Source organism: Acidimicrobiia bacterium (genome assembly GCA_035651955.1).
GTDB lineage: Bacteria > Actinomycetota > Acidimicrobiia > IMCC26256 > JAMXLJ01 > JAMXLJ01.
On sequence record DASRES010000009.1, the window covers coordinates 1 to 51,132 of the forward strand.

Here is a 51,132-nt window from a genome sequence, read left to right on the forward strand (position 1 = left end):
GATGGTGATCGATCGGTGCTCGGTGGCGTGGACGGAGTCGGCGACCCCGTACACCTACACGTGCTCGGGGACGACGAGCTCGGTGGTGGCGAGTCGTGCGGTGATCGGTGCGGGGATCGCGTTGAGCAACCTGACGTTGACTGCGAACACCGACAACTACCTGCGCGTGACGTTGACCCTGCCGTCGACAGCGGGGAACACGTTCCAGAACCAGTCGTCGGTCATCAACTATGCGTTCACCGCAACGCAGCGCAACGGGCAGCCGGCGTAGGAGCGCGCATCGCGCGCTCGCGCACGCCCGGATCGCGTTCGCGGTCGTCACCGCGGCACTCGTCGCCGCGTGCTCGCTGTTCGCGGTCGCGATCGTCGCCGCGCACCTGACGGGACGCCGCCTGGTTCCCGTCCGGTCCGGTTCCATGGGCGCGGCGGTCCCGACCGGGTCGCTCGTCGTCGAGCAGCGAGTCCCGGTCCGCGACGTTCGTGTGGGAACGGTGATCCTGTTCCACGTCCCGGTGGCTGCTCGCGCGTCGGCTTCGTCCGCCCCGGCGTCCACGCCCGCGCGCCCTCTGGTCGTTCACCGGGTCGAGGGCGTGACGGGCCGCGGTCGCGCCCGGTCGTTCGTCACGAAGGGCGACGCCAACCCGGCGCCCGACCCGTGGCTCGTGCACCCCGCGGGGGACGACGTGTGGACGGCGCGTCACGTCGTCCCCGGGATGGGGCGCGTGTACCTGTTCCTCGCTCGACGCGACGTCGACGTCGTGCTCGTCCTGCTCGCCGCGGCTCCGCTCGTCGCCGCGCTGGCCGGCCGGGCGTGGCGCGACGCGTGGAACCGCGAGCGTCGCAGCCGCGCCGCACGCCGACGTGCGCGGGCGGTGCTCGTCCACCGGTTCGCGCGCGCGACGGCGACCAGCGCTGCGCTCGCCGTCGTCGTCGCGGCGCCGAGCGCGTTCGGGATGTTCACCGGCACCGCGACGGTCTCGGGCGTCACGTACGCGACCGGCGTGCTCGCCGCACCGTCGCCGCTGTCGTGTGCATGGGTCGGATCGAACGACGTCCGGCTGACGTGGACGAACACGTCTCCGACGTTCGCGCTCGGCTACGACGTGTCGCGCAGCAACACGAGCGGAAGTGGCTACGCGTTGCTCACGAGCACGTCGGGCGCGACGTCGACGACGACCGACGACACCAACCCCTCACCACCCACGCTCCGGTACTACACGGTGACCGCGACGCACAAGCCGAGCTCGTGGACCAGCCCGGCGTCGAACGAGGTCGCGACGACGGACTGCTCGGACGTCATCACGACGATCGCGGGCTCGACGTCGTCAGGCTTCTCGGGTGACGGAGGCCCCGCCACGAGCGCGAAGTTCAAGGCCCCGTCGGGAATCGCGTCCGACGCCGCCGGCGACGTGTACGTCGCCGACACCAGCAACAACCGGATTCGTCGCATCGACGCGACGACGGGCGTCGTGACGACGGTGGCGGGCGGTGGCGGATCGACGTCGTGCAGCTTCACGGGTGCCGCCACGTCGGTCGGGCTCGCGCGCCCGAGCGGTGTCGCGGTCGACTCGTCGGGCAACGTGTACATCGCCGACACGAACAACAACTGCGTGCGCAAGCTGTCCGGGAGCACGATCGCGCCGCTCGCGGGAGGGGGTTCGACGTCGACGTGCAACAGCAGCGGGCCGGCGACGAGCTACCTCCTGCGCCGACCGGCCGCGCTCGCGGTCGACGCATCCGGCACCGTCTACATCGCCGACGCGACCAACAACTGCGTGCGCAAGGTGACCGGCTCGACGATGGCGTTCGTCGCGGGCGGCGGCTCGTCGTCGACGTGCGGCTACTCGGGGGCCGCGACCGGTGTCGCGCTCAGCAACCCCACGGGCATCGCGGTCGACTCCGCCGGCAAGGTGTACGTCGCGGACACCGCGAACAACTGCGTCCGCGTGGTGTCCGGAGCGAACGTCGCGCAGGTCGCGGGAGGCGGTGGCACGAGCACGTGCAGCTTCTCGGGCTCGGCGTCGTCGGTCGCGCTCAGCGCACCGTCGGGCGTCGCCGTGGACGCGTCCGGCCGCGTCGTGATCGCCGACGCGTCGAACAACTGCGTCCGGCTCGTGAGCGGGGCCTCGGTGTCGCAGCTCGCGGGAACGGGGACGAACGGCTCGACCGGTGACAACGGCTACGACCGGGCTGCAGCCGTTGCCGCGCCCGTCGACCTCGCGGTGCTCTCCTCGGGCGACGTGGTGATCACGACGTCGAACGAGGTGCGCGAGATCGTCTCGCCCGCCTGACTTCGTTCGGAACCCTCATCCCCGGACCGGACCGGGCGATGAGAACCGTGTCGAGGACGGCGCGAGGAGCGGCTCCGCGCGAGACGGGTGACGCGCGCCCGGTCTCGGCGGCGCGCCGGATCGCGGAATGGGTCCTGCTCGGCTTCGCGGTGTGCAGTCTCGCGCTCGCGCTCGTCGGGACCCGGGCGGAGGAGGTGTTCGCGGGGAGCACACGCGCGACCGCGACTGCCTCGGGCATCTCGACGCTCGGCCCCGTCGCGGTGAACGCGCCGAACGACCGGCTCGGCACGGCGGCGCTCGATCTGGCTGCGGGCGACGCCGCAGAGCGCGTCGTCGACGTCACGAACACGGGCCGGCGCGCGCTGCAGGCCGTCACGTTGCGGACGGTCGCGTCACCGAGCTCGCACCTCGACACCGATCGCGTGAACGGGCTGCAGCTGGTGGTCGACCGCTGCAGCGTCCCGTGGACGGAGTCGGGCGGCCCGGACACCGGGACGCCGTACAGCTACACGTGCGGCGGGACGACGACGATCGTGCTCGGCTCCCGCCCCGTCGTGATCGCCGAGACGACGCTGCCCGGCCTCGCGCTCGGCCCGGGCGCGCACAACTACCTGCGCGTCACGCTCCGGCTCGCCGGCTCGGTACCGTCGCTCGAGGGACAGTTCTCGACGATCCACTACACGTTCCGCGCCGTGAGCTGATCTCCCGTCCCACGCGATCGACGCACGGCGTGTAGAACCTGCAGGTATGAGCGTCGTCAAGATCAATGCGATCACCGTGCCGCGTGAGCGCGCGGACGAGCTGGTCGAACGGTTCGCGGCCCGGGCCGGTGAGGTGTCGAAGATGCCGGGCTTCGAGGCGTTCGAGCTCCTGCGCCCGACCGACGATCGTGACGTCTTCCTCGTGTACACACGGTGGCGGTCCGAGGACGACTTCCAGGCCTGGCTGACCGGTCCCGCGTTCCAGCACGGGCACCGTGCCCACGCCACGCACGGCCCGGTCGGGACGGGGAGCGAGCTGTGGCAGTTCGACGTCGTCCAGCACGAAGAAGCCTGACCACTGCCACCTGTCGGAGCTGAGGTGCCGCCGTGGTCGGAGACCGGGCGGCGGTGCCGAAGCGACCACGGAACCTGTCGGAGCTGAGGTGCCGCCGTGGTCGGAGACCGGGCGGCGGTGCCGAGACGACCACGGAACCTGTCGGAGCTGAGGTGCCGCCGTGGTCGGAGACCGGGCGGCGGTGCCGAAGCGACCAAGGAACATAGGCTCGGGCGTCGTGACCGACGACGCCACGACGGACACCGACAGCGCGGCGCGCGCGCCCGACCCGCTCGAGCAGCTCACTGGCCCCGGCGGCGCGTTCGAGATCGTCACCGAGGACGTCTTGGGCGTGCCGCTGCAGGTCTACAAGTCGCGCATGCGCTCGGTGCGCGAGCTCGTGACCGCGGCCGGGGCGAGGACGGACGTCGACTTCCTCGTCCAGGGCGACGAGCGTCTCACGTACGGTGACCACAACGCGCGCGTGCGTGCGACCGCGGCGCGGTTGCAGGAGCTCGGCGTCGGGCCGGGCGACCGCGTGGCGCTGCTGTCCGCGAACACGATCGACTGGGTCGTGACGTTCTGGGCCGCCGCGGTGCTCGGCGCGGTGATCGTCCCGCTGAACGCGTGGTGGAAGGCGGAGGAGCTCGAGTTCGCGCTCGACGACTCCGGTTCGGTCGTGCTCGTCACGGACGCGCGCCGCTGGGACGTCGTGCGCGATGTCGTCGAACGCACGGACTCGGTCCGTCACGTCTTCGTGATGGACGGAGACGCCGCCGACGGGCGGGCCCGGCCCGCCTCCGAGCTGTTCCACGGCCCCGACCCGGGCGAGCTGCCGGACGTGCCGATCGCCGAGGACGACGTCCTCGCCATCATGTACACGTCGGGAACGACGGGGCGCCCGAAGGGCGCGACCGTCACGCACCGCCAGGCGCTCGCGAACCTGCAGAACATCTTCTGCAACGCGGTCGCGGACGCGATGCGCGGGAACGCGCCGCCCGAGCTCTCCGAGGACCGGGGTCAGAGCGCGACGCTGCTCGTCGTCCCGTTGTTCCACGTCACCGGCTGCCTCGCGACGATGGTCCTCGCGTACGCGACGGGCGCGAAGCTCGTGCTCATGGTCCCCGGTCGCTTCGACCCTGCGCGCGCGATGGAGGTCATCGAGCGCGAGCGCGTCACGGGCATCGGCGGCGTCCCGACGATCATGTGGCGGATCATCGAGTCCCCCGACTTCGCCGAGCACGACCTGTCGTCCGTGACGCGCATCAGCTACGGCGGTGCACCGGCCGCGCCCGAGCTCGTGCAGCGGATCAAGGAGGCGTTCCCACGCGTGCGGTCGACGTTGACGACCGCGTACGGGCTCACGGAGACGGCGTCCGTCGCGACGATCAACGGTGGCGACGACTACCTCTCGCACCCCGGGTCGGTGGGGCGCGCGGTCCCCACGGTCGAGCTGCGCATCGTCGACATGCACACCCACGAGGACGTGTCGACGGGCGAGACGGGCGAGGTCTGGATCAAGGGCCCGACGGTGATGATGCGCGGCTACTGGAACCGGCCGGACGCGACCGCGGAGATCCTGACGGACGGCTGGTTCCACAGCGGCGACATCGGCCGGCTCGACGACGACGGGTTCCTGTACCTGGTCGACCGGGCGAAGGACATGATCATCCGGGGCGGCGAGAACATCGCCTGCGTCGAGGTCGAGAACGTGCTGTTCGCGCACCCGGACGTCGTCGACGCGGCGGTCGTCGGCGTGCCGCACAAGGAGCTGGGCGAGGAGGTCATGGCCGTGGTGCAGCTCCGCCCCGGCGCGACCACGACGCCCGAGGAGCTGCGCGACTTCTGCCGACGGCGTCTCGCCGACTTCAAGGTTCCCGCGTACGTCGAGCTGCGCGACACGCCGCTGCCGCGCAACCCGGCCGGCAAGGTGCTGAAGAACCTGCTGCGCGGCGACGCGTCCCCGTTCGCCGAGACGTCGGACGACGCCGTCCTCTGACGCGCTTGCCGTGATCGACGCGCTGCTCGCATTCCACCGCAAGTGGGGCTACGTCGCGATCGGGCTCAACGCGATCGCCGGTGTGATCGCGCTCGTCGCGTGGAGGTGGCGTCGCTACCGCGGCCGCTGGGTGTGGATCGCGACGATCGTCGCCGAGGGCGCGATCCTCCTGCAGGTGATCATCGGCGCGATCGTCGTCGCGGCGCACAACCAGTACGCGACCGCAGGCGGGACGAAGTTCAAGCTCCACATGTTCTACGGGTTCCTCGTGTTCCTCACGATCGGCCTCGCGTACCAGTACCGCGACTCGATGCGCGGCCGTCACGAGATGTTCTACGGGCTCGTCGGGCTGTTCATCATGGGGCTCGGCATACGCGCGGTTTTGCAGGTCGTGTGATGGCGGCCCGGCGCACGCGGGTGCTGCTCCTCTACGGCGGCCGTTCGGCCGAGCACGACGTCTCGCGCGTGACGGCCGTCGCGGTCGCGCGCGCGCTCGACCCGACTCGCTACGACGTCGTGCCCATCGCGATCACGAAGGACGGTCGCTGGCTCCTTGCGGACGACGCGCGCCGTGCGATCCAGGCCGGTCCGGCGGCGCTGCCGGCGGCGTTCGACGTCGGCGGTGACGAGGTGCCGGCGACGTCCGTCGGTGGCGGCACCCGCGCCGCGGGCGCGCTCGACGTCGACGTCGTGATCCCGATGCTGCACGGGCCGTACGGCGAGGACGGGACGGTCCAGGGACTGCTCGAGCTGGCCGACCTCCCGTACGTCGGGTCGGGCGTGCTCGGCTCGGCGGTCGGCATGGACAAGGTGATGATGAAGCGAGCGTTCGTCGCATGCGGGCTCGCGACGGCGCGCTTCGTCCCCTTCCGCGACTCGCACGTCGACGACACGCTCGTGGCGCGCGTCGAGAGCGAGCTCGGGTACCCGTGCTTCGTGAAGCCCGCCAACATGGGTTCGTCCGTCGGCGTGTCGAAGGCACACGACCGCGCGCAGCTCCGTGCTGCGTTGGACGTCGCGCTCGCGTACGACGAGTGGGGCCTCGTCGAGGAGTTCGTCGACGGACGCGAGATCGAGGTCGGGATCCTCGGCGACGACCCGCCCGAGGCGTCCGAGGCGGGCGAGATCGTCCCCGGCGACGAGTTCTACAGCTACGCCGACAAGTACGAGACCGACGCCGCGCAGCTGATCGCGCCCGCCCCGATCACGGCGGAGCAGCGGGACGAGGTCCGCACGCTCGCGGTCCGCGCGTTCGAGGCGTGCCGGTGCGACGCGATGGCGCGCGTCGACTTCTTCCTCGAGGAGCGGCGCGGGTTCCTCGTCAACGAGCTCAACACGATTCCCGGCTTCACGCCCATCTCGCAGTACCCGCGGCTGTGGGAGCTGTCCGGCGTGCCGTATCCCAAGTTGCTCGACCGCCTCGTGGAGCTCGCGATCGAACGTCACGCCCGCCGCTCCGAGCGCGCCGGCAAGCAGCGCTGAGCGAGGCCTGTGAGCGGGGAAGCGGTCAGCTCCCTGGCGTGTGGTACGCGAGCAGCCGCACCCACGTCACCGCCGGTGCCGACGTCACGCCGCCCGCCGCGAGCGCAGCACCGAGCCGTTGGCTCATGAACGTCTCCTGGTCGGCGCGCGATGCCCACACCTCGCTGACGACGAACTTCCCGCCGTCCTCGGTGCCGGCGGCGTGCATCAGCAGACCGCGCGGCCAGTCGCCCGATCCGTTCGTCATGTCGATCCCGAGCTTCTCGTTGACGGCGTCGTACTCGCTCTTGCCGATGCCGGTGAACTCGAGGATGAGTGCCTCTGCCATGTCGTTCCCCCTGCTGATCAGAACAGCGGTGACGTGAGCCCGTTGCGCTTCGCGACCTCGACGATGCCGGGAAGGTTCTCGGGCGTCGGCGCGCCCGGCGCGTTCGCCGACATGTCGCGGAAGAACCGCGACGCGCCCGCTCCGGTCGTCGCCACGATGAAGCGCGCGGTCTCGGTCGCGATCTCGAAGCGGTGCACCGTGCCCGCCGGGACGATCGCCGACGTCCCGGGCTCGGCGATCGTCTGCTCGTCGCCGATCTCGACGAGCACGTTCCCCTCGAGCACGAGGTAGGTCTCGATCCACGGGTGCGCGTGCGGGGGCGGGCCCGACCCCGCGTCGCCCGTCACCTCGAACATCTCGAACGTGTCGCCGGAGTCCCGGCCCTCCACGAGGACCCGCACGCGGTCCCCGACCACGTGCAGCACGTCCGATTCGACGGCCGTGACGATGCCCATTCCCTGCCTCCTCGCTCCTGCCGGTTGACGGTGCAGTCGCGATCCAGTTCGTCGCGCCCGATGAATCCGGATCACCGGGCCGCGACGAATCACGGGCGTGTTGGTCGAGGAGATCGGGCGCTACATTGCCGGCGTGCAGGACCGGCTCCTCGCCGAGCGTCTGCGTGCCGGTGACGACAGCGCGCTCGCCGAGGTCTTCGACCGGCACGGAGCGTTCGTGTTGGGTCAGGCGCGACGCGTGACGGGCAGCACCGCCGCGGCCGAGGACGTCGTCCAGGAGGTGTTCACGGCGCTCTGGAGCCAGCCCGACCGCTACGACCCCGACCGGGCGTCGTTGCGGACCTTCCTCGGCGTGCTCGCACACCGGCGGGCCGTCGACGCCGTCCGCTCGTCGGCGCGACGCCAGGCACGCGAAGACGTGTTCGAGGCAGCCGGCGTGCCCGCGGAGTGGCGCGACGTCGCCGATGCGACCGCGGTCGCGGAGACCGTCCGGTGCGCGATCGAGCGCCTCCCGGAGGACCAGCGCCGCGCGATCGAGCTCGCGTTCTGGCACGGCATGACCCACCCCGAGGTGGCGGCCGCGCTGGAGATCCCCGAGGGGACCGTCAAGTCGCGGTTGCGACTCGCGCAGGCGAAGCTGCGGGACTGGCTCGGTCCCTTGACCTTGGAGACGGTGTGAGCGCGAACCCGTCCGCGACGGACCTCCTCACGGAGCTGCACTACGCGCTCGCCGAGGCGGACGCCCAGACGCCTGCCGGCGGGCTGCGCGACCGCGTCCTCGACGCCGCGACCGACGGACGTGCGCCCGGGTTCACGACCGACCCCGTCGACCGCGTCACGGGTGCGACCGCCTTCCGGCGCATGGGCGACCGGCTCGCCGCGCTGCTCGGCGAGCTCGACGACGACGAGTGGACGCGCCCGACCGTCCGGGACCTCGACGTCTCGGGCCTGGTCGGTCACCTGATCGGCGTCGAACGCGACTTCGCGGCGATGCTCCAGGGCGACATGTCGGTCGGCGACGCGGACCACGTCGAGGCGACACAGGCGACCGCGCTCGCGCAGGCGGGTCGGTCCCCGAGCGACACGCGCGACGACTGGACCACCACGTTCGCGCACACGCTGTCGCTGCTCGACGCTCGTGCCGATGCCGCGCGGGACGTGCGGTTCCACGGCATCGCCCTGCCGCTCGACGAGCTGCTCGTCGCGCGCGCGTTCGAGCTTTGGACCCACGACGAGGACGTGCGGCGGGCAACCGGTCGCGCCGTCGCCGACCCCGAGCCCGGGACGCTGACACGGATGACGGGTCTCGCGACCGGCCTGCTGCCGCTCGGCGTCGCGCTCGCGGGCAGCGATGCACCGGACGTGACCGCACGGCTCGTCCTGACGGGCGCCGGCGGGGGAACGTGGGACGTCGCGCTCCGCGGTGACGCGTCGCGCGCACGTCCGCGTGTGGCGTTCGCCTCGCGGGTCGTCGTCGACGCCGCCGCGTTCTGCCGGGTGGCGGCGAACCGCTCGGACCTGACGCGCTCCGGAGCGGTCGTCACCGACGACGTGCGCGTGGCCGAGTGGCTGTTCGCAGGCGCCGCCCGTCTCGCGCTCGACTGACTGCGAGCGTCGCTACAGCTGCACGACCGGGCAGGTGAGCGTGCGCGTGATGCCCTCGACGGCCTGGATCTGCGAGACGACCATCTTCCCGAGGTCGTCCATGGTGTTCGCCTCGGTCGACACGACGACGTCGTAGGGGCCGGTCACGTCGTCGGCCGCGACGACGCCGTCGAGGCGGCGCACCTCCGCGGCGACGTGCGCGGCGCGCCCGACCTCGGTCTGGATCAGCACGTACGCCCGGACTGTCATGCGACCTCCGATCCGCGCGGGTTGGCGCGGATCGTATGCGGTCGCCGCGACGCGCGCGCCGAGCCGGCCTTCGACGCTTCGATGAAGCGTGAGTCGGTCAGGGACCGACTCAGCGCTCGACGAAGCGTGAGTGACATACGCCCGCGCTTCGATGGGGCGCATGAGACCGCAGGAGGCATCCAACGCCCGGAGGACGCGCGACCGGGCGGCAGCTCGGCTCGCGGCCGTGCAGCACGGTGTGATCGGCGTCGCGCAGGCGCACCGGCTCGGCTTCGACGCCGACGCGATCGCGGCCCGGGTCCGGAACGGACGCTGGGACCGGGTCCTGCCCCGCGTGTACCGGATCGCGGGAGCGCCCGAACGGGGACGGCAGGCCGCGATGGCCGCGACGCTGTGGGCCGGCGACGGCGCGGTGGTTTCCCACGAGGCCGCCGCGGTCCTGTGGCGACTCGACGGTGTCGGGACGACGCGGGTCCACGTCACCGTTCCCGAAGGACGATCGCCGCGGCACGAGTCGATCGTCGTGCATCGCGCCAGGACGCTGCCGGCGGTGGACCGCGACGTCGTGCACGGCGTTCCGACGACGAGCGCGGCACGGACGTTGATCGATCTCGCCGGTGCGGTCGACTCGAGCGCGCTCGAGCGCGCGCTGGAATCCGCGTTGCGAGCGAGGCTCACCAAGTCTGCGTTCGTCGCGTGGCGTCTCGACGACCTCGGTGGAACAGGTCGGCCCGGCACGCCCACGTTGCGCCGGCTGCTGGAGGAACGGGGCCGCGGTGCGGAGCCGCTGGAATCCGCGCTCGAGGCCGCCGTGTGGCGCGTTCTCGTCGCGAGCGATCTCCCGCGTCCGGTACGGCAGCACCCGGTGTGCGTCGGCGGTGCGACGTTTCGTCTGGACTTCGCGTGGCCTGACAGCCAGGTCGCGCTCGAGGCCGACGGGTACCTGTTCCACGCGGGGCGTCGCGCGTTCGTCGACGACCGGGCCCGTGCCGCGCGGCTGGTGGCGGCGGGATGGCGGATCGTCCCCGTGACGTGGGATCAGGTCCGCGACGCGCCCGACGAACTGGTCGCCAGCGTCCATTCCGCCATCGCGCACGCTTCGATGAAGCGTGAGTCGGTCACGGACCGACTCAGCGCTCGACGAAGCGTGACTGGGTGACGTGACGCCGCGCGCGGCGCTCAGCCCAACCGGCGCTTCAGCTCGCCGAGCTCGTCGCGCATCGCCTCGGGGAGCTTCGCCCCGAACGAGTCGAAGTGCTGCTCGAGGCGTGGCAGCTGCTCGCGCCACTCCTCGGGGTCGACGGTCAGCGCCTCGGCGACGGCGTCGTGCGAGACGTCGAGCCCACTCAGGTCGAGGTCCTCGACGCGCGGCACGTTGCCGATCGGTGTCTCCTGTGCACCGGCGGTTCCCTCGACGCGGTCGAAGATCCACGCGAGGACGCGTGAGTTCTCGCCATAGCCGGGCCAGAGGAAGTTGCCGTCGTCATCGCGGCGGAACCAGTTCACGCCGTAGACGCGCGGCAGCTTCGACTCGTCCGTCCGTTCCGTCATCGACAGCCAGTGACCGAAGTAGTCGGCCATGTGGTAGCCGCAGAACGGCAGCATCGCGAACGGGTCGAAGCGGAGCTCGCCGACCTTGCCGACCGCGGCCGCGGTCCGCTCCGATCCCATCGACGCGCCGATGAACACGCCGTGCTTCCAGTCGCGTGACTCGTACACGAGCGGCACGGTCGTACGGCGACGGCCGCCGAACAGGATCGCCGAGATCGGGACGCCCTTCGGGTCCTCCCACTCGGGCGCGATCACGGGGCACTGCGACGCGGGCGAGCAGAACCGAGAGTTCGGGTGCGCGGCCGGCGTGTCGCGCTCGGGCGTCCACTCGTTGCGCTGCCAGTCGGTGCAGTGCGCGGGCGGCTCCTCGGTCATGCCCTCCCACCACACGTCACGGTCGTCCGTGAGCGCGGTGTTCGTGAAGATCGTGTTCTCCCGCACGCCGAGCATCGCGTTCGGGTTCGTCTCCATGTTCGTTCCCGGCGCGACACCGAAGAACCCGAACTCAGGGTTGATGGCGTGCAGGCGGCCGTCCTCGCCGAACTTCATCCACGCGATGTCGTCGCCGATCGTCTCGACCTTCCAGCCCGGGAGCGTGGGTACGAGCATCGCGAGGTTCGTCTTGCCGCACGCCGACGGGAACGCGGCGGTGATGTAGCGGGTGACGCCCTTCGGGTTCGTCAGCTTCAGCACGAGCATGTGCTCGGCGAGCCAACCCTCGTCGCGCGCGATCACGGATGCGATGCGCAGCGCGAAGCACTTCTTGCCGAGCAGCGCGTTGCCGCCGTACCCCGAGCCGAACGACATGATCTCGCGTGTCTCGGGGAAGTGGACGATGTACTTCTCGTCCGGGTTGCACGGCCACGGCACGTCCTGCTCCCCGGGCGCGAGCGGCGCGCCGACGGAGTGCAGACAGGGGACGAACTCGCCGTCGTCGCCGAGCACGTCGAGCGCGGCCTGGCCCATGCGGGTCATCGTCCGCATGCTGACGGCGACGTACGGGGAGTCGGTGATCTCGACGCCGATGTAGGACAGCGGCGACCCGAGCGGGCCCATGCTGAACGGGACGACGTACATCGTGCGGCCGCGCATCGACCCGCGGAACAGCTCCTGCAGCTTGGCGCGCATCTCCTTCGGGTCGACCCAGTTGTTCGTCGGGCCCGCGTCCTCCTGGCGCTCGGAGCAGATGAACGTGCGGCCCTCGACGCGCGCGACGTCGCTCGGGTCGGACGCGGCCCAGTACGAGCCGGGGCGCTTGGCCGGGTCGAGCTCGACGAACGTCCCCGCCTCGACGAGCTGCGCGTACAGCTGGTCACGCTCCCGCTCGGAACCGTCGCACCAGTGGATCGACTCCGGCTGGCACAGCTCGGCGACCTCGTCCACCCACTGCCGCAGCCTCCGGTTCCCAGTGGTGACGTTGGTCGTCGATGTCACGGCGTGCTCCTTTGCCGAGCCGGGGACCCCCGGGAGACGAGCCCGGAGACCGAAAAGTCTAGGACCGGTAAGGAACACGTACCCAAACGGAGCGACCGGTACGGCCGCTCGCGGTGATCAGACCCGCGCGGTCGGGAGCCCCATGTCGGGCTCGGAGCCGAGGCGCACGTGCGTTGCCCGGCCGTCGTCGTCGAGGTCGAAGACGACCCGCTGACCCTGGCGCAGGAACCGCAGGACCGATCCGTCGAGCGCGCCGGGCGCGAGGAGCAGGTCGGCGCGGTCCGTGTCCCGGACGACGACGCCCTCGCCGGTCGCCGGGTCGTACGCGCGGACGACGCCCTGCACGACCGCGTCTCGCGCCGTCAGCGAGCGGGCTTCTGCACCTTGCCGGACTTCAGGCACGCGGTGCAGACGTGGATCCGCCGCGGCGCGCCGTCGACGATGGCGCGCACGCGCTGCACGTTCGGGTTCCAGCGGCGCTTCGTGCGACGGTGCGAGTGGCTGAGGCGCATGCCGAAGCGCGGGCTCTTGCCGCACACGTCGCAGACGGAAGCCATGACCGAACACCTCGTGAGGGATCCCGGGGAACCGCTCAACGCTAGCAGGCCTCACCCGGTGGGCGATTCGTGCTGCAGGTCACGGCGGTACGCTCGACCCATGACGCGACCGGAGACCGCGCTTGCACGGCTCGGCGCCGGCGACCTGCGCACCGTCGTGACCCGCTTCCGTGACGCGTTGCGCGCGCACCAGGACGAGCTGAACCGCCTCAACGTCTACCCGGTGCCCGACGGCGACACCGGTACGAACATGGCGCTGACGCTCGAGTCGGTCACGAACGAGATCGGGACCGCGGACACGATGTCCGAGGTCTGCCACGCGATCGCGCACGGCTCGCTCATGGGCGCGCGGGGGAACTCGGGCGTGATCCTGTCGCAGATCCTGCGCGGTCTCGCCGACACGTTCCGCGATCTCGACGCGGTCGACGCCGGCGCGCTGGTGACCGGGTTCCGCCACGCGTCGGACGCCGCGTACCAGGCCGTCATGCGACCGGTCGAGGGCACGATCCTCACCGTCGTGCGCAGCGTCGCCGAGGCCGCCGCGGCCGCCCACGACGACGGCGCCGGCGACCTCGTCCCGCTGCTCGACCGGTGCGCGACCGCGGCGCGCGACGCCGTCGCCCGCACGCCCGACCTGCTGCCCGTCCTGAAGAGCGCGGGCGTGGTCGACGCCGGTGGGCGCGGCTTCACGCTGCTCCTCGACGCGCTCCTCGAGGTGACCGACGGCCGGCCGATCCCCGAGCCCGAGGTCGTGCACACGCCGCCCGCGGTCGAGGCGCACCTGCGCGGCGACGACGTGTCGTCGTTGCGGTACGAGGTGATGTACCTGCTCGAGGCCGCCGACGAGACGGTTCCCGCGTTCAAGGACGCGTGGGGCGCGATCGGCGACTCGATCGTCGTCGTCGGCGGGGACGGGATGTGGAACTGCCACGTCCACACGAACGACATCGGCGCCGCGATCGAGGCGGGCATCGAGGCCGGGCGTCCGTGCCGGATCCGCGTCACCGACCTGCACGAGCAGGTGGAGGAGGAGTCGTGGGTGCGCGAGCACGCGCATGATGGCGAGGGCGCGGTCGCGCACTCCTTCGCTCCCGAGGAGGTCACGACCGCGGTCGTCGCGGTCGCGGTCGGCGAAGGTGTGCGCCGGTTGTACTCGAGCCTCGGCGTGCAGGCGGTCGTCGCCGGCGGGCAGTCGATGAACCCGTCGACGCAGCAGATCCTCGACGCCGTCGAATCCGTCGCGGCGCGCAGCGTCGTCATCCTGCCGAACAACAAGAACATCGTCCCCGTCGCTCGGCAGGTCGCGGAGATCACGGAGCGCGAGGTCGCGGTCGTGCCGACGTCGTCCGTCGTCGAAGGGCTCGCGCTACTCGTCTGCTACGACGGCGCCGCGCCGCTCGACACGAACGTCAAGGCGATGGAGCAGACGCTCGAGCGCGTGCGCTCGGGCGAGGTCACGCAGGCCGTACGGGACGGCAGCTCCGACGCGGGCGCGATCAGTGCGGGCGACTGGATCGCGCTCGACCGCGACGGCATCCGCGCCGTCGCGCACTCCCCGGTGGAGGCCGTCGTCGCACTGCTCGACAACCTCGTCGACGACGACAGCGAGCTGGTCACGGTGCTGTGCGGCGCAGACGCGCGTCAGGCGGACGCGTCGCGCATCGAGCAGCATCTCGCGCTCGCGCACCCCCACGTCGAGGTCGAGTTCCACCAGGGCGATCAACCGCTGTACCCGTACCTCGTCGGCGTGGAGTAGCGCGCTTGCGCACACTGCGGGACCTCGCGCATCTGCCGCTGTCCGACGTCGGGATCCGGGAGCGGCTGCGCGAGCGGCTGGCGATCATGGAGATCGAGACCGCGCTCGACCTCCTGACGCACTACCCGCGCCGCTATCACGACCGGACGAACCAGTCGGAGATCGCGGCGCTGCAGGAGGGCGAGGAGGCGACGGTGTTCGCGGAGGTGCGTCGGATCTCGTCGCGCCGGACGCGCAACCGCCGGGCGATCGTCGAGGCCGCGATCACCGACGGCACGTCGTCGCTCAACGTGACGTTCTTCAACCAGCCGTGGCGCGAGAAGCAGCTGCCGGTCGGGACGGAGGCCGCGTTCTTCGGGAAGGTCGAGCTGTACCGCGGCCGCCGCCAGCTGACGAACCCCGTCGTCGACGTGCTCGGACGCGAGGGCGAGAACACGGCGACGGTCGTGCCCGTCTACCCGCAGTCCGGCAAGGCCGAGGTGTTCACGTGGCAGCTGCGCGACGCGGTGCGTCGCACGCTCGACGCCGTCGGCGAGATCGCCGAGCCGTTGCCGAGCTCGGTGCGCACCGAGCTGAAGCTGCGCGACCGCGACTGGTCGTACCGGCAGGTCCACCAACCGGACAGCACGGAGACCGCCCGGCAGGCACAGCGCCGGTTGCGGTTCGACGAGTTCCTGCGCATGCAGCTGGGCTTGGTGGCGCGCAAGCGCGCGCTCGACGCGGAGCAGTCGGGGATCCGGCACGACGTCGACGGGCCGTTGGTGACGCGCTTCCTCGACTCCCTGCCGTTCGCGTTGACGCGCGACCAACGGCGCGCGATCGACGAGATCCGCGCCGACATGGCGGGGGCGTCGCCGATGCACCGGCTGCTGCAGGGTGACGTCGGGTCGGGCAAGACCGTCGTCGCGCTCGCCGCGCTCCTCGCCGGCGTGCAGGGCGGCTACCAGGGCGCGCTGATGGCGCCGACCGAGGTGCTCGCGGAGCAGCACCACGCGGTCGTGTCGCGCCTGCTCGACGGGCTGACCGTCGGCGACGACGCGACGCTCACGGGCGACCGCCCCGTGACGGCCGCGTTGCTCACGAACCGCACGGGCGCGGCGGAGCGGCGGCGACTCGCCGACGGGCTCGCAGACGGCTCCGTCGACATCGTCGTCGGCACGCACGCGCTGATCTACGGCGACCTCCCGTTCGCGCGCCTCGGGATCGCGGTGATCGACGAGCAGCACCGGTTCGGCGTCGAGCAGCGCGCGCTGCTGCGCGATCTCGGGCGCGACGGTCGTGACGGCGCGACGCCCGACGTGCTGGTGATGACGGCGACGCCGATCCCGCGCACGGCCGCGATGCTCGTCTACGGCGACCTCGACAAGTCCGAGCTGCGCGAGATGCCGCCGGGACGCACACCGATCGACACGACCGTCGTCGGGCCGAACCCGCTCGAGCGCGCGGCCGCGTACGAACGGCTGCGCGAGGAGGTCGCCCAGGGAAGGCAGGCGTACGTCGTGTGTCCGCTCGTCGAGGGGTCACCCAGGACGCAGGCGAAGGCCGCCAGCGAGGAGCTCGAACGGCTCGCGGCGGAGGACCTGCACGGGCTGCGGCTCGGTCTGCTGCACGGGCAGCTCCCCGCGAAGGAGAAGGCGGCCGCAATGGCCGCGTTCCGCGACGGCGAGGTCGACGTGCTCGTGGCCACGACCGTCATCGAGGTCGGTGTCGACGTGCCGAACGCGACCGTGATGATCATCGAGGACGCCGACCGCTTCGGGCTCTCGCAGCTCCACCAGCTCCGGGGCCGCGTCGGGCGCGGCGGAGGGAGGTCGTGGTGCTTCCTGTTCGCCGACCCGACCACCAAGGACTCCGAGGCCCGCATGGCCGCGATGGCGGAGTCGACCGACGGCTTCCTGCTCGCCGAGCGCGACCTCGAGATCCGCGGCGCCGGCGAGGTGTTCGGCGAGCGTCAGGCCGGGCTCGGGGATCTCAAGCTCGGGCGCATCCCGCGCGACGTCAAGTACGTGGAGGCGGCGCGCGCCGTCGCGGAGCGTCTCCTCGACGAGGACCCCACGCTCGCCCGCAACCGCCAGCTCGCGGAAGAGGTCGAGGACCTGCTCGGCGACGACGTCGAGTTCCTCTTCAAGAGCTGAGCAGCGGCGAGCCGTCGCCGTTCTGTGAAGCGTCAGGCCCACATGCTGTGCATGACGCTTCACGGAACGCGAGCCGGCGCGACGATCGTGTGCATGCCGCGCCACCGTCAGGCCCATCCGCGCGGGTTGCGGGTCGTCGCGGGCGAGGCCGGCGGGCTGCCGCTCGTCGCGCCGAAGGGCGCGCGCACGCGGCCGACCGCGGACCGGGTGAAGGAGGCGTTGTTCGCCGCGCTCGGCCCGGACCGTGTCGTCGACGCGTCCGTGCTCGACCTCTACGCGGGAAGTGGCGCGCTGGCGATCGAGGCGCTCTCACGCGGGGCGTCGCGGGCGCTCCTCGTGGACCGCGACCCGCGAGCCGTCGACGCGATCCGAGCCAACCTGCGCACGACCGGCATGCGCGAGCGGGCGCACACCCAACGCCGCACCGTGGCAGGGTTCGTCCACGACAGCCCGCCCGAGCAGGCGCCGTTCGATCTCGTCCTGCTCGACCCGCCGTACGATACGCCCGCCCGCGAGATCACGTCCGTGCTCGGCGCGCTCGCGCAGCCCGGATGGTTGGCGCCGGCCGCGACGGTCGTGGTGGAGCAGTCGGCGTCGACGCCCGTCCCGCAGCTGGTCGACGGGTGGGAAGCACGATGGGAACGCGCGTACGGGGATACGCTCGTGCGGATCGTCGGTCCGTGACCAGGCTCGGCCGCTGCGTCGCCCGCGGCCGGCCATCCCACGCGGCCATCGACACGGCCGTCCACCACGGCCGTCCACGAGGAGACCGCCCGCCGTGGCAACTGCGCTGTGCCCAGGATCGTTCGACCCCGTCACCAACGGGCACGTCGACATCATCGAGCGGACCGCGCGCCACTTCGACGAGGTGATCGTCGCCGTCATCCGCAACCCGCAGAAGGCACAGTCCCTGTTCACGCTGGAGGAGCGCCAGGAGATGCTCCGGGAGGTGTGTGCGCACCTCCCGAACGTCCGCATCGAGTTCTTCAAGGGGCTCCTGGTCGACTTCGCGGCCGAGCACGGCGCGGACGCGATCGTCAAGGGGCTCCGGGCGGTGTCGGACTTCGACTACGAGCTGCAGATGGCACAGATGAACCAGAGCCTGTCGGGGATCGACACGTTCTTCATCTCGACCAGCCCGCAGTACTCCTTCCTCTCGTCGAGCCTCGTGCGCGAGGTCGCGCGCTTCGGTGGCGACGTCTCGAGCATGGTCCCCTCCCTCGTGACCAAGCGGCTGGTCGAGCGCTTCGGCGGTGGTGCCCGTGATGAGTGACCACGTCATGCACACCGGCGCGCACGACACCGAGGCGCTGCTCCTGCGGATCCGTGACCTGGTCGAAGGTGGTCGCTCGATGCCGATGTCGGCGTCGGTGCTCGTGAACCGGGACGAGATCCTCACGCTGCTCGAGGACGCGATCGCGAACATGCCCGAGGAGCTGCGCCAGGCGCGCTGGCTGCTGAAGGAGCGCGAGGAGTTCCTCGCGCAGTCGCGTCGCGAGGCCGACGACATCGTCGAGGCCGGGCGGGTGCAGGCCGAGCGGATGGTCGAACGCACCGAGGTCGTGCGGGAGGCCCGTCGCCGGGCCCAGGCGCTCGTCGACGACGCCGAGGCCGCGGCCCGCGCCCTGCGCCACGAGGCGGAGGACTACGTCGACCAGCGGCTCGCCTCGTTCGAGGTCGTGCTCGAGCGGACGATGCAGGCGGTCCAGAAGGGGCGGCAGCGGCTCCAGGTCGTGGTCGACCTGCCCGCCGAGGACGACGACGCGGAGCACGCCGAGTCGACGTTCTTCGACCAGGACCAGCCCTAGCGACCGCCCCGGCGCGGCCCGCGCGCGCCCGGCTGGAAGGATCTGGAAATCGCCGCTCACCTGCTACGATGGGCGGTCGCGCGGCGTCTCGCCACCCGCCGCGACCCGCCCATGACCTCCCTGCGCACCAACGTCGCTGACCTGCTCCACCGCCCCGGCTCGCGCCGGACGCTCCGGCTCGAGGTCCGGGTGAGCGGGCTCGCGGTCTCCGGATCGAGCGTCCCCGGCGACGCGCCCCTCGCCCTCGACGTGCTGCTCGAGCGCGTCCCCGAGGGGATCGTCGTGCGCGGTGCGGTGGTGGCGCCCTGGCGGGCGGCGTGCAGCCGGTGCCTCGGTCCGGTCGAGGGGTCCGTGCGGTGCGAGCTGCAGGAGCTCTTCGAGGCCGACCCCCTCGAGGGCGAGACGTACCCGCTCGAGCACGACCACGTCGACCTCGGGCTCCCGGTGCGGGACGCCGTGCTGCTCGAGCTCCCGGCCGCGCCCCTCTGCCGGCCCGACTGCGCGGGACTGTGCCCGCAGTGCGGCGCCGACCGCAACACCGCCCCCTGTTCGTGCGAGCCCGACCCCGTCGACCCCCGCTGGGCGGCGCTGTCGCAGCTCGAGCTCTGACCGCACCGCGACCGACCCGGCCCACGCCGCCGGTGCCCGCCCGGCCCGCCACCACGGCCGACGGGAGGGCCCGTGTCACAATCACGCCGCATCCGACGACCGAGGAGCGCCCCGGATGGCCGTCCCGAAGCGCAAGACCCCCCGCAGCAAGACCCGGACCCGGCGGGCGTCGAACTGGCGCCTCGCGGCACCCGCGCGGTCGCTGTGCCCGAACTGCGGGGCTGCGAAGCTGCCGCACACGGTGTGCGGCAACTGCGGCTGGTACCGCGGTCGTCAGGTCCTCGAGGTGGACTAACCATCCATGAGTCGCACCCGGGTCGCGGTCGACGCCATGGGGGGAGACCGCGCCCCGGACGAGATCGTCGCCGGTGCGCTGCGTGCGCACGACGAGGCCGACGTCGACGTGCTCCTCGTCGGCCGGGAGGAGCTGATCCGTCCGCTGCTGCCGGGCGGTGAGCCGCCCGACGGCGTCGAGCTGCTGCACGCGGGCGACGTCATCGCGATGCACGACGATCCCGCGTCGTCCGTGCGCACACGGAAGGACGCGTCGCTGGTCCGGTGCGCCGAGGCCGTGCGCGACGGGCGCGCGCAGGCGATGGTCGGCGCCGGCAACACCGGAGCCACGATGGCGGCCGCGCTCCTGCGGATGGGGCGGATCAAGGGGATCGCCCGTCCCGGGATCGGGCTCCTCATCCCGCGGCCCGGCATGCACGCGCAGCTGCTCGTCGACAGCGGTGCCACGACGGACGCGGACCCCGAGTGGCTCGTGCAGTTCGCGGCGATGGGCGCGACCTACGCGCGCATCAGGCTCGGGCTCGCGGAGCCGACGATCGGTCTCCTGTCGAACGGCGAGGAGCCCGGCAAGGGCGACGAGCTGCGCAAGAAGACGTACGCGCTGCTCGAGGGCACACCCGGGTTCGTCGGCAACGTCGAGGGGCGCGACCTCATGTCGCCGCGTCCGGACGTCGTCGTGACCGACGGGTTCACCGGGAACGTCGCGCTGAAGTCCATCGAGGGCGCGGTCAAGATGGTCGCCGGTCTCGTGTTCGGCGTGCTGGCGCGCGAGGACATCGCCGAAGCGGCCCAGGCGGTGATGCCGGCGCTGCTCGAGGTCGCCGCGGACCTCGACCCCGACGCGACCGGCGGGGCGATGCTGCTCGGCGTGAATGGCGTGTGTGTCATCTCGCACGGTTCGTCGTCGGCGACCGCGATCGTGAACGCGGCGCGCGTCGCGCGCGACTGCGTCGCCGCGGACATCGTCGCCCGGTTGGAGGAGGCGGCCGGCCGTGCCGGCTGAGACGCACGTCGCGCGCGGCCCGGTCGACCCCGACGACGTCTTCCGTGTCGTGCGCGCGCACCTCGCGGAGATCCTCTCCGTCGACGAGGACGAGATCACGCTCGACACGCGCGTCGTCGACGACCTGCACGCCGACGAGCTCGCGATCCTCGACCTCGTCGAGGCCGTCGAGGAGGAGATGGGGGAGCGGACCGTCGGCTTCGCGATCGACGACGACGACCTCGTGGACCTCCGGACCGTCCGCGACTACGTCGAGTACGTCCTCGAACGGATGCGGAGCACGCAGTCGTGAGCACGGACGACCACGACCGCGACGGCCTCGTCCGGCTCGAGGAGCGGCTCGGGTGGCCGTTCCGGGACCGCCGTCGCCTGCTGGGCGCGCTCGCGCACCGGTCGTGGTGCGCGGAGCACCCCGACACCGAGTCGAACGAGCGCCTCGAGTTCCTGGGCGACGCCGTGCTCGGCCTCGTCGTGACCGACCGGGTGTTCGCGCTCTATCCCGACCTCCCCGAGGGCGAGCTCGCGAAGGTGCGCGCCGCGGTCGTCAACGCGGAGGTGCTCGCGGAGCTCGCGGTCGAGGTCGGACTCGGCTCGGAGCTGCTGCTCGGCAAGGGCGAGGACGCGTCCGGCGGGCGCTCGAAGCCGTCGATCCTCTCGGACGCGATGGAGGCCGTCATCGCGGCCGTCTACCTCGACGGCGGCTGGTCCGCCGCGAACGAGCTCGTGCTCCGGCTCCTCGCCGGACGGATCGCGCTGGCCGCCGCCGGACCCGGCGGGCACGACTACAAGACCCGTCTCCAGGAGCTCGCGGCACGCCGGTTCGACCGCCTGCCGCGCTACCAGGTCGCCGGCCACGGGCCCGACCACGCGAAGCGCTTCGTCGCGACGGTGATGCTCGACGGCGAGGCGCGCGGAACGGGCGAAGGGCGTTCGAAGAAGCAGGCCGAGCAGGCCGCGGCAAAAGCCGCGTGGTTGTGGCTGTGCGCGCTGGACGAGTCCGCGAAGGAGGACGAACCGGTGGCCGCTGAGGGCAGGGAACACGAAGGAGAGTCGGATGCCGGAGCTGCCTGAGGTCGAGGTCGTCCGGCGCGACCTCGAACGCGAGGTGAGCGGCAAGCGGATCAAGGCCGTCGAGGTGAAGGGCATGCGCTCGATCCGGCGGCACCAGAACCGCAAGCAGTTCGTGTCGCGCCTCGAGGGCGTGCGCATCACCGGCGTGGACCGGCGCGGCAAGTACCTGTTGATGCGGCTCGAGGGCGGCGACGTGCTCGTCGCGCACCTCGGCATGTCCGGTCAGCTGCTGCGCGCGAAGTCCGCGAAGGAGGCCCTGCCGAAGCACACGCACGTCATCATCACGTTCACGCAGGGCGGGCAGCTGCGCTTCATCGACCCGCGCACGTTCGGCGAGATGTTCGTGACGTCGCTCGACGGCATCGAGCACGAGGTCGAGGAGCTCGCACACCTCGGTCTCGACCCGCTCGAGCGCAACATCTCGTGGGCCCAGTTCGGTCAGCTCATCGCGCAACGCCACACGAAGCTGAAGACCGCGCTGATGGACCAGACCTTCCTTGCCGGGATCGGCAACATCTACAGCGACGAGATCCTCTTCGAGGCCGGCCTGCGGTGGGACCGCATGACCGACTCGCTCACCGAGGAGGAGGTCAGGCGGCTCTACCGCGCGATGGTCGAGGTGCTGCAGGAGGCGGTGAAGCACCGCGGGTCGTCGCTCGCGGACGCGCAGTACGTCGACGTGTTCGGCAAGCCGGGCGAGTACCAGCTCCATCACAACGTGTACGCACGCGAGGGCGAGGCGTGCCGTCGCTGCCGGCGCCCGCTCGTGCGCCAGCGCGTCGGCAGCCGTTCGACGTTCTTCTGCGAGGCTTGCCAGGTGTGATCGGTGCACGATGAGGTCGTGCGGCGGCACGTGGTCGTGCACGGTCGCGTGCAGGGCGTCTTCTTCCGCGACTCGTGTCGTCGCGTGGCGCGTGATCTCGGTGTGACGGGCTGGGTCCGCAACCGGGCCGACGGCGCGGTCGAAGCCGCGTTCGAGGGCGCACGTGACGCGGTCGACGCGATGGTGCGGTGGTGTCACGACGGACCGCCGCGCGCCCACGTCACCGCGGTCGACGTCGACGACGAGCAGCCGGCCGGCGAGTCGGGGTTCGCGATCGCGTGACCGGCACCTCTGCACAGGTCCGCGGGGCCGTCCGATCCCGTCGCTACGCTCGCTCGATGATGTCGAGGGGGCCCGCGTGTTCCTGAAGTCGTTGACCCTCAAGGGCTTCAAGTCGTTCGCGGAACGGACGACGCTCGAGTTCGAGCCCGGCGTGACGGTCGTCGTCGGTCCGAACGGCTCGGGGAAGTCGAACGTCGTCGACTCGGTCGCGTGGGTGCTGGGTGCCCAGGGTGCCCGCAGCCTGCGCGGCGCCAAGATGGACGACGTCATCTTCGCCGGTACGGCGCAGCGCCCGGCACTCGGGCGCGCCGAGGTGTCGCTCACGATCGACAACAGCGCCGGTCTGCTGCCGATCGAGTTCTCCGAGGTGACGATCACGCGGACGCTGTTCCGCACCGGCGAGTCCGAGTACCAGATCAACGGCGCGCCGTGTCGCCTGCTCGACATCCAGGAGCTCCTGTCGGACTCGGGCATCGGGCGGCAGCAGCACGTCATCGTCGGCCAGGGTCAGCTCGACACCGTGCTCAACGCGCGCCCGGAGGACCGGCGGGCGATCGTCGAGGAGGCCGCCGGGATCCTCAAGTTCCGCAAGCGCCGGGAGAAGGCCGAACGCCGCCTCGAGGCGACCGAGGGCAACCTGCTCCGGCTGCAGGACCTCCTGCGCGAGGTGCGCCGCGGGCTCACGCCGTTGCAGCGCCAGGCCGACGCCGCGCGCCGTCACGACGGTCTCGTCGACGAGCTGCGCGCGATCCGTGTCCACCTCGCGGGGCACGAGATCGCCGGTCTGCAGACGCGTCGCGAGCGCCTGCGCGACAAGCGCGCCGAGCTCGACGGCAACGACGCGCGTGTGCGCGCGCGACTGCGCGAGCTGGACGCCGCGGTGCTCGACGCCGAGCACGCGCTCAGCGCGCTCGGCGACGACGACCTCGCGGACGCGCTCGTGCGCGTCGAGTCGTTGCGCGAGCGGGCACGCGGGCTGCGCGCGCTCGCCGCGGAGCGCCAGCGGGGGCTCGAGCGCGAGCTCGCGGCCGCCGCCGACACCGGCGTCGTGGAGACGCTCGTCGCCGACGCCGCCGCGGTCCGTGCCGAGCTCGCCTCCGTCGACGCCGAGGCCGCCGATCTCGCCGGTCCGACGGTCGAGCTCGAGGAGGCCGAGCGCCGGCTCGCGCAGGAGCGGGCGGCGCTCGCGGACGCGGAGGCCGACGACGTCGCGGAGCGGCTCGCCGCGGCGCGCCGTGACCTGCAGGCGGGGCGCGAGGCGTTGCAGCGCGGAGAGGCCGAGATCGGCCGCCTCGACGCGCGCCGCGCCGCGATCGAGGAGCGACTCGCGCGGCTCCGCGACGAGCAGCGCGACGCTCGGGCGGAGCTCGAGGCGGCCGACTCGCGGGCGAGCGAGCTCGCGGTTGCGGTCGAGGCCGCGGTCGAGCGCCGGCGTGCCGCCGAGGACGCGCGCCACGATGCGGAGACCGCTTCACGCGCGGCCGAGGGCGAGGCGCAACGCTGGCGCGCCCGCGCGGAGGCACTCGCGCAGGCGCTCGACGCCGCGCGCTCCGAGACGGGCGCCGCGCGCGTCGCCGGCCTGCCCGGCGTCGTCGGCCCGCTGGTCGACCACCTCGAGATCGACGCCGGCGCCGAAGCCGCGGTCGCCGCCGCGCTCGGCGACGCGCTGCGCGCGGTGGTCGTCGACGGCGGTGGCGCAGCACGCGCCGCGCTCGAGCGCCTGAAGGACGGCGACGCCGCCGGGCTCCTCCTCGTGCTCGACGCGCGTCACGCCGCGCCTGTGCAGGGCCGGCTCGTGCCGCCACGTACCCGCCCCCTCGTCGAGTGCGTCCGAGCGCGCGTGCCCGCGCTCGAGGCGTCGCTCGCGCGCCTGCTCGACGGCGTGATGCTCGCGGCAGGCGACTGGCACGACGCGCTCGACGTCGCGCTCGCCAACCCCGGCCTCGTCGTCGTCACGCGCGACGGTGACTGCTTCGGCGGCGCGCGGGCATGGCGCGCGGGATCGGACCGCGACGCCGGCGTCACCCGGGCCGCGCTCGACGAGGCGACCGAGCGAGCGGAGCGTGCCGAGGCCCGTCGTGCGGACGTCGAGGGCGGGCTCGAGGACGCGCGCGCCGCGGTTCGTGACGCGCAAGCCGCGGAGTCCGCCGCGCGCGACGAGGCACGCGCGAGCGCGGAGCGCCGGCAGCGCGCCGCGACGGTGCTCGAGCAGCTCGACCGCGAGTCGCACACGCGCGTCGCGGAGCTCGAGCAGGTCGCGTCGGAGCTCGCGACGGTGCGCGACCGGCACGTCGCCGACGACGCGCGCATCTCGGAGCTGCAGCTCGTCCTGCCTGGTCTCGAGCGGGCCGAGCAGGACGCACGCGCTCGCGAATCGGAACGGGCACGCGCGCGGGCCGCGCTCGCGGAACGTGAGCAGGCGACGGTCACGCTGCGCCGTGACCTCGAGGTTCGGGCCGCCGCGCTCGAGGAGCGTCGCGGGCTGCTCCGACGCCGACTCGCGGACGTCGAGGAGCGGCTGGCGCGCGACCCGGAGGCACAGGCGGCGGCCGAGCGTCACCGGGCGGCCCTCGCCGCGCGGGCGCGCGCGTGTGCGGTGCTCGTCGCGACGCTCGACGAGCGGCTCGCCACGATCGCGTCGGTGCACGACCGCGTCTCGGAGCGCCGCCGCCGGCGTTCCGAGGAGGCCGGTGCCGCCGGTCGCACGCTCGACACCTTGCGCAACGAGCGCGCCGGTCTCGAGCGCGAGCTCACGGAGCTGCGTGAGCATGTGTCGCGCACGGAGATCGAGGAGGCCGAGACGCGGATGCGTCTCGAAGCGGCGGTCGAGCGGTTGCGCACCGAGTACGACTGCGAGCCGTCCGTCGCGCTCGACGCTGCGCCGCCCGAGATCCCCGAGGGCACGACGCTCGCCGGTCGCGCGCGCGAGCTCGAGCGCGAGCTGCGGCTCATGGGTCCCGTCAACCCGCTCGCGCTGCAGGAGTACGACGAGATGCGCGAGCGGCACGACTTCCTGCAGCAGCAGCTCGAAGACGTGAAGGAGAGCCGTCGCGAGCTGACGCGGGTCATCAAGGCCGTCGACCGCGAGATCGTCACCGTGTTCGAGGCCGCGTTCGCCGACGTCGCGCGCCACTTCGACGCGCTGTTCACGACGCTGTTCCCCGGCGGCTCGGGCCGCGTGTCGCTGACGGATCCGGACGACATGCTCGACACCGGCATCGAGATCGAGGCGCGGCCGTCGGGCAAGAACACGCGCCGCCTGTCGCTGCTGTCCGGTGGCGAGCGGTCGCTCACCGCCCTCGCGTTCCTGTTCGCGGTGTTCCGGGCCCGGCCCTCGCCCTTCTACCTGCTCGACGAGGTGGAGGCCGCGCTCGACGACGTCAACCTCCACCGCTTCCTGGACCTGATCCACGAGTTCCGCGACGAGGCCCAGCTCGTCGTCGTGTCGCACCAGCGCCGGACCATGGAGGCGGCCGACTGCCTCTACGGCGTGTCGATGCCGCCGGGCGGGTCGAGCCGCGTCGTCAGCCAGCGCATGACCGGCGACGACGGGTTGCTCGTCGAGGCGACCGCCGCGCGGTAGCCGCGCGCGTCCGATGACGCCGGTCGTCGCGGCCACGCTCGTCGCGCAGAGCACGACGGACGCCGGTCGCGTCGCGGCCTGCGGGCCGCGCGGGCAGCAGGGTTGGCTGTGCTCCACGGTCTACGAGGTCAGCCACAACCAGCGCGCCGCGGAGATAGCGGACACGCTCTCGAAGCCGGTCCGCATCCTCGTGATCCTGCTCGTCGCGTGGTTGATCGTGCGCGTCGCGCGCCGTCTGGTGCGGCGTGGCTTCCGGCGCGTCGGTCAGGCCGACGAGCGCATCAGCTCGCTCCGGCGCCGCGCGGGATTGTCCTGGCTCGACACGGGGCCGATCCCGAACGTGCGCCGCGCGCAGCGCGCGGAGACGATCGGCGCGCTGCTCGCGAGCATCGTCGCCGTCGTCGTGTGGGCGATGGCGCTCATCAGCGTGCTGGACGCGCTCGGCGTCGCCCTCGGTCCGATCGTCGCCGGCGCGGGGATCGTCGGCGTCGCGATCGGCTTCGGCGCGCAGAGCCTCGTGCGCGACTTCCTGAGCGGCATCTTCATGCTCGCGGAGGACCAGTACGGCGTCGGGGACGTGATCGACGCGGGTGTCGCGACCGGAACGGTCGAGGGCATCAGCCTGCGCACCACGCGTCTGCGCGACGTCGAGGGCGTGGTCTGGCACGTGCCGAACGGGACGATCACGCGCGTCGGCAACAAGTCGCAGCAGTGGTCGCGCGCGCTGCTCGACCTCAAGCTCCCCGCCGACGCCGACATCGCGCGTGCGAGCCAGGTCATCCAGGAGACCGCCGACACCGTCTGGCGCGATCCCACGTTCGGCCCGCTCGTGATCGACGAGCCCGAGGTCTGGGGCGTCGAGGACGTCAGCCCCGAGAACGTCGTCATCCGGCTCGTCGCCAAGACGCGGCCGCTGGAGCAGTGGCGCGTCGCGCGCGAGCTGCGCGCGCGGGTGACGAACGCGTTGCGCGCCGCGGGCATCGTCGCGTCACCGACGACTTCGACGACCGCGGGTCCGCAGGACGAGCAGCCGAGCTGACCGGCCGCGCCCCGTAGGATCGATCGCTCATGACCGCGCTCATCGTCGTCCTCGCCATCGTCGTCTTCGGGCTCCTGCTCGCCGGGCTCGGGATCGGGTTGTCGAGACGCGCGCAGCGGCGAACGCGCGAGATCAGCGAGCAGCTCGGGATCCCCGTCGAGCGTCCGCCCCGGGCCGAGCCCGAGGCGCGCGGGCAGGGGACCGTCGCACCGCCCGCGCGGCCCGCACCGCCGGTACGCCCGCGCCCCGGCCGACCCCCCGCTCGCCCGGAGGGCGCGCCCGCGCCGCCGGTCCCCGAGGCGCCGCCCGGGGAGCCGTCGGTCACGATCCCGGAAGCGCCGCCGGCGCCGCCCGCGCCTCCGGCCGCGGCCCCGCCCGCTGCCGCGCCGCCCGTCAAGCCGCGCCTGCGCGACCGGCTCGGCCGCACGCGTGCCGCGTTCAGCGGCTTCCTCAGCGACCTGACCGGCCGGGGCCACGTCGACGACGAGATCTGGGACGAGCTGGAGGAGAGCCTGCTGCTGGCCGACGTCGGCGTGCCGACCACCGCGCGGGTCCTCGAGGAGCTGCGCGAGCGCGCGAAGGAGATGAAGGTCTCCGACGCCGCGGAGCTGCTCGAGCTGCTGCGCGCCGAGCTGGTCGCGGTGCTGGAGCCCGCGGATCGCGCGCTGCGAACGTCCGCCGACGGCGCCGCGAGCGTGTGGATGTTCGTCGGCGTGAACGGCGTGGGGAAGACGACGACGATCGCCAAGCTCGCGCAGCACGAGGTCGACGACGGCAAGCGTGTCGTCCTCGCCGCGGCGGACACGTTCCGCGCCGCGGCCGCGGAGCAGCTCGCCACGTGGGCCGGCCGCGTCGGCGCGGAGCTCGTGCGCGGGCAGGAGGGCGCGGACCCGGGCTCGGTCGTGTTCGACGCGATGAGCGCGGCGGCGAGCCGTGACGCCGACCTCGTGCTCGTCGACACCGCGGGGCGGCTCCACACGAAGGTCAACCTGATGGAGGAGCTGAAGAAGCTCCGGCGCATCGTCGAGCGGACGCCCGGCGCGCTGCAGGAGGTCCTGCTCGTGATCGACGCGACGACCGGTCAGAACGGGCTGATCCAGGCGCGCCAGTTCACCGAGGCGGTCGACGTCACCGGCGTCGTGCTGACGAAGCTCGACGGCAGCTCGAAGGGCGGCATCGTCCTCGCGATCCAGGCCGAGCTCGGCATCCCGGTCAAGGTCGTCGGCATCGGCGAGTCCGCCGCGGACCTCATCCCGTTCGACGCGGTCGAGTTCGTCGACGCGCTGCTCGGGTGAGAACGTTCGTGCGCGCTCGCAAGCTCGCCGCTGGCGCCCGGTAGCATCGCGGTTCCCCCTGCCGGGGACCTGCCTCATGTTCGACGCCCTCTCGGACCGCTTCGACTCGATCTTCACCCGCCTGCGCGGCCGCGGCCGCCTGAGCGACGACGACGTCGACGAGGTCGCGCGCGAGATCCGTCTCGCGCTGCTGGAGGCCGACGTGAACGTGCGCGTCGTGCGCGCGTTCATCAACCGGATCAAGGAGCGCGCGAAGGGCGCGGAGGTCGCCAAGAGCCTCACGCCCGCGCAGCAGGTCATCAAGATCGTGCACGAGGAGCTCGTCACGACGCTGGGGGGCACGACCGGCAAGCTGACGATGAGCTCGAAGCCGCCGACCGTCGTGATGCTCGCCGGGCTGCAGGGCTCCGGGAAGACGACCGCGGCGGGGAAGCTCGCGCGCCACCTCAAGAGCCAGGGTCTCGGCGTGCTGCTCGTCGCCGCCGACCTGCAACGTCCCGCCGCCGTCGAGCAGCTGCGCGTCCTCGGCCGGCGTCTCGACGTGCCGGTGCACGCCGCGGGTGACGGCGTGCCCGACCGTCCCGTCGCGGTCGCGCGCACGTCGCTCGACGAAGCTGCGCGCCTCGGTCGCAACGTCGTCATCGTCGACACCGCCGGCCGTCTGCAGGTCGACGAGGACCTCATGGACGAGCTGCGTGACGTCCGCGACGTGCTGCAGCCGCACGACACGCTGCTGGTCGTCGACGCGATGACCGGTCAGGAAGCGGTGAACGTCGCGGAGGCGTTCGACCAGGCGGTCGGGCTCGACGGCGTGGTGCTCTCGAAGATCGACGGCGACGCGCGCGGCGGCGCGGCGCTGTCGGTGAAGGAGGTCGTCGGCAAGCCGATCCTGTTCGTCGGCACCGGCGAGAAGCTCGAGGACTTCGAGCCGTTCCACCCCGACCGGATGGCGAGCCGGATCCTGGGCATGGGCGACGTGCTCACGCTCATCGAGAAGGCCGAGGCCGCGTTCGACAAGGACCAGACGGCCAAGGCCGAGGCCCGCCTCCGCAAGGGTCAGTTCACGCTCGAGGACTTCCTCGAGCAGATGCGGCAGGTCCGCAAGATGGGACCGCTCGGCAACATCGTCAAGATGATGCCCGGGCTCCCGAAGGAGCTGAAGCAGACGGAGGTCGACGAGTCGGAGATCGCGAGAGTCGAGGCGATCATCTGCTCGATGACCCCCGAGGAGCGCCGCGAGCCGTCGGTCATCAACGGGTCGCGCCGGCTGCGCATCGCCCAGGGCAGCGGGACCACGACCCAGGATGTGAACGCGCTGCTGAAGCAGTTCAAGATGGTGCAGCAGGTCATGAAGTCGGTGGCGGCCGGGAAGCGGCCGAAGATGCCGATCCCCGGTCTGTAGGCTCGACGCTCTGCGCCGCCCTCCCGAGTGACGAAGGGACCCCACGTTGGCCGTCAAGATCCGCCTCATGCGCGTCGGCAAGAAGAAGCAGCCGACCTATCGCGTCGTCGTCGCCGACGGCCGCTCGCCCCGCGACGGGCGCTACATCGAGATCATCGGGCAGTACGGGCCGCGCCAGGAGCCGTCGCACGTCGCCATCGACGACGACAAGGCGCTCGCCTGGCTGCGCCAGGGTGCGCAGCCGACCGAGCAGGTCCGCAAGCTCCTCGAGTCGACCGGCGTGTGGGAGCGCTTCAAGGCCGAGCGCCCGAAGGCGGCCGCGCGCCACAAGCCCCGCCAGCAGAAGGCGAAGCAGGTGAAGCCGGTCGCCGAGCCCGCGCCGGCCGCGGCGCAGGCACCGGCCGAGGAGAGCGCGCCCGCCGAGGAGACCGAGTCGTGAGCGATCCCGGTGTCGACGACGACGTCGACGAGATCGCGCCGGAGGGCAACCGCATCGTCGGTGCACGCGCGCGTGCCGTCGTCGAGCACGTCGCGCGCGCGGTCGCCGAGGACCCCGACGCGGTCGAGGTGGATCTCGAGGAGCGCCCCGGCGAGGTGCAGCTCCTGATCCGCACGAACCCGTCCGACATGGGGCGCCTGATCGGCAAGCGCGGCCGCGTGATCCAGGCGCTGCGCCAGGTGACGCGCGCGGCGGGCGCGGCCGAGGGCGTGAAGGCCAACGTCGACGTCCTCGAGTAGCGAGCGTCGCGGCGGCCGGCTCGAGATCGGCCGCGTGGGACGCGCGCACGGCCTGGGCGGCGAGGTCGACGTCGTCGCGACGACGAACCGCGCCGAACGGTTCGCGCCCGGGTCGGTGCTGTTCGCGGGGGACCGCCGGTTGGTCGTCGCCCGCTCCCGACAGCAGCGCGGCCGCTGGATCGTGCGGTTCGACGGCGTCGACGATCGCGACGCGGCCGAGGCGCTGCACGGCGCGGTCCTCACCGGCGAGCCGCTCGCCACGCTCGACGAGGGCGAGCGCTGGGTGCACGAGATGATCGGCCGCGACGCGATCGACCCCGGCGGTGCGGTCCTGGGCCGTGTCGTCGCGGTCGAGGCCAACCCCGCCCACGACCTGCTCGTGCTCGACGACGGGACGCTCGTCCCGATGGTGTTCGTCGTCGACGACACGGGCGCCGGGCTCGTCGTCGACGCACCGGAGGGTCTGCTCGACGTGAACCGGCGCGACGCGCGCTGAACGATGCGCGCCGACGTGTTCACGATCTTCCCGGAGCTCGTCCAACCCGCGTTGCGCGTGTCGCTGCTCGGGCGCGCGTGCGAGTCGGGCGTCCTCGACGTGCGGGTCCACGACCCGCGCGACTTCACGACCGACCGCCACCGCAGCGTGGACGACACGCCGTTCGGGGGAGGCGCGGGGATGGTGATGGCGCCCGGTCCGCTGTTCGCGGCCGTCGAGGCCGCGGACCCGCCCCGGCCGGTGCTCCTGCTGTCCGCGAGCGGCCGCCGGTTCGACCAGGCGTGGGCGGTCGAGCTCGCGGGCGGCGAGGGGTTCTCGCTCGTGTGCGGCCGGTACGAGGGCGTCGACCAGCGCGTCGCCGACCACCTCTGCGACGGCGAGCTGTCGATCGGCGACTACGTGCTCGCGGGCGGCGAGGCGGCCGCGGTCGTCGTGCTCGAGACCGTCGCCCGGCTCGTGCCCGGGGTGATGGGCAACGCGGCGTCGGCCGACGAGGAGTCGTTCGGTGGCGCGGGCGGGCTGCTGGAGTACCCGCAGTACACCCGGCCGGCGTCGTTCCGGGGCTGGGAGGTGCCCGACGTGCTCCGCTCGGGCGACCACGCCGCCGTCCGGCGCTGGCGCCACGCCCAGGCGCTGCGCCGCACCCTGGAGCGCCGCCCCGACCTGCTGCAGGGCCGGCCGCTGACCGACGCCGAGCGCGCCCTGCTCGACCTCCCTGACGAGGGGTGACGGCTGCACCGGCGGCTACAGTTGGTGCTCCACCTCACCGCCCCGGGGGTCCCGCACGATGAACCGCACCGATCTGGTCGACCGCGCCCACCTGCGTGACGACGTCCCCGAGTTCGCCCCGGGCGACACCATCAAGGTCCACGTCCGCGTCGTCGAGGGCAACCGCGAGCGCACCCAGCTCTTCCAGGGCGTCGTGATCCGCCGGCAGGGCAGCGGCGTCCACGAGAGCTTCACCGTCCGGAAGGTCAGCTTCGGGGTCGGCGTCGAGCGGACGTTCCCGGTCCACTCGCCCACGATCGCCAAGATCGAGGCCGTGACCAGGGGCGACGTCCGGCGGGCCAAGCTGTACTACCTGCGCGACCGCATCGGGAAGGCGGCCAAGGTCAAGGAGAAGCGCACCTGAACCCGGTCGTTGGCCGGCCGGGGACCGCGTACACTCGCGGCGATCGGGAGGGCTCCGGTGAGCGCTGAGGACCTCGAACGGTACGAGACCGAGATCGAGCTGCAGCTCTACAAGGAGTACCGCGACGTCCTGCCGATGTTCGCCTACGTCGTCGAGACCGAGCGGCGGTTCTACCTGACCAACAAGGTCACGATGGACGTCCACAACGAGGGCGGGCGCGTCTACTTCGAGCTCAACCTCCAGGACGCGTGGGTCTGGGACATGTACCGGCCCGCGCGCTTCGTCGCCAACGTGCGGGTCGTCACGTTCAAGGACGTCAACGTCGAGGAGCTGGCGGGCAAGGAGCTCTGAGCCGCCCATGCCGACGGGCGAGGGGCCGCCCCGTCGACCGGATCCACGGCGTGTTCTCGGTGCGCGCGGCGAGGCGTTGGTCGGGGACTGGTACGTCGAGCACGGCTACACCATCCTCGATCGCAACTGGCGCTGCCGCGACGGCGAGCTCGACCTCGTGGTGGAGCGCGGTCATGTCATCGTGTTCTGCGAGGTGAAGACACGGAGCAGCGACCGGTTCGGCGCGCCCGTCGAGGCAATCACGCGCGCGAAGCGGCAGCGCCTGCGTGTCCTCGCCGCGAAGTGGCTCGACGAGCACCGGCCGGCGCTGCGCGAGCTGCGCTTCGACGTCGCCTCGGTCATGCGGACGCGTGACGGCGAGATCGTCATCGACGTCCTGGAGGGCGCGTTCTGACGAGCGCGCGTCCCCGCGCGCGTCGCGATCCGGTCACGAACGCGAGCGTCGAGGTCTGCGCGCGCCGTCGCGTTCGCGCTCGCGGCGACGCAGCTCCGCGCGCCAGCACGGCGTGTGCCAGTGGCGCCGGTGGTCGGGTGCGTCGCGGGGCACGACGACCTCGTGCCCGACGCCGACGTCGATCTCGTGGTCGCAGCCGGGACAGCGGTATCGCTTGACCGCTTCGTACGGCTGGACGTGGCGAACGTCCTCGTCGTGGTCGTCGTCGTCCACGTGGCGCACCGTAGCGGCGCACGCGCCCGGATCACACCGGCCACAGGAACCCGCGCGACTGGGTGAGCAGTCCCGCGCGTTGGCACTCGGCGAGAGCGCGCGCGAGCGCCGCCGGGTCGAGCCCCGTGCGCGCGGCGAGCTGGTCCGCGGTCGCGGGTTCGCCGCCGCACGCGCGCACGCACGCCTGCGCGTCGACCGAGACGTGTACGGACGGGCGTGGAGCCCATCCCCGCCGCGAGCCCTCCGTCATGCCGAGCGCGAGGAGGACGTCGGACGGGTCGAGGAGCGGGTGCGCGCCGTCCGCCAACAGCGCGTTGCAACCCGCTGCGGCCGGATTGCGTCGCGAGCCCGGCATCGCGAACAGCGGGCGGTCGTACTCGAGCGCGCGCTCGGCGGTGATGCGCGCGCCACCCTTGACCGTCGCCTCGACCACGACGACGACGTCCGCCAGCGCGGCGATGATCCGGTTGCGGACCGGGAAGCGCGTCGGCTCCGGCTTCGTCCCGAACGCCGACTCGCCGACCAGCAATCCCGCCGCGCGCACACGGTCGAACAACGCACGATGCCGGCGCGGATAGACGACGTCCAGTCCGGTCGCGACGACGCCGATCGGGACGCCGCCGGCTTCGAGCGCGCCCTCGTGCGCGGCGGCGTCGATGCCGATCGCCATCCCGCTCACGATCGAGCACCCGGCGTCGGCGAGCGCGCGCCCGAGCTGGCGTGCGTCGTCGAGACCCTGCAGCGTCGCTGCACGCGTCCCGACGATCGCGACCCTCGGCCCACAGAACGCGTCGAGCGTGGTTCCCTCGGCGAGCAGCACCGCGGGCCGGCGCGGGACGTCGTCACGGATGGGATAGTGCGCGTCCGTCGCGAGGACGACCTGCGTGCGGCGCCGAGCGATCGTCCGCTCGGCTGCTGCGACGTCGACCGTCTCCGACCACCGGTCGACGAGCGCGGCCATCTCAGGCGCGCCCGTCGCGGGTGACCGCGCGCGGATGACGTCTGTGACGGCGCGGTCGCGATCGAGCACCGCGGCGACGGCGTCGCGCGGGTCCGGCCATGCCCGGAGCAGCGCGTCGAGGCGCGCGGGCGTCATCGAGGCGAGCGACACCAACGCGAGCGCCGCCGCGTCCGTGCCCGTCGTGCCGGTTGCATCGGCCGTGACGTCCACCGCGCTCACGGCGTGTCCTGACGCAACGACTCGGCCAGGAGCAGGTGCGAGGGATCGATGTCGTCGACACCCGCGAGGTCTGCGATCGTGCGCGCGACCTTTCGTACGGTGACGGCGCCGCGCCCGGTCAACTGCCGTCGTCGGACGATCTCGCGCCACACCTCGGACGCGACCCGGTCGAGGGGCGCGAAGTCGCGCAGCCGTCCGGCGGGGACCGCCGCGTTGCGCCGCCACGGCAGTCCGTCGTAGCGAGCACGTTGCCGAGCGACGGCGCGGGCGACACGCGCCGCGACGACGGCGGACGGATCGCCGGGCTGCTCGTCGGCGTCGGGCCGGGCCACGGACATCCGCAGCTCGAAGCGGTCGAGCAGCGGGGCGGACAGGCGCCGGCGGTAGCGCGCGAGGCGACCCGGGTCGCACGTGCACTCGGTGACCGCGCGGCCGCACGGGCACGGGTTGGAGCACGCGATCAGCAGGAAGTCGGCGGGGAACGCCAACGTCGACGACTGGCGCGAGATGCGTACGACGCGCTCCTCCAGCGGCTGACGCATGGCGTCCAGCACGGCGGGCGCGAACTCGCCGAGCTCGTCCATGAACAACGTGCCGCAGTGCGCGAGCGTGATCTCGCCGGGACGCGGTCGAACGCTGCCGCCGCCGACGATCGCCGCGCTCGACGCAGTGTGGTGGGGCGCGCGGAACGGCGGCCGGGTCATGAGCACACCGTCGGGGACCTCACCCACGACGGAGTGGATGCGCGTGACGTCCAGCGCCTCCTCGGGGAGGAGGTCCGGGAGGATCGTGACGACCCGCCGCGCCACCATCGTCTTCCCGACGCCCGGCGGCCCGACGAGCAGGAGATGGTGACCGCCGGCGGCCGCGATCTCGAGCGCGAGGCGGACCTCCTTGAGACCGCGCACGTCGACGAGGTCGAGCGCCTCGGCATCCGAATCGGTCCCCGCCGGCGGGCCGGCGCCCGAGCCGCGGCGCGGCGCCACGTCGTCGGGCGACGGCCACGAGAGCTCGCTCTTCAGACACGCGCGCAGCTCGGGGAGGGTCCGCACCGGGAGCACGTCGACGCCGGCGACGAGCGCGGCCTCACGCGCGTTGGCGGCCGGGACCACGACCCGGCCGTAGCCCTCCCGGCGGAGCGCGTGCACCAGCGCGAGGGTGCCGGGGACGGGCCGGACCGACCCGTCGAGGCCGAGCTCGCCGAGCACCCCGATGCCGTCGAGACAGCCCTGCGGCAGCTCGCCGACCGCCAGGAGGACCCCGGTCGCGACCGCGAGCTCGAGCCCGGACCCCGTCTTGCGGAAGCCGCCCGGCGCGAGGTTGACCGTGATGCGCCGCATCGGCCACTCCAGGCCCGACGACAGCAGTGCCGCGCGAACGCGTTCACGCGACTCGCGGCCGGCGGCGTCGGGCAGCCCGACGACGTTGTACGCGGGCAGGCCGTTCGAGACGTGGATCTCGACGGCGACCAGCTGACCGTCGACGCCGAGCAACGTGGCGGAGCGGACCGACGCGAGCACGAGAGACCTCCGGGACCGGACGTGCGGGGTGCACGAGCAGTGCAGGGGAGGCCGGTGACCGCGGCGTCTCGACGGTGCCCCCGACCCTAGAGCAGGGGTACGTCAGCGAACGGCCGGAGCCCGGTTACCCTGACCGCCACGATGGCCGCCGAGACCGGCGCACCTTCACGTGCGCGTGATCCGCGGTGGCGGTTCGACGCCTTCGTCGCATCGCTGCAGGCGCGCAGCCCCCACACCGAGGCGGCGTACGAGCGCGACGTCGCCCAGTTCGTCGCGTGGCTCGAACGCGGCGCCGTGGGGGGTCCGGCGGACGTCGATCACGCGACCTGTCGCCGGTACCTGGCCTATCTCACGACACGGCGCCTCGCGCCGCGCTCGATCGCCCGCAAGGCCGCGGCCGTCCGCGCCTACCTGCGCTTCCTGCATCGCGCCGGCGTCACGCCCGTGGACGTCGGCCGCAGCCTGCGCGCCCCGAAGGGCGCCGCCCGGCTGCCCCGCGTGCCCCGGCGGGCCGAGGCCGAGGCGCTCCTCGAGCGCGCGGTCAGGTCGGGACCCGAGCCCGCGGACCGCGCCCGGACCGGGACCGATGCCGCCAGTCGCGACGCGCGACGGGCCGCCTCCGCCCTGCGCGACGTCGCGGTCCTCGAGGTGCTCTACGGGACCGGGCTGCGCGTCTCCGAGTGCTGCGGCCTGACGCTCGAGGGTTGCGACCTCCGTCGCCGCCATCTGACGGTCGTCGGCAAGGGGTCGAAGACACGCCGCGTCCCGCTCGGCGAGCCGGCCGCGGCCGCGCTGGAGGCCTGGCTGCGCGACGGGCGTCCCCGGCTCGTGACGGGCGAGAGCCCCCGCGAGGCCGTCTTCCTGAACGCCCGGGGTCGGGCGCTCGGGCCGCGGGACGCCCGCCGGATCGTGGAGCGCAACCCGTTGCCGGACGGCCGTGTGCTCCACCCGCACGCCTTCCGGCACGCGTTCGCGACCCACCTCCTCGAAGGCGGGGCGGATCTGCGGACCGTCCAGGAGCTCCTCGGCCACGCGGACCTGGCGACGACGCAGGTCTACACTCATCTGACCCGTGACCGGCTCCGAGCCGTCTACGACGCCACCCACCCTCGTGCCTGACGACACCCTCGACGATGCCGCTGCACTCGTTGCCGACCTCTGGCAGCAGTACAAGACGGCCGGGACTCGCGAGGCGCGCGAGCGGCTGATCCTGCACTACTCGCCGCTCGTGAAGTTCGTCGCCGGCCGCGTCGCCGCAGGTCTGCCCCAGAACATCGAGCAGGCCGACCTGGTGAGCTACGGGATCTTCGGCCTCATCGACGCGATCGACAAGTTCGACCCGGCGCGGGGCTTCAAGTTCGAGACGTACGCGATCTCGCGAATCAAGGGCGCCATCATCGACGAGCTGCGCTCGATCGACTGGGTCCCGCGCTCGGTGCGGTCCAAGGCGCGAGCCATCGAGCGCGCCTACTCGAAGCTCGAGAACGAGCTGCGCCGCACGCCGGAGGACTCCGAGGTCGCGACCGAGCTCGGGATGAGCGAGGGCGAGTTCGCGCAGACGCTCTCGCAGATCTCCTTCGTCGGTCTCGTCGCGCTCGACGAGCTCCTCAGCGCGGGCGCGGAACGTGGCAACTCGACGACGGTGGGCGACACGATCGCCGACTCCGCGCACGATCCGGTCCAGGCGTTCGAGCTCGACGAGATGAAGCACGTCCTCGCCGACGCGATCAACCGGATGCCCGACCGCGAGCGGCTCGTGCTCACGCTCTACTACTACGAGGGCCTCACGCTGTCGGAGATCGGTGAGGTGCTCGGCGTGACCGAGAGCCGCGTCTGCCAGATCCACACGAAGGCGATCTTCCAACTGCGCGGGCGCCTCAGCGAGCCCGAGCGCGGCGCCGTCCGGTAGAGCGCTCGCGCGGCGCCGGGCGTCCGCGCGCCCGGGCCTGTTCGCTGACACACCCCGTCGCTAGATTGCGACGCACTTCCCTCGGCTTCCCCCACGCCGTTCGTCGACGTCCGGGGGAAGTCCATGCGCTCGCCCGTGTGTCGCGCCGCGCTCGTCGCGGTCGTCTCGCTCGCCACCGTCGCCCCGTCCGCGCTGGTCGCGCACGCGGCCGACGCCGCGGTCTCGCCGCCGCCCGAACAGGGCGCGTGGACGCGCCCGGTCGCGGGCGCGCTCGTTGCGCCGTTCGACGCGCCCGCGTCGCCGTACGGGCCCGGGCACCGCGGTGCGGATCTCGCCGCGCCACCCGGCACGCCGGTGGTGGCCGCCGGTGACGGCGTCGTCGCGTTCGCGGGGCTGGTGGCCGGCTCGTTGCACGTCGTGGTCGCTCACGCGGGTGGCCTCCGCACCGGCTACTCGTTCCTCGCGTCGGTTGTGGTGTCGACGGGCCAACACGTCGACCGCGGGCAGACCGTGGGAACCGCGGGAGGCCGCGGGTCGGGTCACGACGTCGGCGTGCTGCACCTGTCGTTGCGCGTGGGCGACACCTACGTCGACCCGATGCAGCTCTTCGGTCCGCCCGACCTGAGCCGGATCGTCCATCTCGCGCCGACCCGCGGCGCGACCGATCCGGGGCCGATCTTCCCGGCCCGCGAGGAGGCGCTCCTCGCGGCGCACCTCGACCGCGGCGGAGGTGGCGGCGGGGTGCTCGGCTTCCTCGGCGACGCGGCCGGCGCGGCCGTCGGTGCGGCCACCGACGCGGTCGGCACCGCGGCGAACGCGGTCGGCGACGCGGGTCGTGCCGCGCTCGGCCTCGGCCGCGTCGTCGGGGGCTGGGTCGCGCGCAATGCCCCGCTCGCGAGCGTCGTCGGCGACGTCGTGCGCGTCGGCAGGCGGCTCGCGGACTGGGCGCGCTCGCGCGCCGACTGCACCGCTCGTCCACCCGCGGCGGACGGCACGGGCGGATCCGGGCACGCGCTCATGGTCGTGGCCGGGATCAGCAGCTCGTGGGACGGTCACGGCAACTCGGTCGGACTCCCGGCACGCGACCTGGGATACGACGAGTCAGAGGTGCGCAGCTTCTCGTACAAGGGCGCGTTCGCGCCGTACGAAGCGGCCGACACGTGGGGCGACCTCGAGGTCTCGGCCGTGAACCTCGGCCAGCAGCTCCAGCAGATGCAGGCCGAGCACCCCGGCCGCGAGGTCGATCTGGTCGCGCACTCGCAGGGCGGCGTCGTGGTCGACTTGTTCCTCCAGCACGTGTACGACCCTGCGGACCCGGCGTACCCGCCGCTCGGGACGGTCGTGACGCTGTCCTCGCCACACCGCGGCGCGCCGATCGCGACCGCCGCCCGCGACATCGGCAGCACGTCGTCCGGCACGGCGGCCCTGCGCGCGGCAGCCGGCACGGTCGGTCTGCCCGCTCCGAGCGCGCCCGCGGCGCGTGAGCTCGCCGAGGGGTCCAGCCTCATGGCGGACCTGTGGCGCCGCCGGCTGCCCGACCACGTCGACTTCACGAGCATCGGCGCGCCCGACGACCCCGTCGTGCCCGCGTCGCAGATCGGAGTTCCCGGCGCGCGACGTGTCGTCGTCGACCCGGCCGGCGTGTCGAACGAGCACGACGCGATCACGCACGACCCGCGCGCCATGAGCGCGGTTCGTCTCGCGCTCGAAGGGCGCCCGCCGCCTTGTGTCGCGCTCGGCGAGGCGTTGCGCGACGCCGTCGACCCCGTCGCGATCACCCGTCTCGAGCACGGCGCGGGTGCCGTCGGGCGCGTCGTCGGTGCGGCGGCCGACGCGCTCGCGCCCTAGTGGGCGAGCCCGCCGCAACGGTCTGGAAGTCGCAAGAGCAAGGAAGTCGCAGGAGCAAGGAAGGAGCACCGTGTCCACATCCATCTCGTCCCGATCCCGCTCGCGCCGCCGCGTCGTGCTGTCCGGCTTCGTCGCCTGCGCGACGCTCGCCGGCGCGTGCACGTCGGCGGCCGGATCGTCGTCCGGGTCGCCGCGCCGCCGCCACGAGACCGTGACGTGGACGCGGACGGTCCCCGGCTGGCCGTCGAGCGTCGTGTCGACCGCGCGCGGCGACGGCGTCGTGGTCGTGTCCGGCGACTCGACGGTGACCGCGATCGACGCCCACGGGACGCGGCGGTGGAGCACACGTGTCGACGGCGCGTCGCTCGTCGATCCGGCGGTCAACGACGCGCTCGTCGCCGTTCCCGCCGGCGACCGGCTCGTCGCGCTCGACGCGTCGGACGGCTCGCTGCGGTTCCGCGCCGACGTGCCGGCCGAGGTCGGTGCGGTCGCGGCCGCTCGGGACGGTCGCGACGAGATCGTGGTCGACGCGACCTTCGACGGCACGATCGAGACGCGTGCCGCGACCGACGGGGACGTCCTGTGGAGCGCGCGTCACGAGGGCGAGGTGCGCGCGCGGCCAGTCGTCGACGAGCGGACGCGGACTGTCGTGGCGGTCTGGTTCACGCACGAGGGGTCGAGCGTCCGCGCGTTCGACACACGCACGGGGGCCTTGCGGTGGGAGCGCGCGGTCGCGCCGTACGCGTCTGCCCCTGTCGTCGCGGGCGGCCGCGTGATCGTCGGCGCGGGCGACGACGAGTACGCGAGCGCGGCACACGCGTTCGAGCTCGTCGACGGCGCGGACGCGTGGACGGCGACGCTCCCGGCGTCGTTCGAGCCGGGGTTGGAGCCCGTCGTCGCAGGTGCGGACGTCGTGCTCGTCGACCACTTCGGGACCGTCACCGCGCTCGCGTCGCGGGACGGGACGCGGCACTGGCAGACGGGTACGGGCGCGGCGATCCTCGATGCCCGCCCGGTCGCGGGCCCGGACATCGTCGCCGTGACGACCGGCGCGCGCGAGGTCGTGTGGCTCGACCGGGCGACGGGCGCGACCCGGGCGCGGTGGGCGGCACCCGGCGTGCCGGAGGCGATCGCGCGCGCCGGGAGCAACGTCGTCGTCGGGTTGCGCCGCACCGATCCGGGGCGGGTCGAGGCCCACCCGTTGTCGGTGTCGTCGTAGGCCTCGTCGCATCGTCTCACCAGCGACGACGCGATCGCTTCCCCGGGCTCGTCACGCCGCCGGGCCCGGGGGAGCCGACGCGCGGCCCGGCTACACTCGGCCCCGACCCGATCCGTCGACCGGGAACACGCACGCCCGCGCACCCGAGGTGCATCCGCTCCCGTCCGTGGACGCGGCTGTCTCGCGGGCGGAGGAGAACCGAGGGAGGAACCACGTGGCGGTCGTCACGATGAAGGACCTGCTCCAGGCCGGAGTCCACTTCGGCCACCAGACGAGGCGCTGGAACCCGAAGATGAAGCGGTTCATCTTCGGTGAGCGCAACGGCATCTATGTCATCGATCTCCAGCAGACGCTGGAGCGCATCGACACCGCGTACCGGTTCGTGCGCCGGACCGTCGAGGACGGCGGGACGATCCTGTTCGTCGGTACGAAGAAGCAGGCGCAGGAGCCGATCCAGCGCGAGGCCGAACGCTGCAACATGCCGTACGTCAACTTCCGTTGGCTCGGCGGCATGCTCACGAACTTCCCGACCGTGCACGCCCGCGTCGCGAAGCTGCGCGAGCTCGAGCGCACCGTGCGCAGCGGCGAGGCCGACCAGATGATCAAGAAGGAAGGCCTGCGCGTCCGTCGCGAGCTCGCGAAGCTCGAGCGCAACCTCGGCGGGATCCGTACGCTCGAGAAGCTGCCCGACGCGATCTTCGTCATCGACACGAAGAAGGAACACATCGCGGTCACCGAGGCGAACCGGCTCGGGATCCCTGTCGTCGCGGTGGTGGACACCAACTGCGACCCCGACGTCATCGACTACGTCATCCCCGGCAACGACGACGCGATCCGGGCCGCGAACCTGATGTGCCGAGTCGTCGCGGACGCGGTCGAAGAGGGCCATCAGCTCGCGCGCCGCAAGGGTGCACGTCCCGGCACGCGCGCCGAGGAGCCCGCGCCCGCGCGCCCCGCGCTCTCACCCGAGGAGCAGCGCCAGCGCGCCGAGCAGCAACGACGCGCCGCGGACGAGGCCGCGGCCGCGCAGCGCGTGCGCGAAGAACGTCTGCGCGCGGCGCAGACGACGAAGCGCGAGACGGAGCCGAGCGAGGAGACCGCAGGCGCGGAGACCGCGGGCGCCGCCGCGACGGAGGGATCGAATGGCTAGCTACTCCGCGAAGGACGTCGCGGCGCTGCGCAAGGAGACCGGCGCCGGGATGATGGACTGCAAGAACGCGCTCGAGGCGTCGAACGGCGACGTCGAGGCGGCCAAGGACTGGCTGCGCGCCAAGGGTCTCGCCGGCGCGGGCAAGCGCGCCGGGCGCACCGCGTCGCAGGGCGCGGTGGACGTCGCCGTCGACGGCAACGTCGGCGCGATCGTCGAGCTCAACTGCGAGACCGACTTCGTCGCCAAGGGCGACGACTTCAAGAACGCGGTCGCCGGTCTGACGAAGCTCGTCGCGCAGGAGGGCGAGCACGACCTCGCCGACAAGACCTATGACGGCGAGAAGGTCGCGGACGCGATCACGCAGCTCGGCGCGCGCCTCGGTGAGAAGGTCGAGCTCGGCCGGGTTGTGCGCTACGAGACGAGCGACGGCCTGCTCGACGGCTACAAGCACACGCAGAACGAGCGCGGCGTGATCGGCGTGCTCGTGGAGCTCGGCGGCGTCGACGCGTCGGATGCCAAGGCGCGCGAGGTCGCGCACGACATCGCGCTCCACGTTGCGAGCGCGGCGCCGCGCTACGTCACCCGTGACGAGGTCCCGGCCGACGCCCTCGACAAGGAGCGCGCCGTCCTCGAGGAGCTCACGCGCAACGAGGGCAAGCCCGAGGACAAGATCCCGATGATCGTCGAGGGCCGGCTCAAGGGCTTCTACCAGGATTACGTGCTGACCGAGCAGGCGTTCGTGCGTGACCCGAAGACGACGATCGCGAAGCTGCTCGGGTCGCTCGGTGGTGGCGCCACCATCCGCCGCTTCGCGCGGGTCAAGATCGGCGAGGAGTAACCGAGGCGTCCGACGGGCGGCGGGCGGCGGACGGCAGCGACGACACCGGAGGAGACGGCGTGGCCCAGAGCCGGTTCGGACGCGTGGTGCTGAAGCTCTCCGGTGAGGCGTTCGCCGACGAGTCCGTCGGCTTCGGGATCGACGCCGCGGTCGTCCAGCGGATCGCGGAGGAGGTTGCCGCCGCACGCACCGACCTCGGCGTCGAGATCGCGATCGTCGTCGGCGGCGGGAACATCTTCCGCGGGATGAGTGGCGCGACGCGCGGCATGGACCGTGCCCGCGCCGACTACATGGGGATGCTGGCGACGGTGATCAACGCGCTCGCGCTGCAGGACGCGCTCGAGGCGGTCGATCAGCCGACACGAGTCCAGACCGCGATCACGATGGCCCAGGTCGCCGAGCCCTACATCCCGCTGCGCGCGCTCCGGCACCTCGAGAAGGGGCGCGTCGTCGTGTTCGCGGCGGGGACCGGCAACCCGTACTTCACGACCGACACGACCGCCGCGCTGCGTGCCGCGGAGATCGGCGCGGAGGCCATCCTGAAGGGGACGCACTCGGGCGTCGACGGCGTCTACAGCGCCGATCCCCGCCTCGATCCCGACGCCGTCAAGCTCGCGCAGGTGAGCCACTTCGAGGTCCTCAACCGCGGCCTCAAGGTGATGGACTCGACCGCGATCACGTTCTGCATGGACAACGAGCTGCCGATCATCGTCTTCGACGTCACCGCGCCCGGCAACATCCACCGCGCGCTCGTCGGCGAGCCGATCGGTACGCTCGTCAGCTCGAGGGAGGCGTCGTGACGCGCGAGGTGGATCATGGGTGACGACGTGCGTGGCGTGGTCGTCGCCGAGACGCGTGAGAAGATGCGCAAGGCGCTCGACCACCTGCGCGACGAGTTCGCGGGCGTTCGCAGCGGTCGCGCGGTTCCCGGTCTCGTCGAGAAGCTGAAGGTCGACTACTACGGCAGCGAGGTCCCGCTGCAGCAGCTCGCGGGGTTCAGCGTCCCGGAGCCGCGCGTGCTCGTCGTCTCGCCGTACGACAAGGGCGCGATCAAGTCGATCGAGAAGGCGATCCAGGCGAGCGATCTCGGCATCAACCCGTCGAACGACGGGCAGGTGATCCGTCTGACGTTCCCGCCGCTCACCGAGGAACGCCGCAAGGAGCTCGTGAAGGTCGTCAAGCACCGTGCCGAAGAGAGCCGCGTCGCGGTGCGCAACATCCGCCGGCAGGCGCGGCACGATCTCGAGGCGTTCGAGAAGGACGGCGACCTGAGCGAGGACGAGCTCGACCGCGCGGAGAAGGAGCTCGAGAAGCTCACGCACGAGATGGTCGGCGACATCGACGACCTCCTCGCGCGCAAGGAGCAGGAGCTGCTCGAGGTCTGAGCGGCCCTGCCGGCCCCCGGTGGGAGTCCGTCGCGCGTCGGGCCCCGCCGCTAGCCTTTTCACCCGTGCCGACGAAGCCGGAGCGACCGTGACCGACTCGCGCGACGACGACCGCGAGGGCCCCGTCGACGACGGCGGACGGCCCGCCGACACGACCACCCCCGAGGGCGTCCGCATCATCGGTGCCGAGGAGGCCCAGGCCGCGATGGAGGCCGGGCAGGTCGGCCGCCGGCTGTCGGAGGACGACGTCCGCTACGGCGACGTCCCGCCCCGCCCGGACCCGGGCCTGCGGCCGGCCGCCCGCTTCCCGCTCCCGTCCGACGTCAGCCCGCCGACGCCCCGCGTGGCCCCCACGTCACCGGGCGAGGAGGAGGGCGAGGAGCCCCTGACCGCGGAGATCGACGAGCTCGACGACGCCGAGATCGGCGCCGCGTGGTCCGGGACCGCGTGGGCCCGTGACCGCGACGACACGGGCCGCGACGGGGGCAGCGAGCGCGAGCGGGAGATGCCGGTGCGGCCGGCCGCGGCGGACGAGCCGCAGGAGTGGGACGCCGGCGACGACTGGGACGCCTACGCGGCCCGCACCCGTGAGGGTGGTGGCGTGTGGCGCGACGAGCCCGTCGAAGCCCAGCCGACGTTCGATGCCGGCGACGACGGCGTCGTGCGCGTCCAGGCCGACACCACCGGCTCGATGCCGCTGCCGCACTGGACGGAACCGCCCACCGGCGAGGTGCCGCAGATCCTTCCCGAGGCCGAGCCCGTCGACCTGACCGGCGAGGAGGACCTCGACGCGTGGAACGCGCTCGCGGCGGCGGGCAGCCCGCGGTTCCGCACGGACGCCGAGGACTGGGCCGAGTCCGACTTCGACTTCGGCCAGTCGCTGCGGGGCGACGAGGAAGCGCCGCTCGGCGCGCTCGCCGACGAGGTCGACGAGGACGCGTCGTTCGAGCAGGAGGTCGCGGCCCGCCGACGGCGTCGCCGTCCCGCGGCCGCGGGCCGCGCCGAGCGCGCGGCCGGCGCCGGTGACGACGCCGCGGCGGTCCCGGCCGCTGCGGACGCGCAGACGCGTCCACAGCAGGACCGACCGTCGCGCCGTCCGCCCACCCGCCCCCAACGACCGCCGACGGCCGCGCCTCCCGGCGCCCCCGACCTGTCCACCCGCATCGTCACGGGCATCGCGGTCGCCGTCGTCGCGCTCATCTGCCTGAAGCTCGGCCGCGGTCCGGCGACCGCGCTCGTCGCGGTGATCGTCGGCCTGTCGTGCCTCGAGCTCTACGAGGCGTTCCGCCGGGCCGGTCACCGTCCGGCGACGGTGCTCGGGCTGCTCGGGTCGATCACGATCGTGGTGGCCGCGTACAAGCGCGGCCTCAGCGCGTTCCCGGACATCGGGGTGCTCGTCGTCATCTTCACGATGCTGTGGTACGTCGCGGGCGTCGTGCGCGCGCGAGCGAACGTCAACATCGGGCTCACGCTGCTCGGGTTCGCCTACGTCGGCGGGCTCGGCGCGTTCGGCGGTCTGCTGCTCGGCTACCGCGACGGCGTCGGGATGATCCTCGGCATGGCGATCTGCGCGGTCGGCTACGACGTCTTCGGGTATCTCGTCGGCTCACAGTTCGGGCGGACACGTGTCGCGCCCGACATCTCGCCGAACAAGACGCTGGAAGGTCTGGTCGCCGGCATGGTCGCCGCGATCGTGCTCGGTGTGATCGTCAGCGGTGTGATCGGCCTCGCGCCGTGGGACGGGAAGGTCACCTACGGACTCGCGCTCGGGGTCGTCGTCGCGGTGCTTGCCCCGCTCGGCGACCTGTGCGAGTCGATGCTGAAGCGGGACCTGGGCGTCAAGGACCTCGGATCGATCCTCCCCGGGCACGGCGGCGTCCTCGACCGCTTCGACGCGATGCTGTTCTGCCTGCCCGCTGTCTACTACCTCGTCCGGTACCTGAAGCTCGGCTGACCCTGAAGGTCGGCTGAGAGGTGCGGCACACGGGGCCCGGGGATGTTCCTCGGGTGCACCTGCCGCGCGACGATGTCCCGATGCAGGAGCGGGGAGTGGTGCTGCTCGGGTCGACGGGCTCGATCGGCACCCAGGCACTGGACGTCATCCGCGGGCACCGTGACGAGTACCGCGTCGTCGCGCTCGCGGCCGGCCGCAACCGCGAGCTGCTCGCGGCCCAGGCCGCGGAGTTCGACGTGCCGGAAGCGCTCGCCCGCACGTGCGCCGACGACCCGGCCGCGCTCGCAGAGCTCGCCGCCCATCCGGACGCCGACGTCGTCCTCAACGCGGTCGTCGGCTTCGCGGGCCTGCCCGCCACGCTGACCACCCTCGAGGCGGGGAAGCGGCTCGCGCTCGCGAACAAGGAGAGCCTCATCGCGGGCGGGCCCGTCGTGGCGAAGGCCCGCGCCGCGGGCGGCGGCGAGATCGTCCCGGTCGACTCCGAGCACTCCGCGATCTATCAGGCACTGCGCGCCGGCTCGATGCACGAGGTGGCCCGCATCGTCCTGACGTGCAGCGGCGGCCCCTTCCGCGGTCGCACGCGCGACGAGCTGCGCGACGTCACGGTCGCGGAGGCGCTCGCGCACCCGACATGGAGCATGGGCGCCAAGATCACGATCGACAGCTCGACGCTCATGAACAAGGGCCTGGAGGTCATCGAGGCGCACGAGCTGTTCGGTGTCGACCTCGACCGCGTCGACGTCGTCGTGCACCCGCAGTCGGTCGTGCACGGCATGGTCGAGTTCACCGACGGGGCGACGATCGCCCAGCTGTCGATGCCCGACATGCGGTTGCCGATCGGCCTCGCGCTCGGCGCGCCCCACCGGCTCGACCGTCCGTTCGGTGCGATCGACTGGACGACGCTCGGCTCGCTGACGTTCGAGTCACCGGACCTCGACGCGTTCCCCTGCCTGCGTCTCGCGTACGAGGCGGGACGGGCCGGCGGGGGCGCGACGGCGACACTGAACGGCGCGAACGAGGTCGCGGTCGCGGCCTTCCTGGACGGCACCATCGCGTGGTCGGCGATCGCGGAGGTCGTCGACGAGGTGCTCCAGCACGGCGCCGGGAACGTCGATGACGTGGAGGACGTTCTCGAAGCCGATCGGCTGGCGCGCTCCCGCGCGGCCGCGGCCGTCCAGCGGAGGAGCGCCGCGTGAAGGATCCGTTCGCCGAGGTCGACGTCAAGCCGGCCCGGACCGCGACGATCGCCGCCGTCGTCGTCGCGGGTGCGATCGTCGCCGCGATCGTCGAGCCCCGGGTGACCGCGACGATCGCGGTGATCGTCTCGTTCTTCGTGATGATCATGCTCCACGAGCTCGGCCACTTCGTCATGGCCAAGCGCTCCGGCATGAAGGTCACCGAGTTCTTCGTCGGCTTCGGGCCACGCCTGTGGTCGGTGAAGAAGGGCGAGACCGAGTACGGGCTGAAGGCGATCGTCGCGGGCGGCTACTGCCGGATCATCGGCATGAACAACCTCGACCCCGTCGAGCCCGGCGACGAGGACCGCGCCTACAGCGCGAAGCCGTTCCACCAGCAGCTCGGCGTGGCGGTGGCCGGCTCGACCGTCCACTTCATCATCGCGATCGTCTTGATGTTCTTCGTGCTGTGGCAGGCGGGGAACCCGAACTCGCCGAAGGTGCAGCCGGTCTTCGACACCGTGAGCAGCGGGCTGCCGGCCGCGAACGCAGGCCTCCGCGCCGGGGACCGCGTCCTGTCCATCGACGGGCGGCGCGTCACGTCGTGGGAGCAGGTCCGCAAGACGGTCGAAGGCAGTGCCGGCGTCCCGCTCCGGATCACGGTCGAGCGCGACGGCACGACCCGCACGTTCACCGTGACGCCGCGGGTCAACCAAGACCTTCCCGGCCATCAGGGCCAGCTCGGCGTGAGCGCGAAGGTCGTGCTCGAGCCGCTGTCCCTGCCGTCGTCGGTCACGCACGCGTTCACCGAGACCTACGACACGGCGAAGCTCTCGGTGGGCGCGCTCGGCAAGATCTTCTCGCCGTCCGGCGTGCGCGCGTACACCGACAACCTGACCGGCAATCATCACGTGTCGTCGTCGAGCGGCGGCACGACGAGCAACGCGCCGGCGACGGGCACCGGCAACGGCTCGAGCAGCAGCGGGAACAGCGACGACAGCGTCCGGTTCATCTCACCGCTCGGCTTCTTCCGCCTCGCGGGCCAGGCCGTGCAGGTCGGCTGGGTGAGCGTCTTCCTGCTGCTCATCGTCATCAACGTGTTCGTCGGCGTCTTCAACATGGTGCCGTTGCCGCCGTTCGACGGCGGGCTCGTCGCGATCGCGATCTACGAGAAGGTCGCGTCGATGGTGCGCCGCAAGCGCGTGCAGGTCGACATGCGCAAGCTCATACCGGTGACCGCGGTCGTGGTTGCGGTGCTGCTGTTCATCGGCGTCTCCGCGCTCTTCCTCGACATCGTGCGTCCGCAGCAGAACCCGTTCTGACGCGCGCGTGTTGATCCCGGTCGCTCGGCTCGTCCAACGGCGCACCACGACCCGGTACCTCGACGGTCTCGAGCGGTACGTCCGGTCGTAGGCTGGGCCCGATGCTCGCACGCCGCCCGACCCGTCAGGTGCACGTCGGCCGCGTCGCCATCGGCGGCGGGGCGCCGATCTCCGTGCAGTCCATGACGACCACGAAGACCGCCGACGTCGACGGCACGCTCGCGCAGATCTACGCGCTCGCCGCCGCGGGTGCGGACATCGTCCGGTGCACCTGCAACGAGGAGGAGGCGGCCGAGGGGCTGGCGCAGATCGTGCCGCGATCGCCCGTCCCGCTCGTGGCCGACATCCACTTCCAGCACAAGCTCGCGCTCGCCGCGATGGAAGCCGGGGTGCAGGCACTGCGGCTCAACCCGGGGAACATCCGCAAGCCGGAGCAGATCAAGCTCGTCGCCCGCGAGGCGAAGGACCGCGGGCTGCCCATCCGGATCGGCGTCAACGCGGGCAGCCTCGATCCCGACATCGCGAAGCGCCACGGCGGCGCGACCCCGGAAGCGCTCGTCGCGTCGGCGATGCGCGAGCTCGACTACTTCCGCGAGGTCGACTTCGAGGACGTGAAGATCTCGGTGAAGGCGTCGAGCGTCCCGGTGATGATCGACGCGTACCGGCTCCTCGCCGACACCGTCGACCACCCGCTGCACCTCGGTGTCACCGAGGCCGGCCCGCCGCCCGGTGGCCTCGTGAAGTCGACGGCCGGCATCGGCACGTTGCTCGCCGAGGGCATCGGCGACACGATCCGCTACTCGCTCACGGCCGACCCGGTCGAGGAGGCGCGCGCGGGTCGCATGCTCCTCGAGGCGCTCGGTCTGCGCGAGCGGAAGGGCCTCGATCTCATCGCGTGCCCGAGTTGCGGTCGCGCCGACGTCGACGTGATCAAGCTCGCCAACGACGCGCAGGCCGCACTGTCCGAGCGAGACATCCCGTTGCAGGTCGCGGTGATGGGCTGCGTCGTGAACGGTCCGGGCGAGGCGGCCGGCGCCGACCTCGGCATCGCGGGCGGTCGCGGCAAGGGGCATCTGTTCGTCAAGGGCAAGATGATCCGGGTCGTGCGCGAGGCCGACATGATCGACGCGCTCGTCGAGGAAGCCGAGCGGATCATGGAGGAAGGCGTCGACGCGCGACTCGCGGCCGCTGACGAGGACGCGGCGCGCGAAGCGGCGCGCGACCGCGACGAGCTGCTCCAGATCCAGGGCACGGACGCGAACCACGCGGGCGAGCGCATCGACCGCATCCGCGAGATCACGGACTCATAGTCGCGTTCAGCCGCGCGCGAGGTGGAGCTTCTCGCGCCAGCGGCCGAACGGGCCCGCGAGCGCGACGTCGAGGCGTTCGGCGCGCAGCTGCTCCTCGAGCGGTGACGGCAGCGCGGGGAGCGGCCTGACCACCCACTGGAGCAGGAAGTCGGCGAGCGCGGGATTGCGCGGCAGGACAGGCCCGTGCAGGTACGTGCCGACGACGCGCTCCGCGAGCACGCCGTCGTACCCGTCGCCATTGCCGCCGCCGACGCGCACGCGCCCGAGTGGTCGCGTGCCCGGGCCGAGCGTCGTGCGACCCGAGTGGTTCTCGAACCCGGTGAGCAGCGGCAGCGGCGCGTCCGGCTCGACCACGACCTCGCCGATGAGCCGGGCGGCGCCCGGCACCGCCGCGGTGTGCGCATCGACGAGGCCGAGACCGTCGAGCTGCTCCCCGTCACCGGTCTCGTATCGCGTACCGATCAGCTGGAAGCCCGCGCAGACGGCGAACACGACGGCGCCGTTGTCGCGCGCCCGTGCGATGTTCGCGGCCGACGCGCGCATCCCGTCCGCGGCCGCTCCCTGCGGGTTGTCCTCGCCGCCGCCGAACAGGAACACGTCGAGGTCGGCCGGGATCCGGTTGCCCGCGCGCACCTCGACGAGCTCGGCGTCGATCCCGCGACGCGCGAGTCGTTGTACGAGCACGACGGCGTTGCCGCGGTCGCCGTACGTACCGAGCAGCTCCGGGTAGACGAGCCCGACGCGGACGGCCGACTCGCGCGTCATGCCGTCCCCAGCTTCCGCGTGAGTGCCATGAATTGCGTGTACGACGCGACGACGTGCACGTCACGGCCGTCGATGCGCGCGGCGGCA

The 51,132-nt window shown here is 72.6% G+C and carries 55 protein-coding genes; 45 read left to right on the forward strand and 10 right to left on the reverse strand.

Features of this window, described 5'->3' with window-relative positions; all coding sequences use genetic code 11:
* The 7 genes from VFC33_02495 to VFC33_02525 form a co-directional block, all read left to right on the forward strand.
* A partial coding sequence (locus VFC33_02495) for a hypothetical protein (protein ID HZR12098.1) occupies positions 1 to 271 on the forward strand: 271 nt, incomplete at its 5' end.
* On the forward strand, positions 231 to 2,291 hold the full coding sequence (locus VFC33_02500; protein ID HZR12099.1) for a signal peptidase I: 2,061 nt from the start codon (positions 231 to 233) through the stop codon (positions 2,289 to 2,291). The genes VFC33_02495 and VFC33_02500, both read left to right, overlap by 41 nt.
* Before the next feature lie 47 nt (positions 2,292 to 2,338).
* Positions 2,339 to 2,992: a hypothetical protein gene (locus VFC33_02505; protein ID HZR12100.1), complete on the forward strand. Its 654-nt coding sequence runs from the start codon at positions 2,339 to 2,341 to the stop codon at positions 2,990 to 2,992.
* A gap of 46 nt (positions 2,993 to 3,038) precedes the next feature.
* On the forward strand, positions 3,039 to 3,347 hold the full coding sequence (locus VFC33_02510; protein ID HZR12101.1) for an antibiotic biosynthesis monooxygenase: 309 nt from the start codon (positions 3,039 to 3,041) through the stop codon (positions 3,345 to 3,347).
* Between the two features lie 217 nt (positions 3,348 to 3,564).
* A complete protein-coding gene (locus tag VFC33_02515) occupies positions 3,565 to 5,325 on the forward strand; it encodes a class I adenylate-forming enzyme family protein (protein ID HZR12102.1) in 1,761 nt (586 codons plus the stop codon).
* A gap of 10 nt (positions 5,326 to 5,335) precedes the next feature.
* Positions 5,336 to 5,722 carry a hypothetical protein gene (locus tag VFC33_02520; GenBank protein ID HZR12103.1) on the forward strand — a complete coding sequence of 129 codons (387 nt, stop codon included), beginning with the start codon at positions 5,336 to 5,338 and terminating at the stop codon, positions 5,720 to 5,722.
* On the forward strand, positions 5,722 to 6,807 hold the full coding sequence (locus tag VFC33_02525; protein ID HZR12104.1) for a D-alanine--D-alanine ligase family protein: 1,086 nt from the start codon (positions 5,722 to 5,724) through the stop codon (positions 6,805 to 6,807). Before VFC33_02520 ends, VFC33_02525 begins: the two co-directional genes overlap by 1 nt.
* A 25-nt stretch (positions 6,808 to 6,832) precedes the next feature.
* On the opposite strand, the gene VFC33_02530 is transcribed toward VFC33_02525, so the two are convergent.
* Together VFC33_02530 and VFC33_02535 are read right to left on the reverse strand one after the other, a co-directional pair.
* Positions 6,833 to 7,135 (reverse strand): hypothetical protein, encoded by a 303-nt coding sequence (locus VFC33_02530; protein ID HZR12105.1) that lies wholly within the window; start codon positions 7,133 to 7,135, stop codon positions 6,833 to 6,835.
* Positions 7,136 to 7,152: 17 nt separating this feature from the next.
* Positions 7,153 to 7,590, reverse strand: coding sequence for a cupin domain-containing protein (locus VFC33_02535; protein ID HZR12106.1), 438 nt, complete (start codon positions 7,588 to 7,590; stop codon positions 7,153 to 7,155).
* A gap of 133 nt (positions 7,591 to 7,723) precedes the next feature.
* Here VFC33_02535 and VFC33_02540 point away from each other — a divergent pair, with 133 nt between their 5' ends.
* Positions 7,724 to 8,269 carry a sigma-70 family RNA polymerase sigma factor gene (locus VFC33_02540; GenBank protein HZR12107.1) on the forward strand — a complete coding sequence of 182 codons (546 nt, stop codon included), beginning with the start codon at positions 7,724 to 7,726 and terminating at the stop codon, positions 8,267 to 8,269.
* The gene (locus tag VFC33_02545) at positions 8,266 to 9,195 is read left to right on the forward strand and encodes a maleylpyruvate isomerase family mycothiol-dependent enzyme (protein ID HZR12108.1); all 930 of its coding nucleotides are present in this window, start codon (positions 8,266 to 8,268) and stop codon (positions 9,193 to 9,195) included. The genes VFC33_02540 and VFC33_02545 overlap by 4 nt, the downstream gene beginning before the upstream one ends.
* A gap of 12 nt (positions 9,196 to 9,207) precedes the next feature.
* Here VFC33_02545 and VFC33_02550 read toward each other — a convergent pair whose 3' ends face one another.
* Positions 9,208 to 9,444: an Lrp/AsnC ligand binding domain-containing protein gene (locus VFC33_02550; GenBank protein ID HZR12109.1), complete on the reverse strand. Its 237-nt coding sequence runs from the start codon at positions 9,442 to 9,444 to the stop codon at positions 9,208 to 9,210.
* 160 nt (positions 9,445 to 9,604) lie between these two features.
* On the opposite strand from VFC33_02550, the gene VFC33_02555 reads away from it, so the two are divergent.
* Positions 9,605 to 10,603: a DUF559 domain-containing protein gene (locus VFC33_02555; protein ID HZR12110.1), complete on the forward strand. Its 999-nt coding sequence runs from the start codon at positions 9,605 to 9,607 to the stop codon at positions 10,601 to 10,603.
* Positions 10,604 to 10,623: 20 nt separating this feature from the next.
* Here the strand turns inward: VFC33_02555 and VFC33_02560 are convergent, their stop codons facing one another.
* The 3 genes from VFC33_02560 to rpmB form a co-directional block, all read right to left on the reverse strand.
* Positions 10,624 to 12,429 carry a phosphoenolpyruvate carboxykinase (GTP) gene (locus VFC33_02560; protein HZR12111.1) on the reverse strand — a complete coding sequence of 602 codons (1,806 nt, stop codon included), beginning with the start codon at positions 12,427 to 12,429 and terminating at the stop codon, positions 10,624 to 10,626.
* A 117-nt stretch (positions 12,430 to 12,546) separates the two neighbouring features.
* The gene (locus VFC33_02565) at positions 12,547 to 12,774 is read right to left on the reverse strand and encodes a cold-shock protein (GenBank protein HZR12112.1); all 228 of its coding nucleotides are present in this window, start codon (positions 12,772 to 12,774) and stop codon (positions 12,547 to 12,549) included.
* Positions 12,775 to 12,791: 17 nt separating this feature from the next.
* Positions 12,792 to 12,986 carry a 50S ribosomal protein L28 gene (gene rpmB, locus VFC33_02570; GenBank protein ID HZR12113.1) on the reverse strand — a complete coding sequence of 65 codons (195 nt, stop codon included), beginning with the start codon at positions 12,984 to 12,986 and terminating at the stop codon, positions 12,792 to 12,794.
* A gap of 100 nt (positions 12,987 to 13,086) precedes the next feature.
* On the opposite strand from rpmB, the gene VFC33_02575 reads away from it, so the two are divergent.
* The 23 genes from VFC33_02575 to VFC33_02685 all read left to right on the forward strand — a co-directional run bounded on the left by VFC33_02575 (position 13,087) and on the right by VFC33_02685 (position 33,197).
* A complete protein-coding gene (locus tag VFC33_02575; protein HZR12114.1) occupies positions 13,087 to 14,742 on the forward strand; it encodes a DAK2 domain-containing protein in 1,656 nt (551 codons plus the stop codon).
* 5 nt (positions 14,743 to 14,747) lie between these two features.
* A complete protein-coding gene (gene recG / locus VFC33_02580; GenBank protein HZR12115.1) occupies positions 14,748 to 16,877 on the forward strand; it encodes an ATP-dependent DNA helicase RecG in 2,130 nt (709 codons plus the stop codon).
* A 93-nt stretch (positions 16,878 to 16,970) separates the two neighbouring features.
* Complete coding sequence (gene rsmD, locus VFC33_02585; protein ID HZR12116.1) at positions 16,971 to 17,561, forward strand: 16S rRNA (guanine(966)-N(2))-methyltransferase RsmD; 591 nt, start codon at positions 16,971 to 16,973, stop codon at positions 17,559 to 17,561.
* Positions 17,562 to 17,655: 94 nt separating this feature from the next.
* Complete coding sequence (coaD, locus tag VFC33_02590; GenBank protein ID HZR12117.1) at positions 17,656 to 18,150, forward strand: pantetheine-phosphate adenylyltransferase; 495 nt, start codon at positions 17,656 to 17,658, stop codon at positions 18,148 to 18,150.
* Positions 18,143 to 18,685: an ATPase gene (locus VFC33_02595; GenBank protein ID HZR12118.1), complete on the forward strand. Its 543-nt coding sequence runs from the start codon at positions 18,143 to 18,145 to the stop codon at positions 18,683 to 18,685. The genes coaD and VFC33_02595 overlap by 8 nt, the downstream gene beginning before the upstream one ends.
* Before the next feature lie 111 nt (positions 18,686 to 18,796).
* Complete coding sequence (locus tag VFC33_02600) at positions 18,797 to 19,294, forward strand: DUF177 domain-containing protein (GenBank protein ID HZR12119.1); 498 nt, start codon at positions 18,797 to 18,799, stop codon at positions 19,292 to 19,294.
* A gap of 115 nt (positions 19,295 to 19,409) precedes the next feature.
* Positions 19,410 to 19,589 carry a 50S ribosomal protein L32 gene (gene rpmF / locus VFC33_02605; GenBank protein ID HZR12120.1) on the forward strand — a complete coding sequence of 60 codons (180 nt, stop codon included), beginning with the start codon at positions 19,410 to 19,412 and terminating at the stop codon, positions 19,587 to 19,589.
* 6 nt (positions 19,590 to 19,595) lie between these two features.
* Entirely contained in the window at positions 19,596 to 20,591 is a 996-nt protein-coding gene (plsX, locus tag VFC33_02610) for a phosphate acyltransferase PlsX (protein ID HZR12121.1), read from the forward strand.
* Positions 20,581 to 20,883, forward strand: coding sequence for an acyl carrier protein (locus VFC33_02615; protein HZR12122.1), 303 nt, complete (start codon positions 20,581 to 20,583; stop codon positions 20,881 to 20,883). Before plsX ends, VFC33_02615 begins: the two co-directional genes overlap by 11 nt.
* Positions 20,880 to 21,662 carry a ribonuclease III gene (gene rnc / locus VFC33_02620; protein ID HZR12123.1) on the forward strand — a complete coding sequence of 261 codons (783 nt, stop codon included), beginning with the start codon at positions 20,880 to 20,882 and terminating at the stop codon, positions 21,660 to 21,662. Before VFC33_02615 ends, rnc begins: the two co-directional genes overlap by 4 nt.
* Positions 21,646 to 22,485: a bifunctional DNA-formamidopyrimidine glycosylase/DNA-(apurinic or apyrimidinic site) lyase gene (mutM, locus tag VFC33_02625; GenBank protein HZR12124.1), complete on the forward strand. Its 840-nt coding sequence runs from the start codon at positions 21,646 to 21,648 to the stop codon at positions 22,483 to 22,485. The genes rnc and mutM overlap by 17 nt, the downstream gene beginning before the upstream one ends.
* Positions 22,486 to 22,503: 18 nt before the next feature.
* Positions 22,504 to 22,767 carry an acylphosphatase gene (locus tag VFC33_02630; GenBank protein HZR12125.1) on the forward strand — a complete coding sequence of 88 codons (264 nt, stop codon included), beginning with the start codon at positions 22,504 to 22,506 and terminating at the stop codon, positions 22,765 to 22,767.
* Positions 22,768 to 22,843: 76 nt separating this feature from the next.
* On the forward strand, positions 22,844 to 26,350 hold the full coding sequence (smc, locus tag VFC33_02635; protein ID HZR12126.1) for a chromosome segregation protein SMC: 3,507 nt from the start codon (positions 22,844 to 22,846) through the stop codon (positions 26,348 to 26,350).
* Between the two features lie 13 nt (positions 26,351 to 26,363).
* The gene (locus tag VFC33_02640) at positions 26,364 to 27,389 is read left to right on the forward strand and encodes a mechanosensitive ion channel family protein (GenBank protein ID HZR12127.1); all 1,026 of its coding nucleotides are present in this window, start codon (positions 26,364 to 26,366) and stop codon (positions 27,387 to 27,389) included.
* Positions 27,390 to 27,418: 29 nt separating this feature from the next.
* Positions 27,419 to 28,684 (forward strand): signal recognition particle-docking protein FtsY, encoded by a 1,266-nt coding sequence (gene ftsY / locus VFC33_02645; GenBank protein HZR12128.1) that lies wholly within the window; start codon positions 27,419 to 27,421, stop codon positions 28,682 to 28,684.
* A 76-nt stretch (positions 28,685 to 28,760) separates the two neighbouring features.
* Positions 28,761 to 30,086 (forward strand): signal recognition particle protein, encoded by a 1,326-nt coding sequence (ffh, locus tag VFC33_02650; protein HZR12129.1) that lies wholly within the window; start codon positions 28,761 to 28,763, stop codon positions 30,084 to 30,086.
* Between the two features lie 46 nt (positions 30,087 to 30,132).
* Entirely contained in the window at positions 30,133 to 30,525 is a 393-nt protein-coding gene (gene rpsP / locus VFC33_02655; GenBank protein HZR12130.1) for a 30S ribosomal protein S16, read from the forward strand.
* Positions 30,522 to 30,824, forward strand: a complete 303-nt coding sequence (locus VFC33_02660; protein ID HZR12131.1) for a KH domain-containing protein — start codon at positions 30,522 to 30,524, stop codon at positions 30,822 to 30,824. The genes rpsP and VFC33_02660 overlap by 4 nt, the downstream gene beginning before the upstream one ends.
* 25 nt (positions 30,825 to 30,849) lie before the next feature.
* Positions 30,850 to 31,320 carry a ribosome maturation factor RimM gene (gene rimM, locus VFC33_02665; GenBank protein HZR12132.1) on the forward strand — a complete coding sequence of 157 codons (471 nt, stop codon included), beginning with the start codon at positions 30,850 to 30,852 and terminating at the stop codon, positions 31,318 to 31,320.
* A 3-nt stretch (positions 31,321 to 31,323) separates the two neighbouring features.
* Positions 31,324 to 32,049 carry a tRNA (guanosine(37)-N1)-methyltransferase TrmD gene (gene trmD, locus VFC33_02670; protein ID HZR12133.1) on the forward strand — a complete coding sequence of 242 codons (726 nt, stop codon included), beginning with the start codon at positions 31,324 to 31,326 and terminating at the stop codon, positions 32,047 to 32,049.
* 58 nt (positions 32,050 to 32,107) lie between these two features.
* Positions 32,108 to 32,452, forward strand: a complete 345-nt coding sequence (rplS, locus tag VFC33_02675; GenBank protein HZR12134.1) for a 50S ribosomal protein L19 — start codon at positions 32,108 to 32,110, stop codon at positions 32,450 to 32,452.
* 57 nt (positions 32,453 to 32,509) lie between these two features.
* Positions 32,510 to 32,803, forward strand: coding sequence for a DUF2469 domain-containing protein (locus VFC33_02680; protein HZR12135.1), 294 nt, complete (start codon positions 32,510 to 32,512; stop codon positions 32,801 to 32,803).
* A gap of 7 nt (positions 32,804 to 32,810) precedes the next feature.
* Positions 32,811 to 33,197 (forward strand): YraN family protein, encoded by a 387-nt coding sequence (locus VFC33_02685; protein ID HZR12136.1) that lies wholly within the window; start codon positions 32,811 to 32,813, stop codon positions 33,195 to 33,197.
* 33 nt (positions 33,198 to 33,230) lie between these two features.
* Here the strand turns inward: VFC33_02685 and VFC33_02690 are convergent, their stop codons facing one another.
* From VFC33_02690 to VFC33_02700, 3 genes are read right to left on the reverse strand one after another with little or no spacing between them, the layout of a single operon-like run.
* Positions 33,231 to 33,479 carry a hypothetical protein gene (locus VFC33_02690; protein ID HZR12137.1) on the reverse strand — a complete coding sequence of 83 codons (249 nt, stop codon included), beginning with the start codon at positions 33,477 to 33,479 and terminating at the stop codon, positions 33,231 to 33,233.
* A gap of 22 nt (positions 33,480 to 33,501) precedes the next feature.
* Complete coding sequence (gene dprA, locus VFC33_02695) at positions 33,502 to 34,650, reverse strand: DNA-processing protein DprA (protein HZR12138.1); 1,149 nt, start codon at positions 34,648 to 34,650, stop codon at positions 33,502 to 33,504.
* Positions 34,647 to 36,170, reverse strand: a complete 1,524-nt coding sequence (locus tag VFC33_02700) for a YifB family Mg chelatase-like AAA ATPase (protein ID HZR12139.1) — start codon at positions 36,168 to 36,170, stop codon at positions 34,647 to 34,649. The genes dprA and VFC33_02700 overlap by 4 nt, the downstream gene beginning before the upstream one ends.
* A gap of 141 nt (positions 36,171 to 36,311) precedes the next feature.
* Here VFC33_02700 and VFC33_02705 point away from each other — a divergent pair, with 141 nt between their 5' ends.
* The 12 genes from VFC33_02705 (at position 36,312) to ispG (ending at position 50,280) form a co-directional block, all read left to right on the forward strand.
* Positions 36,312 to 37,289, forward strand: coding sequence for a tyrosine recombinase XerC (locus VFC33_02705; protein HZR12140.1), 978 nt, complete (start codon positions 36,312 to 36,314; stop codon positions 37,287 to 37,289).
* A complete protein-coding gene (gene whiG / locus VFC33_02710) occupies positions 37,282 to 38,079 on the forward strand; it encodes an RNA polymerase sigma factor WhiG (GenBank protein ID HZR12141.1) in 798 nt (265 codons plus the stop codon). Before VFC33_02705 ends, whiG begins: the two co-directional genes overlap by 8 nt.
* A gap of 123 nt (positions 38,080 to 38,202) precedes the next feature.
* On the forward strand, positions 38,203 to 39,927 hold the full coding sequence (locus VFC33_02715; GenBank protein HZR12142.1) for a peptidoglycan DD-metalloendopeptidase family protein: 1,725 nt from the start codon (positions 38,203 to 38,205) through the stop codon (positions 39,925 to 39,927).
* 70 nt (positions 39,928 to 39,997) lie between these two features.
* A complete protein-coding gene (locus VFC33_02720) occupies positions 39,998 to 41,146 on the forward strand; it encodes a PQQ-binding-like beta-propeller repeat protein (protein ID HZR12143.1) in 1,149 nt (382 codons plus the stop codon).
* Positions 41,147 to 41,360: 214 nt separating this feature from the next.
* Positions 41,361 to 42,296, forward strand: coding sequence for a 30S ribosomal protein S2 (gene rpsB, locus VFC33_02725; GenBank protein HZR12144.1), 936 nt, complete (start codon positions 41,361 to 41,363; stop codon positions 42,294 to 42,296).
* On the forward strand, positions 42,289 to 43,134 hold the full coding sequence (gene tsf, locus VFC33_02730) for a translation elongation factor Ts (protein ID HZR12145.1): 846 nt from the start codon (positions 42,289 to 42,291) through the stop codon (positions 43,132 to 43,134). The genes rpsB and tsf overlap by 8 nt, the downstream gene beginning before the upstream one ends.
* A gap of 59 nt (positions 43,135 to 43,193) precedes the next feature.
* The gene (pyrH, locus tag VFC33_02735; GenBank protein HZR12146.1) at positions 43,194 to 43,934 is read left to right on the forward strand and encodes a UMP kinase; all 741 of its coding nucleotides are present in this window, start codon (positions 43,194 to 43,196) and stop codon (positions 43,932 to 43,934) included.
* Between the two features lie 15 nt (positions 43,935 to 43,949).
* A complete protein-coding gene (frr, locus tag VFC33_02740) occupies positions 43,950 to 44,519 on the forward strand; it encodes a ribosome recycling factor (protein ID HZR12147.1) in 570 nt (189 codons plus the stop codon).
* Positions 44,520 to 44,607: 88 nt separating this feature from the next.
* On the forward strand, positions 44,608 to 46,473 hold the full coding sequence (locus VFC33_02745; GenBank protein HZR12148.1) for a phosphatidate cytidylyltransferase: 1,866 nt from the start codon (positions 44,608 to 44,610) through the stop codon (positions 46,471 to 46,473).
* An 80-nt stretch (positions 46,474 to 46,553) separates the two neighbouring features.
* On the forward strand, positions 46,554 to 47,669 hold the full coding sequence (gene dxr, locus VFC33_02750; protein ID HZR12149.1) for a 1-deoxy-D-xylulose-5-phosphate reductoisomerase: 1,116 nt from the start codon (positions 46,554 to 46,556) through the stop codon (positions 47,667 to 47,669).
* Positions 47,666 to 48,970 (forward strand): M50 family metallopeptidase, encoded by a 1,305-nt coding sequence (locus VFC33_02755; protein HZR12150.1) that lies wholly within the window; start codon positions 47,666 to 47,668, stop codon positions 48,968 to 48,970. Before dxr ends, VFC33_02755 begins: the two co-directional genes overlap by 4 nt.
* A 101-nt stretch (positions 48,971 to 49,071) precedes the next feature.
* Entirely contained in the window at positions 49,072 to 50,280 is a 1,209-nt protein-coding gene (gene ispG / locus VFC33_02760; protein ID HZR12151.1) for a flavodoxin-dependent (E)-4-hydroxy-3-methylbut-2-enyl-diphosphate synthase, read from the forward strand.
* A gap of 6 nt (positions 50,281 to 50,286) precedes the next feature.
* Here ispG and VFC33_02765 read toward each other — a convergent pair whose 3' ends face one another.
* The gene (locus VFC33_02765; protein ID HZR12152.1) at positions 50,287 to 51,045 is read right to left on the reverse strand and encodes a glutamine amidotransferase; all 759 of its coding nucleotides are present in this window, start codon (positions 51,043 to 51,045) and stop codon (positions 50,287 to 50,289) included.
* Positions 51,046 to 51,132 lie beyond the last annotated feature (87 nt).

Coding starts and splice junctions, on each gene's coding strand:
- VFC33_02500 (HZR12099.1), top strand. CDS start 231: ATGCGTTCACCGCAACGCAGCGCAACGGGCAGCCGGCGTAGGAGCGCG.
- VFC33_02510 (HZR12101.1), top strand. CDS start 3,039: ATGAGCGTCGTCAAGATCAATGCGATCACCGTGCCGCGTGAGCGCGCG.
- VFC33_02525 (HZR12104.1), top strand. CDS start 5,722: ATGGCGGCCCGGCGCACGCGGGTGCTGCTCCTCTACGGCGGCCGTTCG.
- VFC33_02530 (HZR12105.1), bottom strand. CDS start 7,135: ATGGCAGAGGCACTCATCCTCGAGTTCACCGGCATCGGCAAGAGCGAG.
- VFC33_02535 (HZR12106.1), bottom strand. CDS start 7,590: ATGGGCATCGTCACGGCCGTCGAATCGGACGTGCTGCACGTGGTCGGG.
- VFC33_02550 (HZR12109.1), bottom strand. CDS start 9,444: ATGACAGTCCGGGCGTACGTGCTGATCCAGACCGAGGTCGGGCGCGCC.
- VFC33_02555 (HZR12110.1), top strand. CDS start 9,605: ATGAGACCGCAGGAGGCATCCAACGCCCGGAGGACGCGCGACCGGGCG.
- rpmB (HZR12113.1), bottom strand. CDS start 12,986: ATGGCTTCCGTCTGCGACGTGTGCGGCAAGAGCCCGCGCTTCGGCATG.
- VFC33_02575 (HZR12114.1), top strand. CDS start 13,087: ATGACGCGACCGGAGACCGCGCTTGCACGGCTCGGCGCCGGCGACCTG.
- rsmD (HZR12116.1), top strand. CDS start 16,971: ATGCCGCGCCACCGTCAGGCCCATCCGCGCGGGTTGCGGGTCGTCGCG.
- VFC33_02595 (HZR12118.1), top strand. CDS start 18,143: ATGAGTGACCACGTCATGCACACCGGCGCGCACGACACCGAGGCGCTG.
- VFC33_02600 (HZR12119.1), top strand. CDS start 18,797: ATGACCTCCCTGCGCACCAACGTCGCTGACCTGCTCCACCGCCCCGGC.
- rpmF (HZR12120.1), top strand. CDS start 19,410: ATGGCCGTCCCGAAGCGCAAGACCCCCCGCAGCAAGACCCGGACCCGG.
- plsX (HZR12121.1), top strand. CDS start 19,596: ATGAGTCGCACCCGGGTCGCGGTCGACGCCATGGGGGGAGACCGCGCC.
- mutM (HZR12124.1), top strand. CDS start 21,646: ATGCCGGAGCTGCCTGAGGTCGAGGTCGTCCGGCGCGACCTCGAACGC.
- VFC33_02640 (HZR12127.1), top strand. CDS start 26,364: ATGACGCCGGTCGTCGCGGCCACGCTCGTCGCGCAGAGCACGACGGAC.
- ftsY (HZR12128.1), top strand. CDS start 27,419: ATGACCGCGCTCATCGTCGTCCTCGCCATCGTCGTCTTCGGGCTCCTG.
- ffh (HZR12129.1), top strand. CDS start 28,761: ATGTTCGACGCCCTCTCGGACCGCTTCGACTCGATCTTCACCCGCCTG.
- trmD (HZR12133.1), top strand. CDS start 31,324: ATGCGCGCCGACGTGTTCACGATCTTCCCGGAGCTCGTCCAACCCGCG.
- rplS (HZR12134.1), top strand. CDS start 32,108: ATGAACCGCACCGATCTGGTCGACCGCGCCCACCTGCGTGACGACGTC.
- VFC33_02685 (HZR12136.1), top strand. CDS start 32,811: ATGCCGACGGGCGAGGGGCCGCCCCGTCGACCGGATCCACGGCGTGTT.
- VFC33_02705 (HZR12140.1), top strand. CDS start 36,312: ATGGCCGCCGAGACCGGCGCACCTTCACGTGCGCGTGATCCGCGGTGG.
- VFC33_02715 (HZR12142.1), top strand. CDS start 38,203: ATGCGCTCGCCCGTGTGTCGCGCCGCGCTCGTCGCGGTCGTCTCGCTC.
- tsf (HZR12145.1), top strand. CDS start 42,289: ATGGCTAGCTACTCCGCGAAGGACGTCGCGGCGCTGCGCAAGGAGACC.
- frr (HZR12147.1), top strand. CDS start 43,950: ATGGGTGACGACGTGCGTGGCGTGGTCGTCGCCGAGACGCGTGAGAAG.
- dxr (HZR12149.1), top strand. CDS start 46,554: ATGCAGGAGCGGGGAGTGGTGCTGCTCGGGTCGACGGGCTCGATCGGC.
- ispG (HZR12151.1), top strand. CDS start 49,072: ATGCTCGCACGCCGCCCGACCCGTCAGGTGCACGTCGGCCGCGTCGCC.
- VFC33_02765 (HZR12152.1), bottom strand. CDS start 51,045: ATGACGCGCGAGTCGGCCGTCCGCGTCGGGCTCGTCTACCCGGAGCTG.